The 57671-nt window shown below is 35.4% G+C and carries 54 protein-coding genes and 6 pseudogenes (2 of these 60 only partly in view); 29 read left to right on the forward strand and 31 right to left on the reverse strand.

All coding sequences use genetic code 11. The features are described 5' to 3' along the window. The 7 genes from AAGD50_RS06390 to AAGD50_RS06420 form a co-directional block, all read right to left on the reverse strand. Positions 1-458, reverse strand: partial view of a biotin--[acetyl-CoA-carboxylase] ligase gene (locus AAGD50_RS06390; protein WP_341810036.1) — the 5' portion only. It extends 412 nt beyond the left edge of the window; only the first 458 of its 870 coding nucleotides appear in the window; its start codon is at positions 456-458; its stop codon lies beyond the left edge, outside the window. 17 nt (positions 459-475) lie between these two features. Further along, positions 476-1840 (reverse strand): NADH-quinone oxidoreductase subunit N, encoded by a 1365-nt coding sequence (locus tag AAGD50_RS06395; protein WP_264723872.1) that lies wholly within the window; start codon positions 1838-1840, stop codon positions 476-478. After that, complete coding sequence (locus AAGD50_RS06400; RefSeq protein ID WP_264339642.1) at positions 1837-3279, reverse strand: NuoM family protein; 1443 nt, start codon at positions 3277-3279, stop codon at positions 1837-1839. The genes AAGD50_RS06395 and AAGD50_RS06400 overlap by 4 nt, the downstream gene beginning before the upstream one ends. Positions 3280-3282: 3 nt before the next feature. After that, complete coding sequence (nuoL, locus tag AAGD50_RS06405; protein WP_182309334.1) at positions 3283-5130, reverse strand: NADH-quinone oxidoreductase subunit L; 1848 nt, start codon at positions 5128-5130, stop codon at positions 3283-3285. 4 nt (positions 5131-5134) lie between these two features. Further along, positions 5135-5443 (reverse strand): NADH-quinone oxidoreductase subunit NuoK, encoded by a 309-nt coding sequence (gene nuoK, locus AAGD50_RS06410; protein ID WP_006012916.1) that lies wholly within the window; start codon positions 5441-5443, stop codon positions 5135-5137. Next, the gene (locus AAGD50_RS06415; protein WP_264339643.1) at positions 5434-6021 is read right to left on the reverse strand and encodes an NADH-quinone oxidoreductase subunit J; all 588 of its coding nucleotides are present in this window, start codon (positions 6019-6021) and stop codon (positions 5434-5436) included. Before AAGD50_RS06415 ends, nuoK begins: the two co-directional genes overlap by 10 nt. 73 nt (positions 6022-6094) lie before the next feature. Further along, positions 6095-6811, reverse strand: a complete 717-nt coding sequence (locus AAGD50_RS06420) for a hypothetical protein (RefSeq protein WP_174515685.1) — start codon at positions 6809-6811, stop codon at positions 6095-6097. Between the two features lie 322 nt (positions 6812-7133). Between AAGD50_RS06420 and AAGD50_RS06425 the strand changes: the two are divergent. The 3 genes and pseudogenes from AAGD50_RS06425 to AAGD50_RS06435 all read left to right on the forward strand — a co-directional run bounded on the left by AAGD50_RS06425 (position 7134) and on the right by AAGD50_RS06435 (position 10569). Beyond that, a pseudogene (locus tag AAGD50_RS06425) lies at positions 7134-8122 on the forward strand (IS630 family transposase). Between the two features lie 73 nt (positions 8123-8195). After that, entirely contained in the window at positions 8196-8525 is a 330-nt protein-coding gene (locus AAGD50_RS06430) for a hypothetical protein (protein ID WP_246165590.1), read from the forward strand. A 127-nt stretch (positions 8526-8652) separates the two neighbouring features. Then, positions 8653-10569 (forward strand): ATP-dependent helicase, encoded by a 1917-nt coding sequence (locus tag AAGD50_RS06435; protein WP_155969319.1) that lies wholly within the window; start codon positions 8653-8655, stop codon positions 10567-10569. Positions 10570-10723: 154 nt separating this feature from the next. Here AAGD50_RS06435 and AAGD50_RS06440 read toward each other — a convergent pair whose 3' ends face one another. From AAGD50_RS06440 to AAGD50_RS06450, 4 genes are all read right to left on the reverse strand, one after another. Then, positions 10724-10936, reverse strand: a complete 213-nt coding sequence (locus tag AAGD50_RS06440) for a hypothetical protein (RefSeq protein WP_065094389.1) — start codon at positions 10934-10936, stop codon at positions 10724-10726. A gap of 162 nt (positions 10937-11098) precedes the next feature. After that, positions 11099-11356, reverse strand: coding sequence for a transposase (locus tag AAGD50_RS06855; protein ID WP_138264905.1), 258 nt, complete (start codon positions 11354-11356; stop codon positions 11099-11101). A 158-nt stretch (positions 11357-11514) separates the two neighbouring features. Beyond that, complete coding sequence (locus AAGD50_RS06445; RefSeq protein ID WP_007549940.1) at positions 11515-11718, reverse strand: IS5 family transposase; 204 nt, start codon at positions 11716-11718, stop codon at positions 11515-11517. 91 nt (positions 11719-11809) lie between these two features. Beyond that, positions 11810-12976, reverse strand: coding sequence for an aspartate kinase (locus AAGD50_RS06450; protein ID WP_264723870.1), 1167 nt, complete (start codon positions 12974-12976; stop codon positions 11810-11812). A 243-nt stretch (positions 12977-13219) separates the two neighbouring features. Between AAGD50_RS06450 and AAGD50_RS06455 the strand changes: the two are divergent. Together AAGD50_RS06455 and AAGD50_RS06460 are read left to right on the forward strand one after the other, a co-directional pair. Further along, a pseudogene (locus AAGD50_RS06455) lies at positions 13220-13982 on the forward strand (IS5 family transposase). Further along, entirely contained in the window at positions 13983-14162 is a 180-nt protein-coding gene (locus tag AAGD50_RS06460; RefSeq protein WP_264723909.1) for a WPE palindromic element domain-containing protein, read from the forward strand. A 78-nt stretch (positions 14163-14240) separates the two neighbouring features. Here the strand turns inward: AAGD50_RS06460 and AAGD50_RS06465 are convergent, their stop codons facing one another. Beyond that, on the reverse strand, positions 14241-15707 hold the full coding sequence (locus AAGD50_RS06465) for a hypothetical protein (protein ID WP_265024486.1): 1467 nt from the start codon (positions 15705-15707) through the stop codon (positions 14241-14243). 135 nt (positions 15708-15842) lie between these two features. Here AAGD50_RS06465 and AAGD50_RS06470 point away from each other — a divergent pair, with 135 nt between their 5' ends. Continuing rightward, positions 15843-17117 carry an APC family permease gene (locus AAGD50_RS06470; RefSeq protein WP_010082345.1) on the forward strand — a complete coding sequence of 425 codons (1275 nt, stop codon included), beginning with the start codon at positions 15843-15845 and terminating at the stop codon, positions 17115-17117. A gap of 213 nt (positions 17118-17330) precedes the next feature. On the opposite strand, the pseudogene AAGD50_RS06860 reads toward AAGD50_RS06470, so the two are convergent. Next, positions 17331-18283: pseudogene (locus AAGD50_RS06860) on the reverse strand (IS110 family transposase). Between the two features lie 320 nt (positions 18284-18603). Beyond that, positions 18604-19056, reverse strand: coding sequence for a hypothetical protein (locus AAGD50_RS06485; RefSeq protein WP_341810037.1), 453 nt, complete (start codon positions 19054-19056; stop codon positions 18604-18606). Positions 19057-19196: 140 nt separating this feature from the next. On the opposite strand from AAGD50_RS06485, the gene AAGD50_RS06490 reads away from it, so the two are divergent. Both AAGD50_RS06490 and AAGD50_RS06495 read left to right on the forward strand, forming a co-directional pair. Then, positions 19197-20231: an aspartate-semialdehyde dehydrogenase gene (locus AAGD50_RS06490; protein WP_341810038.1), complete on the forward strand. Its 1035-nt coding sequence runs from the start codon at positions 19197-19199 to the stop codon at positions 20229-20231. A 402-nt stretch (positions 20232-20633) separates the two neighbouring features. Further along, complete coding sequence (locus tag AAGD50_RS06495; protein WP_264723914.1) at positions 20634-20765, forward strand: hypothetical protein; 132 nt, start codon at positions 20634-20636, stop codon at positions 20763-20765. Between the two features lie 279 nt (positions 20766-21044). Here the strand turns inward: AAGD50_RS06495 and AAGD50_RS06500 are convergent, their stop codons facing one another. Then, positions 21045-21539 (reverse strand): Smr/MutS family protein, encoded by a 495-nt coding sequence (locus AAGD50_RS06500; protein WP_264723915.1) that lies wholly within the window; start codon positions 21537-21539, stop codon positions 21045-21047. A gap of 92 nt (positions 21540-21631) precedes the next feature. On the opposite strand from AAGD50_RS06500, the gene rlmB reads away from it, so the two are divergent. The 3 genes from rlmB (at position 21632) to AAGD50_RS06515 (ending at position 23735) form a co-directional block, all read left to right on the forward strand. Beyond that, complete coding sequence (gene rlmB / locus AAGD50_RS06505) at positions 21632-22396, forward strand: 23S rRNA (guanosine(2251)-2'-O)-methyltransferase RlmB (RefSeq protein ID WP_264723916.1); 765 nt, start codon at positions 21632-21634, stop codon at positions 22394-22396. A gap of 79 nt (positions 22397-22475) precedes the next feature. After that, positions 22476-23198 carry a Bax inhibitor-1/YccA family protein gene (locus tag AAGD50_RS06510; RefSeq protein ID WP_264723917.1) on the forward strand — a complete coding sequence of 241 codons (723 nt, stop codon included), beginning with the start codon at positions 22476-22478 and terminating at the stop codon, positions 23196-23198. Continuing rightward, positions 23199-23735, forward strand: coding sequence for a cytochrome c oxidase assembly protein (locus tag AAGD50_RS06515; RefSeq protein WP_264723918.1), 537 nt, complete (start codon positions 23199-23201; stop codon positions 23733-23735). A gap of 252 nt (positions 23736-23987) precedes the next feature. Here the strand turns inward: AAGD50_RS06515 and AAGD50_RS06520 are convergent, their stop codons facing one another. Beyond that, positions 23988-24686 carry an ankyrin repeat domain-containing protein gene (locus AAGD50_RS06520; RefSeq protein ID WP_265024489.1) on the reverse strand — a complete coding sequence of 233 codons (699 nt, stop codon included), beginning with the start codon at positions 24684-24686 and terminating at the stop codon, positions 23988-23990. Between the two features lie 118 nt (positions 24687-24804). Here AAGD50_RS06520 and AAGD50_RS06525 point away from each other — a divergent pair, with 118 nt between their 5' ends. Further along, on the forward strand, positions 24805-25782 hold the full coding sequence (locus AAGD50_RS06525; RefSeq protein ID WP_264723920.1) for a quinone oxidoreductase family protein: 978 nt from the start codon (positions 24805-24807) through the stop codon (positions 25780-25782). Between the two features lie 348 nt (positions 25783-26130). On the opposite strand, the gene AAGD50_RS06530 is transcribed toward AAGD50_RS06525, so the two are convergent. Both AAGD50_RS06530 and AAGD50_RS06535 read right to left on the reverse strand, forming a co-directional pair. After that, on the reverse strand, positions 26131-26538 hold the full coding sequence (locus AAGD50_RS06530) for a transposase (protein WP_174516160.1): 408 nt from the start codon (positions 26536-26538) through the stop codon (positions 26131-26133). Positions 26539-26863: 325 nt separating this feature from the next. Next, positions 26864-27811, reverse strand: coding sequence for an IS110 family transposase (locus AAGD50_RS06535; RefSeq protein WP_209472550.1), 948 nt, complete (start codon positions 27809-27811; stop codon positions 26864-26866). A gap of 216 nt (positions 27812-28027) precedes the next feature. Here AAGD50_RS06535 and AAGD50_RS06540 point away from each other — a divergent pair. From AAGD50_RS06540 to AAGD50_RS06555, 5 genes and pseudogenes are all read left to right on the forward strand, one after another. Next, positions 28028-28435, forward strand: a pseudogene (locus AAGD50_RS06540) (IS4 family transposase); the annotation flags it as partial. Positions 28436-28591: 156 nt separating this feature from the next. Next, positions 28592-30205, forward strand: a complete 1614-nt coding sequence (locus AAGD50_RS06545; RefSeq protein ID WP_155969333.1) for a hypothetical protein — start codon at positions 28592-28594, stop codon at positions 30203-30205. Positions 30206-30382: 177 nt separating this feature from the next. Next, positions 30383-30484 (forward strand): IS630 transposase-related protein, encoded by a 102-nt coding sequence (locus AAGD50_RS06550; protein WP_213863610.1) that lies wholly within the window; start codon positions 30383-30385, stop codon positions 30482-30484. Between the two features lie 49 nt (positions 30485-30533). Beyond that, a pseudogene (locus AAGD50_RS06865) lies at positions 30534-30722 on the forward strand (IS630 transposase-related protein); the annotation flags it as partial. Positions 30723-30889: 167 nt separating this feature from the next. Further along, entirely contained in the window at positions 30890-31225 is a 336-nt protein-coding gene (locus AAGD50_RS06555; RefSeq protein ID WP_049973597.1) for a transposase, read from the forward strand. Between the two features lie 416 nt (positions 31226-31641). Here the strand turns inward: AAGD50_RS06555 and ubiB are convergent, their stop codons facing one another. Then, positions 31642-33072 carry a 2-polyprenylphenol 6-hydroxylase gene (gene ubiB, locus AAGD50_RS06560; protein WP_264723923.1) on the reverse strand — a complete coding sequence of 477 codons (1431 nt, stop codon included), beginning with the start codon at positions 33070-33072 and terminating at the stop codon, positions 31642-31644. Further along, positions 33069-33809 (reverse strand): metal ABC transporter ATP-binding protein, encoded by a 741-nt coding sequence (locus AAGD50_RS06565; RefSeq protein ID WP_155969337.1) that lies wholly within the window; start codon positions 33807-33809, stop codon positions 33069-33071. The genes ubiB and AAGD50_RS06565 overlap by 4 nt, the downstream gene beginning before the upstream one ends. Between AAGD50_RS06565 and AAGD50_RS06570 the strand changes: the two genes are divergently transcribed. Next, entirely contained in the window at positions 33801-34682 is an 882-nt protein-coding gene (locus tag AAGD50_RS06570; protein WP_155969339.1) for a zinc ABC transporter substrate-binding protein, read from the forward strand. The genes AAGD50_RS06565 and AAGD50_RS06570 overlap by 9 nt on opposite strands. A gap of 383 nt (positions 34683-35065) precedes the next feature. Here the strand turns inward: AAGD50_RS06570 and AAGD50_RS06575 are convergent, their stop codons facing one another. Next, the gene (locus AAGD50_RS06575) at positions 35066-35341 is read right to left on the reverse strand and encodes a helix-turn-helix domain-containing protein (protein ID WP_010082632.1); all 276 of its coding nucleotides are present in this window, start codon (positions 35339-35341) and stop codon (positions 35066-35068) included. Positions 35342-35366: 25 nt separating this feature from the next. Continuing rightward, on the reverse strand, positions 35367-35567 hold the full coding sequence (gene rpmG / locus AAGD50_RS06580; protein WP_010082633.1) for a 50S ribosomal protein L33: 201 nt from the start codon (positions 35565-35567) through the stop codon (positions 35367-35369). 149 nt (positions 35568-35716) lie between these two features. On the opposite strand from rpmG, the gene AAGD50_RS06585 reads away from it, so the two are divergent. From AAGD50_RS06585 to AAGD50_RS06625, 9 genes are all read left to right on the forward strand, one after another. Further along, the gene (locus tag AAGD50_RS06585) at positions 35717-37480 is read left to right on the forward strand and encodes a ribonuclease E/G (RefSeq protein ID WP_095742804.1); all 1764 of its coding nucleotides are present in this window, start codon (positions 35717-35719) and stop codon (positions 37478-37480) included. A gap of 86 nt (positions 37481-37566) precedes the next feature. Further along, positions 37567-39489 carry a molecular chaperone DnaK gene (gene dnaK, locus AAGD50_RS06590; RefSeq protein ID WP_012673300.1) on the forward strand — a complete coding sequence of 641 codons (1923 nt, stop codon included), beginning with the start codon at positions 37567-37569 and terminating at the stop codon, positions 39487-39489. A 70-nt stretch (positions 39490-39559) separates the two neighbouring features. Beyond that, on the forward strand, positions 39560-39844 hold the full coding sequence (locus tag AAGD50_RS06595) for a BolA family protein (RefSeq protein WP_077188332.1): 285 nt from the start codon (positions 39560-39562) through the stop codon (positions 39842-39844). Between the two features lie 7 nt (positions 39845-39851). After that, complete coding sequence (gene metC / locus AAGD50_RS06600) at positions 39852-41093, forward strand: cystathionine beta-lyase (RefSeq protein WP_264723925.1); 1242 nt, start codon at positions 39852-39854, stop codon at positions 41091-41093. Beyond that, positions 41068-42504: a Mur ligase family protein gene (locus AAGD50_RS06605; protein WP_264339652.1), complete on the forward strand. Its 1437-nt coding sequence runs from the start codon at positions 41068-41070 to the stop codon at positions 42502-42504. Before metC ends, AAGD50_RS06605 begins: the two co-directional genes overlap by 26 nt. Positions 42505-42669: 165 nt before the next feature. Further along, the gene (locus AAGD50_RS06610; RefSeq protein WP_007548762.1) at positions 42670-42999 is read left to right on the forward strand and encodes a transposase; all 330 of its coding nucleotides are present in this window, start codon (positions 42670-42672) and stop codon (positions 42997-42999) included. Beyond that, positions 42983-43183 carry a hypothetical protein gene (locus AAGD50_RS06615; protein WP_010082383.1) on the forward strand — a complete coding sequence of 67 codons (201 nt, stop codon included), beginning with the start codon at positions 42983-42985 and terminating at the stop codon, positions 43181-43183. Before AAGD50_RS06610 ends, AAGD50_RS06615 begins: the two co-directional genes overlap by 17 nt. 19 nt (positions 43184-43202) lie before the next feature. Further along, complete coding sequence (locus tag AAGD50_RS06620) at positions 43203-43610, forward strand: transposase (RefSeq protein WP_007548764.1); 408 nt, start codon at positions 43203-43205, stop codon at positions 43608-43610. Between the two features lie 7 nt (positions 43611-43617). After that, entirely contained in the window at positions 43618-43752 is a 135-nt protein-coding gene (locus AAGD50_RS06625) for a hypothetical protein (protein WP_256437791.1), read from the forward strand. Between the two features lie 36 nt (positions 43753-43788). Here the strand turns inward: AAGD50_RS06625 and AAGD50_RS06630 are convergent, their stop codons facing one another. From AAGD50_RS06630 to AAGD50_RS06655, 6 genes are all read right to left on the reverse strand, one after another. After that, positions 43789-44520, reverse strand: a complete 732-nt coding sequence (locus AAGD50_RS06630; protein ID WP_155969427.1) for a ComF family protein — start codon at positions 44518-44520, stop codon at positions 43789-43791. Positions 44521-44635: 115 nt separating this feature from the next. Next, on the reverse strand, positions 44636-44944 hold the full coding sequence (locus tag AAGD50_RS06635; RefSeq protein ID WP_341810039.1) for a hypothetical protein: 309 nt from the start codon (positions 44942-44944) through the stop codon (positions 44636-44638). A gap of 35 nt (positions 44945-44979) precedes the next feature. Beyond that, positions 44980-45279 (reverse strand): hypothetical protein, encoded by a 300-nt coding sequence (locus AAGD50_RS06640; protein ID WP_341810040.1) that lies wholly within the window; start codon positions 45277-45279, stop codon positions 44980-44982. A gap of 54 nt (positions 45280-45333) precedes the next feature. Then, positions 45334-48129, reverse strand: a complete 2796-nt coding sequence (gene uvrA / locus AAGD50_RS06645; protein ID WP_264373775.1) for an excinuclease ABC subunit UvrA — start codon at positions 48127-48129, stop codon at positions 45334-45336. Positions 48130-48763: 634 nt separating this feature from the next. After that, positions 48764-49276, reverse strand: a complete 513-nt coding sequence (locus AAGD50_RS06650) for a hypothetical protein (RefSeq protein WP_006279733.1) — start codon at positions 49274-49276, stop codon at positions 48764-48766. A 95-nt stretch (positions 49277-49371) separates the two neighbouring features. Next, entirely contained in the window at positions 49372-52467 is a 3096-nt protein-coding gene (locus AAGD50_RS06655; protein WP_264723927.1) for an AIR synthase-related protein, read from the reverse strand. Positions 52468-52566: 99 nt separating this feature from the next. Here AAGD50_RS06655 and AAGD50_RS06660 point away from each other — a divergent pair, with 99 nt between their 5' ends. Then, positions 52567-55365 (forward strand): WPE palindromic element domain-containing protein, encoded by a 2799-nt coding sequence (locus AAGD50_RS06660; protein WP_196770128.1) that lies wholly within the window; start codon positions 52567-52569, stop codon positions 55363-55365. Positions 55366-55482: 117 nt separating this feature from the next. On the opposite strand, the gene AAGD50_RS06665 is transcribed toward AAGD50_RS06660, so the two are convergent. Then, positions 55483-55890 carry a transposase gene (locus AAGD50_RS06665; RefSeq protein ID WP_174516160.1) on the reverse strand — a complete coding sequence of 136 codons (408 nt, stop codon included), beginning with the start codon at positions 55888-55890 and terminating at the stop codon, positions 55483-55485. 260 nt (positions 55891-56150) lie between these two features. Between AAGD50_RS06665 and AAGD50_RS06670 the strand changes: the two genes are divergently transcribed. Continuing rightward, a protein-coding gene (locus AAGD50_RS06670; protein WP_265041157.1) for an IS630 family transposase occupies positions 56151-57010 on the forward strand; the annotation gives its coding sequence in 2 pieces (ribosomal slippage) (positions 56151-56475 and positions 56475-57010; 861 coding nt in all). Between the two features lie 28 nt (positions 57011-57038). Here the strand turns inward: AAGD50_RS06670 and AAGD50_RS06675 are convergent. Continuing rightward, positions 57039-57422: pseudogene (locus AAGD50_RS06675) on the reverse strand (IS66 family transposase); the annotation flags it as partial. A 205-nt stretch (positions 57423-57627) separates the two neighbouring features. Beyond that, on the reverse strand, positions 57628-57671 hold the 3' portion of the coding sequence (gene pnp / locus AAGD50_RS06680; RefSeq protein WP_095742791.1) for a polyribonucleotide nucleotidyltransferase. The gene runs 2230 nt beyond the window's last position; only the last 44 of its 2274 coding nucleotides appear in the window; its start codon lies beyond the right edge, outside the window; its stop codon occupies positions 57628-57630.

Below are 57671 nucleotides of genomic sequence, written 5' to 3' on the forward strand. Positions count from 1 at the left end.
TCATTTGGCCATTTATATTGAATGTTACTATCATCCATAAATGACAGTAAAGTATTCCCTACAACAAGAGCAGTCACAAAAGTCAATTCTGTTAATTTGCTGATGTCTTTAACTTGACTCGTTAAGCCTACTGTTATCCCAGTACCATCCGATGTCATCCCAGTGCTTGACACTGGGATCCATGCTTCTTGATTCCTAGATTCCAGCGTCACGCACTGGAATGACACCGAAAGCTGGCTTTCATTCGGATAATCGTTAAAGAGGTTTATCACCAAACTCGCATAGAAATTACCTTCTGGAGAAACCCAACTTTTTCCGGTGCGCCCCCTGCCTTCTGTTTGTTTATCGGCAATAATAACAGTTTCATTTGATATTCCTCTGTTAATTAAGTCCAGTGCTTTTCCATTAGTGCTTAAAACTTCTTTGTAATGATGAATATGAAAACCCTCAGGGATCACCTTGTCAGCCCTTTAGTTCAATGAGTGAGTAAAACGTACAAGAAAAGAACGAGGTTAATCAGTGAAGCCACCGAAGTGATAATGAATAGACCCTTAGAATAAGTAACCTTATTACCACTAGCTTTATCGAAATACATAGCTTTTATAATATTTAGATAATAGTAACACGATATAACACTTGCCATTACAAGGATCAAAGACAGGGTGATAAAGCCAGAATTTATTAAACTTTTGAATATAAAAAATTTAGCGATAAAACCCGCAAGTGGAGGTATTCCCGACATCGAGAGTAACAGCACAGAAAGATGAAATGCTACAATTGGGCGTTTCTTCCCTATACCAGACAAGTTTGCAATATCACAATCGTCATCGTCAATTTGTACGAGATATGAGAATAGCCCTATGCTTGTGATGATATATATCACCAGATACATTAAGGCACTATCTGTTCCTGCTTGTGTAAAAATAGAAAGTGAAGCAAATATAAAACCAATGTGACCAATTGAACTGTAAGCAAGCAGCCTTTTTAAGTTTTGCTGACGCAAAGCCTCAAAAGCTGAGATAAGCACAGACAATGCTGAAACGTATAAGAAAATAGGCTGAACATAACTTTTTACATTTACTAACTCTTCATTCATCAATCGAATTAAAAATGTTACAAGTGCAGCTTTTGGGGCCGTAGAAAAAAACGCAGTTACTATGGTAGGTGCACCTTGATAGACATCTGGAGCCCACATATGAAAAGGAGCAATAGCAAGCTTGAAACACAAACCAATAAGGATAAAAACTAACCCAAAAACTATTCCATAAGTTATCTGATGGCTTTGCAAGAATGAACCGAGCTCAGAGAAATTGACTTGTCCTGTATATCCATAAAGCAGCGACATTCCATATAGCATAATGCAGGAAGATAGTGCACTAAGTGTAAAATATTTCACTCCTGCTTCACATGAATAAGCTGAATCTTTATTAAAGCTCGCAAGAACATACAAAGATATACTCATCAACTCAAAAGCTAAATAAAAAGAAATCAGACTATTTGCTGAAACCAAAGTTATCATGCCAAATAGCGCAAAAAGAATCAGTATTGAAAATTCATATTTATAGTCATATTTTGATAAATTCAGCATCAAAAGTATTAAAATTCCTGTGCTGAGAATTAACCCTTGGGCTGACCTGATGTATAAATTGAGTTTTAACAACGAATTAAAGAGAAAAATTTCATTGTTTTCTGCCGAAATAATTAAAATAATCAAAGTTACCACTGTGCAGCCAAGTGCTAATAAGTTGATAGTTCGGCGGTTAAATATAATTCCAAGCAGTAGCAACACTAACGAGGAGATAATAGAGAACGTTTCCGGCAATATCTGTATATAATTCATAGCGCATTATATTTGACTAACAAATTTGCCATACATGGCTTCAAATAATTCAGTGCAAGGGTTGGGTAGAATCCAAGCAAAATAACAAACACTGCAAGCAGAATTAAGACAGAAAATTCTATGCTATCCAAGCGGTTATTTAATAATTTAGAATAGCTAACCCCCCATATTATTTGCTTACATAAATTCAGCATATAAACTGCGCTTAAAATAGTGCCAAGTGCGATAAATCCTGTAAAAAACCCTATGCTCTTAAACATTCCAACCATAGCCAAAAACTCACCTATGAATCCAGATGTTCCAGGTAGCCCTATTGAAGCCATTGAAAATAAAATGAACATAAAACCAAATTTTGGCATTGTGTTTACTATGCCAAAATATTTTGCAATCTCCAAAGTTCCAGTTCGAGTATATAGCATTCCAACACACAAAAATAAAGCAGCAGAAATAAGGCCATGACTAATCATTTGAAATATGCTACCCAGTACTCCTTCCTCACAAAATGAAAAGAGGCCAGCAGTAACGATCCCCATATGTGCTATTGAAGAATAAGCTATTAACTTCTTTATATCATCTTGAGCAAACGCAACTAGCGAAGCATATATCACCGCAATAATGCTCAGCACAACAACGAAATTTGAAAAATATAAACTTGCCTGAGGAAGCATTGGAATAGAAAACCTTAAAAATCCATATCCTCCCATTTTAATAAGCAAGCCAGCTAAAATCACAGATCCAGAAGTTGGTGATTGTACATGCGCATCAGGAAGCCAAGTGTGAAATGGAAACATCGGTACTTTTATTGCAAAAGAAATAAAAAATGCAATCCACAGCAATGACTGCACTTCAAGATCAAGGCTTGGCACTAATGTAGCTAATTTTTGTATATTAAACGTTCCAAAAATGTTATAGATGTAAACCAATCCAAGTAGAAATAATAATGAGCCAGTTAATGTATAAAGAAACAACTTAAACGTTGCATATACCCTGTGTTTTCCTCCCCAGATGCCAATAATAAAGAACATTGGTATTAAAACAGCTTCAAAAAACACATAAAAGCTTATAGCATTCAGTGAAACGAAAAAACCGACTACAAAACTCTCAAGCAGTAGAAACAATGCCATATAGGCTTTTAGGGTCGTATAACTCATTTTGCAGTTGTAGAGTATACAAATTACAAACAAGAAAGTTGTAAGCAGAAGGAAAAGCAACGATATACCATCTATCCCTATTCCAACATTTCTAATTGGGTAGCTGACAAACTGAAAGTCCGCATTGTTATAATCAAATTCTATACAAACTACAATGCTAAGCAAAAATGGAAGTACAGCAAAAAATAGAGCAAGGAATCTTAGGTGTATAGATTGATGATTAATCCTGATTAAGGATAAAATCAACGCTCCTATCAGTGGAAGCAAGAATATACTAAGTAACAACACCTTCTATTTAATTCCAATAATATATAAAGCACCGATTATTAGAGTAACAAACATAATAAATGCATAATCAAATATATAACCAGTTTGTAACTTTATAGAACTTTTTGAACATTCATTAACCAACCTTACAACACCATTTGGTCCAAATGAATCAATAGCCTTAACATCAAACTTCCATAGAAGCCTAGATATAAACCTTATCGGTGCAATTATAACAAACTCATACACCTCATCAAAGTACCATTTATTCTGCAAAAACTTAAGTAAAAATTTACTCTTAATTTGCCTAATTACTTGATATTGGTAAATTAGGTACGCAAGTGCTATTCCACTTAGGCTTGCTAAGGTTGGCAGTAGTTTTATAAAGAAATTATGAACTCCATGCTCATCAATCATCACTAAACTTGATTTCCAAAACGCATTACTAGTTATGTTCAAAATATTTGCTCCCCATATTCCAGAAAATACTGATCCAAAAGCGAGTATCAGTAATGGTATAAGCATAATCTTTGGTGCCTCATGTATATTAATTTTACTTTGTTTTTGGCTGTGGAACACAAGAAGCAATAACCTCCAAGAGTAAAACGCTGTGAAGAATGCAACAACTAAGCTTATTACAAAAGCAAAGCTATCCGTGCTATAAGCATGTTCAATTATCAAATCCTTTGAATAAAAACCTGCAAATGGGAATATCCCAGAAAGCGCAAGAGATCCAATCCACATGAGAGCGTAAGTGCAAGGGATTTTCTTCCAGCAATTTCCCATTTTCTGAATGTTTTGCTCATGATGCATTGCATGAATCACATTGCCAGCACCAAGAAATAGTAGAGCTTTAAAAAAAGCGTGTGTCATTAAATGAAAAATAGCAACATTGTAAGCAGAAAGCCCACATGCCATGAACATATAACCAAGTTGACTGCAGGTTGAATAAGCAATTATTTTCTTTATATCGTTCTGAGTAATTGCAACGGTGGCTGCAAAAAAAGCAGTGAGTGCTCCAACGATAACTATTAATTCTCGTGCCACATTTGATAACTCAAACAATGGAGAACACTTTGCTACTAAAAATATACCTGCTGTTACCATCGTTGCTGCGTGAATAAGTGCAGAAACAGGAGTTGGCCCTTCCATTGCATCTGGCAACCAAACATGTAAACCAAGCTGTGCAGATTTACCCATACAGCCAATAAAAAGTAATATGCATATTATATGAGTTACTTTGAATTCACAGCAGAATGCCCTAATGTTCTGCGTGCCAAGAAGATCAGTTGTGTCGAAAACTTCAGTAAAATTCAAAGAGTGAAATGTATAATAAATAAGAAAGATTCCAATCAATAGTGCAAAGTCTCCTACCCTATTCACAACAAATGCTTTAATTGCTGCATTATTTGCAGAATATTTTTGGAACCAAAATCCTATGAGTAAATAAGAACATAGGCCAACCCCTTCCCAGCCAAAAAAAAGCTGCACGAAATTATCGCTTACAACCAGCACAATCATGCAAAACGTAAATAGCGATAGGTAAGAAAAAAACCTCGACTTCCCCTTATCATGCTCCATATAACCGATAGAGTAGAGATGTACTACCAGTGAAACGGTGGTAATAACAATAAGCATTAAGGATGAGAGAGCATCCACACTAATTGCCCAATTTACTTTTAAGATGCTCAATGAAAACAAAGGAAATAAACTCAAGTGATAATTTTCAGAGAAGGTGAGAAAAACATACCAAGATAAAACTGCAGATATTCCAATCCCTGCCGTTGTAACTAACTGACTTTTTCTAAAAAGTGCTGCAAATAGCGAACCAAAAAGTGGCAAAAATACTATTAATTTCAGTATATACGTCATACTTTTATTCTTTCATTAAGTTCGCTTGTTCAACGTCTATATTGCCACGGCTTCTATAATATACAACCAATATTGCAAGCCCAACTCCTGACTCTGCTGCCGCAACAGTCAACACAAACATCACAAAAATTTGCCCAACTATATCATTCATAAAGGCAGAAAAAGCAACTAAGTTGATATTAATTGCCAGCAATAATATTTCTATTGATAACAATATATTGATTATGCTCTTACGGTTGATGAAAATACCGCACACTCCAATAGTGAACAAAACAGCAGCAACTATCAGAAAATGATTTAATCCTATTTCCATTCTACTCCTTTTCCAAATTTAGCCTTAATCAATTTTACAGATGAAGATTGCGTCAATTGCTTTAACACATTCTGTTTTTTAACTCCTTTTTTCTTATCCTGCAAAGTAAGAGCAATTGCACCGACAATTGCAACAAGCAGCAAAATTCCAGAAAGATGAAAAGCATACATATAGTCAGTATATAGCAAATTACCAATAGCTTTCACGTTATTAGTATTATAGTTTATAACATTGCTTATATTCGGTGCTGAGCTGCGGATTACAAAGCTGATGATTAGAAAAAACACAACACATAATATAGCACCAAGAGTGAAATGCTTTGCAAAACCCTGGCGCAACCTTATGTAGTCAATATCGAGCATCATAACTACAAAGAGGAATAACACTGCAACTGCACCGATGTATACTATCAGTACCATCATAGCAATGAATTCAGCTCCAAGAAGAATGAAAAGCACTGCAGAGTTAACGAAGGTGAAAATTAAAAATAATACTGCATGCACAGGATTTCTTACGCTAATCACGCATACAGCAGATAAAATGCTTAGAATTGCAAAAAAATAAAAGAAAAAAGGCATTGATACTTTAACTGCAACAATAGTTACTAATTTAAAGTGACTATTGTTGTAAAGTCAATACTAAATGCCTACCTTATGGATGAACTTGCGATTGTGATTTTAAACACTCAGGAGTAAGGACATTCTTAATCACAGTACCTATGCTCATATGGCGATCCTTTTGCCTTTCTTCACTGACCTTTTCACAAGATTTTCCAATACCATAACCCACCAGTGCACCAACAACAGTGGCTGCAATAAATACTGCAACAGCAACAATAGCAGGAGCTAAAGTGGCAGCTCCTGCAAGGTATGCTATAGCTGCTCCAATAATTGCACCACCACTTAAAGCACAACAAGTTCTACAAGCGTTTGGCTTGCTTTTAGGATTTGAAATCTCTTCTATTATTTTAAGTTTTTCTGCTACTAAATCACTACCTTGTTGTTTTTCTTCATCATTTAACTTACCAAATTTATATAAAATCTTTGAAGTGCATTCTAAGTATTGTCCAACAGATTGCACATGTTCTTTTAGTGCATCTATTGTTACTCCTTCATTAAAGTGTTCTCTCAAAGTATCATGATCAAGACGATCAAGTTCCCACATAAATGAAGTATGTATCTCATTGATTTGCTTAATAAATTCCTCAAAGGGCTCCTTTATTTGTTCAACATAATAACTTATTATGTCAGTCGTTTTTTTAACTGATTCAACATTATGGATTCTTAAATTTTCCACAGATGTTAAAGACGTAATAACTATCCGTTCTTCAAGTGAAAGTTTTCTTTGCTCATCAGAATTAGTAGGCATATTTTCTCCTATTTACTATACTTAACATACAATAATTTTAACTAATATTTTCACAATTGTCAAATTTAGGCGTCCATTTTTCTCAAAGTTCAAAGTACACAACAAAAACTTTACAGAGTGCAAGTAGTAAAATTCTTGACAACTTTAATTTATTAATGCATAATATATGTATATTAATAATCAGCGGTAGCTCAAAATGTACAACATATTTGGTTATTTCAAAAGCAACAATAGTTCTTATACCAATTCCCGCTACACAAGTAACGGATAGACAATAATAGAAAAAAAGCCATACTGAAGTAAGTAAAGTAGCGAGGTTTAAATGGCATTAAGATCAAAATTATTGGATGAAAAAGTGGTGGAATCAGCAAAAGAAATGCTGAAGAAAGTAAGAAATAACGCATATGTTGCAAAAAAACTAAATGCTGTAATTGCAGCAAAAAAGCACAGTATAACAGCCGTAGCAAAGATATGCTGCATTTCAAGAAAGGCACTTACTGCATGACCTAAAATTTGGCAGAGAAGAAAAATTATTTGCTCCGCCTCAACGCCGTAGAAAAACTATATTGAATCAAAGTCAACGTGAACAAGTTGAGGTGTGGATAGAGGAAAACCCCAATATTACTATAAAAGAAATGAAAATAAGAATTCAAGAAAAGTTTGGTTTGAATATCAGCAAATCTACAGTACACCGTAATATGCAAAGAATGAAATTCTCATATATCACACCAAGACCAGTGCATAACGGACAAGATAAAAGTAAACAAGAGGAATTTAAAAAAAAATCTTAATGAAACTATTGTCATGTATCATGAAAAAGAGCTATTTTTCTTCGATGAATCGCGGTTTGGCACACATTCAAAGATTGGACACGGGTGGTTTAAAAAAGGCATTAGGACACAGGTTAAGGTAAAACTAGGTAGGCAAAATTTTTATCTCTATAGTGCAGTTAATCCCAGAAATGGAGAAAGTTCTAGCTCAAACGTCAATACTGATTGTATGAATATATTCCTTGAGCAGATGTCACAATATTTAGGAACAAGGGAGGCATTTCTTATCATGGATTGTGCTAGTTGGCATAAGTCAAAAAATTTAAAAGTACCTAAAAATATCGACATTATATACCTACCACCATACTCACCTGACCTCAATCCTGTTGAGAGGTTTTGGTTATATATAAAACAGAACATTTTGCGTAACAAAATCTACGACACAATTGCTTTGCTTGAGAGCGCTTTGTGCAAATTTATTACCTCTCTTTCTCACTCCACAATTAAAAAACTCTGCAATGCCGCTTATTTGATTCACTAGTAATGAGAATTGGTATAACGCACAAAGTAGCAGACTAGATGGAGAAAGTTATCAATACACCACAAGAGACTATATGACAATTTACTTTAATAACACACTAGCAAGTTTCAGTAGATCATTGAGAGAATTTAAAGAAAAAGCGTATGGATTTATGTATGATATCGGAACTTGGTTGAAAGAAACATATGAAAATCTCACTGAACGACCTGCAACGCATAATCGCTATACCCCAAAAGAAAAACCCCTTGTTGAAGTTGAAGAAATAGAAATGAAGGAACTAAACCGTACATATAAGCCATTCCAAACTCCACTTATCCACCCAACAAGCAGAAGTTCTGGTGCCAATACCTCAAATCAAGTTGTTGTTACTCGACATACACCTGAAACTACTAAAACAAAATAGATGTAAAACCTACGTTTAAATATGTAGTACTTGAGTGAAGCATTCTTTAACTGTTCTATTCAATAAAACCTTTACAATATTTCAATCATAGGTTTAACTTTACGAAGTTATAATCTATAGGGCTACGATGAACGATTATCTCTCACTGCTAAATCCAGAACAACAATCAGCTGTAACTAACATAGATGGACCGGTTTTAATATTGGCAGGAGCCGGAACCGGAAAAACAAGAACGATTACTTCAAGAATAGCACACATAATTAGAAATGGTCACGCTTATTCTGATGAAATATTAGCTGTTACATTCACAAATAAAGCAGCAAATGAGATGGTATCAAGGGTACTTGAGCTAACGGGCACAAACATACCATGGCTTGGCACTTTCCATGCAATTGCAGCAAAAATTTTGCGCCTGCACGCAGAAATTGTGGGCTTAAACCCCAATTTTACAATCATTGGTGTGGATGACCAATTACAGGTAATAAAAAATATTATCAATGAAATAAGCCCTGATTACCTATCAGAAAAATGTAAGACCATTATGAATATTATTCAGCAATGGAAAGAGAAGTGCTTATTGCCATCTGAAGTGGAAGATATTCAATCATTTAGGCCAGTGTACGTAACTGCACTCAAAGTCTATCACCAGTATCAGGAAAGGTTGAGATTCCTTAACTCTGTCGATTTTGGTGACTTATTGCTATATAACATACAACTCTTTAATCAAAAGACCGAAGTTCTGTCCTACTACCAAAACAAGTTTAAATATGTCATGGTAGATGAATATCAAGATACAAATGCGATACAATATCTTTGGCTAAAATACCTTGCAAAAGAGCACTCAAATATTTGCTGTGTAGGAGATGATGACCAGTCGATATATAGTTGGCGTGGTGCAGAAGTTGAAAATATTTTGAAGTTTTCTGATGATTTTAAAAATGCAAAAACCGTTAAACTAGAGTGTAACTACAGGTCAACATCCCACATACTTGCAACTGCGTCATATGTTATCAATCACAATAAGACTCGCTTAGAAAAAAAATTGTGGACAACAAACATTGAAGGGGAAAAGGTAAATCTAATAAAATTATGGGACGGAAAAGCTGAAGCAAGGTTCATAAGCGAACAGATATTAAAGCTCAATAAATACAGATTTAGTGACATTGCAGTGCTGGTAAGGGCCACTTTTCAAACTAGAGTTCTCGAAGAGTATTTTATAAAATATTCAATTCCCTACAAGATTATAAGTGGCGTAAAATTCTACGAACGTCAGGAAGTCAGGGATATAATTGCATATTTAAGACTCGTTACAAACAATAACGATGACTTAGCTTTCGAAAGGATCGTAAACCGGCCAAAAAGAAGCATAGGAGCTACAACTCTAAAGAAAATATACACGACTGCTCAGGATAACAAAATTTCTTTTTTTGAGGCAGCAAAAATATTAGTTAATAGTAATCAAGTAACCGAAAGAATTAAACTCTCACTAAATGATTTTTTAAATAAAATTAAAGCTTGGGAAGAAATAGTAAGCGTAAAACCACTGCATGAATTCGTTAAAATCGTAGCAAACCAATCAGGGTATATTGAAATGCTTGAAAATGAGGAGGTAACAGGCTTAGCACGAATAGAAAATGTCAAGGAGCTCATCTCATCTTTAAAAAATTTCGATAATGCCACAACTTTCTTGGAGCACATAAGTTTGGTGATGGAAGTGGATAATATGAATAACGATGACACCGTATATGTTATGACTCTTCATGCAGCCAAAGGACTTGAATTCCCGTGCGTGTTTCTACCTGGTTGGGAAGAGGGATTATTTCCTCATCAAAGATCTTTTGATGACAAAAGTGGTAAAGCTTTAGAAGAAGAAAGGAGACTCGCATATGTTGGCATAACCAGAGCCAAAGAAAGGTTAATCATTTCATGTGCAGATAGGAGGGAAATTAACAACCAGTGGCAACCGATGCGCACTTCTCGGTTCATTAAAGAATTGCCAAGAGAAAATGTTGAGGTAATTAAAAGCAACATTGCCTACTGTTGAAGCTATAATTGCAGATAAACATATCTTACAAATCTGAATTACTTTAACTATATGTTTCTCCTGGCAAAAATTCTGTAACCGTTCACACTTAATTCTTCAATCTCATACCAATTTCTATTACATAACAAACAAATAGACAATAGAAGTGAGAAGGTTATACTAAGGCAGTATAATGATGGAGTTTTGGAATGGCATTGGTATCAGGTTGCAATTTTAGCTTACATTGTGCCAATCTTTCTTCAATTGCTGCTCGCATAAATTCTGCCTGTCTTTTAGTTCTGCAGTGCACTATCGCATCATCCACATATCTTTCAAATGGTACTGTTGGGTGATTTTGTTTCATCCATATATCAAATGCATGGTGCATAAATATGTTTGAAATGATTGGGCTTATTGAACCTCCTTGCGGAACTCCTTTTTTCCCTAACTACCTTACTGCCATCTGCTTGCTGAATAGGGGATTTCATCCACCTTTCAACATACAGTATGACCCATTTGCAGTCTGTGTGCTTCTTGATAGCCTGCAGTGCTAAATTGTGGTCCAGATTGTCGAAAAATCCTGTAACATCAACAGCTTTCTTGGTAATCGTATCCTGTCTCCAATAAACAGCGGTTTTGCTATGTATCCTTGATCAGCAAAAAACTTACGTAAAGTTGGAGCCTTGTATTTAGCTTGAGTGAAAAGATTTAGAGCACCATCACGATCTTGAACACTTGCACTATGAACATCAGCCGCAATAATTAAGCCCACTGTATCTACAACAATATGACGTTTTCTACCCTTTATTTTTTTTTCAGCATCATATCCTCTGGATCCCCTTTTTGAGTGGTTTTTACTGATTGACTGTCAATTATTCCTACTGAAGGTGTTTCATTTTTACCAAACATTTTTCTTACCTCTTTTACTAGCATATTATGTATTTTTTCCAATTTGCCATTACTACGTCACCTGAGAAAATAGTCATACACCGTCTTCCATGGAGGAAAATCTTTCGGCAGCATTCTCCATTGACAACCACCTCTCATTATATACCTTATTGCATTAATAATTGTTCTGATATTGTGCTTTCTTGGCCTCCCTATCTTTCCTTGTGCAACATGTGGCTCCAAAATTTCCCATTCCTTATCACTTATATCACTTGGATACAATTTTCCCTCCTATTTTTTACTTACACTATCATATTTTTTTCCTCATTCCTTTTCAAGACATACTCTTAGACAACTGGACGTCAAGCCTATCCTAGTGCTGCATATCAAGCTCATACTCAGTATGTAAATCTTTGACTAAAGCTACAGCGCATTCTTTTTGAACAATTATACTGATTTTGATTTCAGATGTTGTGATAGCAAGTATTTCTATCTTTTTTTCGCTTAAAACCTTGAGTGTGCGGTGCATCACTTCAGTGTTAGACATAACACCAATACCAATTATTGAAATTTTAGCTACATTATCGTTTATAGCATAATTTTCATTCTTATTCAGTAACTTTTCCATTAAATCAATATCAAATTTGGAGATAACAAAACTTGACCCATGTATCATATCAATTTTAACGTTTGCTCCTGCTATGTCTCTTAAAGTGCGCAAGTTATTTGCAAGGTTAGTGAAAGTTACAAGAGCTTCATTAGTGCTATAAGCTATTCCAGTAATTAAGTATCTCTCTAGTACCTCCCTTTTGTGTAGCACTGTGGTGCCTTCTACTTCCTTAAAAGTGGATAGCACTTGCACTTTAATGTCATGTTTCATTGCAAGTTGTACTGAACGATTATGCAATATTTTAGCACCAGATGACGACATTTCCAACATTTCATCGTAAGAGATAAATTTGAGCTTGCGTGCCTTTGGAACAATTCTCGGGTCTGCTGTATATATTCCATCAATATCAGTAAAAATTTCGCAAGTTCTAACACCAAAGGCTACCGCGAAGGCAACTGCTGATATATCAGAGCCTCCTCTTCCAAAAGTAGTGATTCTATCATCATTTATACCCTGAAAACCAGCAATGATCGCAGCAGTATAACCCTCAGCAAAAGATCTTTTCACACGTTCAATCTTTATTGTTTTTATTTTAGACTCAGAATAAAAATCATCAGTTACAATTGGTAACTGCCAGGCAAGCCACGATTTAGCATTAACTCCGATCGATTGGAGAGTGATAGCTAATAGACCGCAAGAGATTTGTTCTCCTGCTGAAAGCATAACGTCATACTCTGATAACTCTTGTCTATAACTTAAATTTGAGATTTGCCTAGCCTGAAAAACCATTTGGTCAGTAAATCCTGCAACAGCAGATACAACAACGATTACATTACAACCTTTCTCAATATCGTTTTTTATCAAATTTGCAACTCGGTTTAAATCAGTTAGCGAAGTCCCACCAAATTTTTTTATGATTATTTTGTCCATAGTTACAATATAACTCTCTTCTGAAGAAAAATATAGTTTTTGTAGAGATAGCAGCTTGCAAGCCATTCAGAAAAGGGAAGACAAAGCTATAGCTAACGCGTCATACCACGATTCATTCCATAGCTGTACGAACATTCATTTTTGAAGGTAAATTGCACAGCAAATGGTGTCATCCCAGTGCCTAGGTCTTGTCGACATAAAAAAATAGTGATATAGAGTACTCTTTATTAATAGGTAAAGAGAATGCTATATGATTTAAAAGATGAGCAATGGGAGAGAATAAAAAACAGTCTGCCAGGTAAGGAAGGAGATAGAGGAAGAAGCGCAAAAGATAACAGGAGATTCGTAGCTGCAATAATGTGGATAGGTAGAACAGGAGCAACATGGAGAGCATTGCCGGCTGAGTATGGAAAATGGTCAAGTGTACATAAACGTTTTATAAGGTGGGCAAAATCTGGTGTTTGGCAGATGATTTTCAACACATTAGCTGTTAATGGAGACACAGAGTGGCTCATGATAGACTCAACAATAATCAGGGCACATCAACATGCTGCTGGTGCAAGAAAAAAATGTGGAAACTGGTAGACAAGAACAAGAGCTGGGACGGTGCAAAGGAGGATTTTCAAGCAAATTACACGCTGCTTGTGATGCTTTGGGCAACCCACTGAGATTCTTTGTTACTGCAGGGCAAAGATCGGATTACGTAAAAGCTTTAGACCTGATAGAAGGCAAGAACATGGAGGCACTTATTGCCGATAAAGGGTATGACGCAAATTATATGATTGAGGCTGCAGAAGCTGTAAATGCTGAGCCAGTAATCCCACCGCGTTCCAACAGAAAAACACCAAGAGAATATGACAAAGAATTGTATAAAGAGAGAAACTTAATCGAAAGGATGTTCAACAAAATCAAGCACTTCCGCAGAGTTGCTACACGCTACGACAAATTGGCCATAGCTTTTCTGTCTTTTGTTCACATTGCTGGCATTTATCTTTGGTTAAAATAAATGTCGACACTGCCTAGACACTGGGATCCAGAAGACTTAATTTCAACCAAGTGGCTGCATAATAAAGGCTGGATTCCAGTGCCAAGCACTGGAATGACACCCTCCCTTGTGGAAATTGCTCTCAAATCACAATGTTCGTACAGCTATGGATTCATTCGCGGTATAGATTCCGCTAACTAGTAGCGGAATGACGAATTTGTTGTTTTAAAATTGTCAGTAAATCTAAGTTAGTTTAGCTATATAGCACGAACTAAACCACTAAGCAGCAGAAGACCTTGCATGACCTCCAAAAAATGCTTTTACTCTTTCAAGATAAGTAGGTGGTTCTGCAGGGATTTCTATTTCATCTATTTTAGAATATATTGCCGCGTCTACGACTTCATCCGTTATTAACTCCCTTAACCTTTGTTTTATCTGCCCTCTCTGAATATGCTCCCCATAGTCGTTATAAAACTTTACATATAATTCCTTAAACACGAATTCTTTTATAGCATCTCTTGTATAAGAAATGCCGTCCTTTACTTCATCACTCACGTTGCTCAAATCCACCCCAGAACTTGGTGAATACAAATTATCAAAATTTTCTTTCAAAACTTTTATTTTATGGTAGTGCTTATCCACATATTTCTCAAGAAATCTTTTAGTAGCATTACCAGCCAACTTCCCCATTAGCTGAGGCTCCAGTTGAGCTGCAAAGTTGTTTTCTGCTTCAAGGCCACTTAATGCATAAATAATACGGAGAAGCATTCCAGGACCACATTGGCGGTTACTTTCTTCAAAGCGAACCAGTAATATAGATTTCAATAGTTCTACGTCTGCATTTTGCTCTCTTGCCGCAATTAAAACTAAATTTATAGCCTGTGTCAATGTCAATCCGGTTTGTGAATCTACCCAATTTACCCACTCCCCAGTTTCATAACCATCCAATCTTAGATAAGGTTCTATCATTCGTTTTTGCTGACTTGTTAAACCGCTTATATAACTTTTAAACTCTTCATCCAACTCATTTAACGGCGTACCATGTTCTTCCTTTAATTTTTTGGCACATTCAATAACGCTTTGCTGAAAACTTCTAGTATGAACGCTCTGACTACTAGTACCCACATCACTTACATTAAACAAAAAGCTTAGCTGCTTTACATTCAAACCCAAAGGTGAAAAGAGTTTTACTGATGGATATTTTATTAACTCAAGAAGTGCTACTGGAATTAGCAGTGCATAATTTAACAATAATAAACCAAAATTAAATATAAGAAACCCACGTAGAGCTGATACCTTTGATGCAATATACAAAAATGGAAGCTGTAGGTAATATATCAAGTGTATACTGAAGAATAAGATTTTGTCCTTTAATTTTATTGTTGGATCTTTATAAACCTCAAACAACATGCTATTGCTATCAATATTGTTGTTTTTAAAGGAGGTATAGTTGTTTATGATCTTCTCTTGCAAGGGAAGAAGCATTTTATTCAGGCAAATAAACGCAGCAATAACAATAAAACCTGTAGCCAAAAATGCTAGTGCAGGGCTAGAAGTGCTTGTAGATAAATAGGCATAAAGACCATCAACAATTAAGTTTTTGTATAATCTTTCAAAGGGACGAACTAGAATCGGGTCAAGGATATAGTTAACAAGAAGATTTAAATAATACACGAGAAACAAAAGTGCAATCAAAAATGCAATAATACTACAAACAACCAAAAATGCTTTTAATCTCGGATTCATAACCCCCTCTTAATAATCTGTTAATATAATCTATTTTAGGAATAAATTGAAAAAAATGCAAGTTTTTATGTTAAAAGATCAATTGAAATTTCTGAGTTTAGGGTATATTGTTAATCTATTTAGATAAGAATTATTGTGTCAAATAAAATAGGTTTTTGGGCTATTTTTGCCTTAGTGATTAGCAGCCAAATTGGCTCTGGAATTTTTATGCTTCCAATTAGCCTTGCTCCATATGGCATGTATAGCCTTATAAGCTGGATAATATCAGGGCTTGGTGCTATATCTCTTGCTTTAGTTTTTGCCTCACTCTGCGCAAAATTTCCGGAAACGGGTGGCCCTCACGTCTATGTAAAGCATGCTTTTGGCCCTGCTGCAGCTTTTTTTGTTGGTTGGACGTATTGGGTGATCTCATGGGTTAGCACAACAGCCGTAATAGTTGTGGGTGTTGGTTATCTTACACCATTTTTCCATGAAGATATTCAAAACGTACATCTGTTTTTAGAGATGTTATTACTTACAATTATTACACTAATAAATTTTAGAGGAGTAGCTACTGCTGGACGTGTTGAGTTTTTATTGACGGTGATAAAAATTTCTGTATTGCTTGTAATACCTATAGCAGCATTGTTTTTTTTTGATAGAAATAACTTCATCATAAGTGAAGAAATATCAAATCTTACAACATCGCAGATTCTTGCCCGTTCTACACTTATTACTCTATGGGGTTTTATTGGAGTTGAATTGGCAACAGCACCTGCAGGGTCAGTTGATAATCCAGCTAGAACAATACCAAGAGCTGTGGTACTTGGAACAATCTCTGTTGCTGTTGTGTATTTTATCAACAATCTTGCAATTATGGGATTAATAAATGGCAATGATTTAGCAAGTTCAAGAGCACCATATGTTGACGCAATAAAAATTATGGCCTCTGGCAATTGGCACTTGATTATTTCTATAACTGCGTTCATTTTTTGTGTTGGTACTTTAAACGCTTGGGTACTAGCTAGTGGACAAGTGGCCCTTGGCCTTGCAAAAGATAAACTGATGCCACAGTTTTTTGCTCAAAGAAACAAGCACGGTTCTCCTTTCTGGGGCATAACAACTAGCTCAGTTGGAACTGCAACTTTACTAATCCTCACTTCAAGCAACAATTTTGCTAAGCAGATCACATCAATTATCGACTTTTCTGTAGTTTCATTTTTATTTGTTTACCTTGCATGCAGTCTTGCTTTTCTCAAAGTTATTGTGCAAGAAAAGAGTTGTTACAAATTTTTAATTGGCAGTATAGCAACAACCTTTTGCTGCTGGGTAATATTTGAAACTTCTGTGAATACCTTGCTGATCGCAAGCTTATTCACTGCAAGTGGCGTACCTCTTTATTTATTTTGGTATCGCAGAGTTTCTGTATAGCAAATGTTATGTATCTGTTCAGCAGAGTGGCAAAATAAGGTAGACGAGAAAAGACAACTATAGGAAGAAATGGGTGTCATGCCAGTGCGTGACACTGGCATCCAGTTCTTTCGCGCAGTTCCATCAAAAACGTTGTAAAGGATTAATCGCTTTCGTGTTTACCAACTTAGTGCCCAATCTGGATCCCAGATACTGTCTCTGCTGTCAAACAAATTATCCAACAAAATTACAATTAAATGGTTGATTATTTTTAAGAATACCAAAAAAGACATGCATTAATTTTCGCATTAACGCAAGAACTATGACTTTTGGACATTTGCCTTTACTTGCTAGACGCTGACAAAACTTTTGAAAATGATTATTATGGTTTTTGACTACTATAGCTGGCATATAAAGAGCTTTTCGAATACGCTCAGATCCTATTTTGCATATGCAACTTCTCTTACTTACTGACGATCCCGATTGATAATGTCCTGGCAGCAAAAGCTGTAAATTGTTTAGCATTGTCAAAGTTATCAACTGATGGCATTTCTGCGACAACAGCAACAGCAGTAAGATATCCTATACCTTTTATAGTCTTAAGGTTTTCCACCATATTTTTTAGATGTGGATAGTTATTTATATGCTCATTAATTTCTTTTTCGAGAACAATAATTTGCTCCTCTATTGCCAAAATTACTTTAGATATAGCTTCTTTGCAACTGGAATGCATATTTTTGTTTTCCAAGCGATTTGTCTGTTGCACCTTATCATCTTTTAGCGATTGCATGCAACGGTAAAGCTCCCTCAAATGCCTCATTTCAGGTGCAATGGGCTTCCAAAGAGCAGGTTTGTTGGCGATACAAAATCTAGCTATCATAGCTGCATCTGATTTATCTGTCTTATTTCTGAGCAGCTCACTTTTGCCAAAAGCTTTCTGGGTTTACTATACTGACATTATGTCCTAAATCGTGCATAAAAGTAGCCAAATCTTCTCCATACCAACTAGTTGCTTCAAGACATAAATGAGTAAGATTTGCTCCATGGCCATTGCACCAAACTACAAGTTTTGCAAAACCATCTTGATTATTTTGAAAGACTTTGTGTCGTTTTTTACTGTCCACTAACAAACAAACATCAAATTTCTTTTTTGAAATATCCACACCCAAAATAGCATTTACTTGCATAAAATTGCCTCCAAGACTATAAATAAACTGAGAGTTTAGACTAACCTTGTAATACGGGATATAATTCCAAAAGATACTGTTCAGTCTTTAACTCTATGGGAGGGAAGCAAAATCTGGCTTAATGGCATTAGTGTCGCATCAGCTTCACCCTCCCTGTGAGGTATTTTAGCTCTAATGCCTCACATCATAAAGATACAAGTGTCACGCACTGGGATGACGAGAAAGGAGCACTGGAATTTTTGTTTCAATATTTGTACATGAGCCATGCATCTGAACAGATACAATGTTATAACTAGAGATAATTTTTAAATGATTGATATTTATGAACTACGACTTTTCTTGTTGTCCACTTGTTCAACATTACCCTTCTCAAGTTTACTATCTACTTCTTTTGTGTGTTCATCATCTATACTAGTTTCATCTTTTATCTTACTAGGGTAATCTTCCTGCGATTTTTTATATGCTTCCATGTTGTCATATATAGGGTTACTGATGATTTCTATTTTTTCAGGTATGAAAATCCTTGCTAAAAATCTCCTTATTATTGGTATTGACCTTAAGAGATCTCTTAGCTTTGAAGATTCTTGTCTTTTGTTTAGAGACTGTTGGTCTATTTTAGAGGTTTTTACACCATACTTTTTATCATCAAAATTTATTGTAGGCTTTCTTTTATTCGAAAGAACACTTTGGGCCTTTGATCCATTGGTTCCTTCAGGCCCTTGAGGTGTAGACATTGCAGGTTTAACCTTAGTTTCATCGTATTCCTTACTCATCTTTCATTTCATTATGTAATATTACTAATATTGCATAATAATAGCTAAATTACAATTAATTGCAAGGTAAAAATATTAAAACAATTGTAAATTTTGTCAGTAAAAATATAATAGAACTTTAAAATTAGAGGTTCATCTATATGAGATACAAAATTGCTGTTATTGGAGCAACCGGAAGAGTAGGGCGTGAGGTATTAAGCACGCTTGCTGAATTTCAAGATGAGGCGATAGATTGCGTTATTGCACTTGCATCGAAAAAATCAGAAGGGAAGAAGGTGAGCTTTGGTGACAAAGAGTTAACAGTTTTATGCCTTGAGGATTATGACTTCGTTGGAACTAATGTAGCCATTTTCTGTGCTGGATCTCATGTTTCTGAAGAGTATGTACCAATTGCAACACAGGCTGGATGCATCGTGATAGATAACAGTTCCCATTTTAGAATGAAAGAGGCTGTGCCACTCATTATTCCAGAGATTAATAAAGAAAAAATTATGGAATATAAAAACCACAACATAATATCCAATCCAAACTGTACTACAATACAGATGCTGCTAGTACTACATCTATTACACCAAAAAGCAAAAATAAAGAGAATCGTTGCTTCAACTTATCAATCAACTTCTGGTGCAGGCAAAGCAGCAATGGATGAGCTCTATGACCAGACAAAAAAAATCTTTATGAACGAAGCTAAAAAACCCAAGATATTCTCTAAGCAAATAGCATTCAATTGCATTCCCCATGTAGGAGAATTCATGGAAAATGGCTCTACAGAAGAGGAATGGAAAATGCAAGAGGAGACAAAAAAAATTTTAGAGGAAAATATAAAAGTTACTGCAACTTGTGTAAGGGTACCCGTCTTTATCGGTCACGCTATGGCAGTAAATGTGGAATTTGATCAACATATCACTGAAGAACAAGCTCGTGAAGTGCTAAGTGAAGCCGAAGATAGTGGAGTTTTAGTGTACAACAGGCGTGAAGATAGTGAATACATAACTCAAATTGATGTTGTACAGGAGAATGCTGTATATGTATCGCGTATTAGAAGAGACAATACTGTTGAGCACGGATTAAATATGTGGATAGTGGCTGACAACCTGCGCAAAGGCGCAGCATTAAATATAGTGCAGATTCTTGAGATTTTGATAAGAGAGCATTTGTCAATCAAGTGCATATAGAGCGCACGTACGTTGTAATTCGAAGGAAATTGTATATCACATGGCAGCGCGTGACGCTGGAATGGCTTTGTTGCATCGCTACTTATGAAAGGCTAACTATAATTAGGATTATAAGCAACTTATTGAAAATCTTGTTTTTTTTGCAATCAATCTGATCAAATTTAAGAATAGTAACTTGTTATTTATATTAATAAATTTAATTCTATTGAAAATAGCTAAAGCATTGAAATTCTTGAATTTTAGCCGGATTAGTGAGTGGTAGTGAAATTTCTTTTACTCAAATTTAGGTATTCACTGACCGTTCTTGTTATAAATACCAGAATAATAAGCTACTGATATTCTCCACCTTTTTTATCTTTAATCCATCATAGCTAGCGATGCAACAAAGCCGGCTGGATTCCAGTGTCAAGCCCTGGAATGACACCATTTGCTGTGCAGTTTACCTTCAAAAATGAATGTTCGTACAGCTATGGAATAAATCGCGGTATGACGGTTCGCAGCGGTATAGTAACTCGTCACCCCGCTACTTGTTAGCGGCTGAGATACCGCGGCGGTATGACGTAGAAGCTATACTTTTATACTCACCAACTCAGTATCCAATCTGGATCCAAGTAGTCAAGCTATTCGGATGACACCCTCATAAAGTGAAATGAGATCCCGCTAACACGTAGCGGGATGACGGGAAAAGAGGTACTGGGAGACATCCCTCCTGGTAGACCCAAATCACAATGTTCGCACAGTTGTGCGTCACGCGCTGCCGAACACTGTATGGTTATACAAGAAAAATTAAGGCTTAAAAGGAAACTTAAGCAGCTAATAGGACCTAAGCCTTCTTAATAAAACATAAAAAGCCCCTTTACCACCATGTTTTTTCGTAGCTTGCTGGTAGTATAGAACCATATGCTGGATTTTAGTATCATTTAACCACTTATTTAAGTTATTCTTTATAGTGTCTGTTTTATTTGTTGCACTGCCGTATCCCGTAATTACTAATAAACATCTATTTCCTGCTCGATAATTTTTGATAATAAAATCTATCAATTTACAGTAAGCATCCTCTATATTATAGCCATGCAAATCGAGCTTATCGCTTATAAAATATTTACCCCTATCAACTTTTGATTTTGTGTTTTTGTCAAGACAAAATGATGAGTTACCATTATTGGTATTAAGAAAATTCCTTTGTAAGTCGGAGGTACCTTTATCAACCATAGACTTTATATTTACTTTATGATCAACTTTTAAAGTAACTTTTCCACATTTTATTGGCTTAACATTTTTTTGCCAATCCAACTCATCGTCCGACATAAACGCATTAATCGAATTGTATAATTTTACAACAATATCCAAACATAGTAAAATGTTGCTTATTCTATGAAAATCCAATTTTCGATAATACGATGAAATCGTCAAAAACTAATGAGAATTTTTGGCTGTATGGAAAGCACACCTGCATGTCAGCACTGAAGAATAAAAATAGGCGGTGTATAGAACTGTTAGTAACAGAAAATTTCTATAGAGAACATGAAAAAGAAATTAGGCAATGTGCAAATAGTAAGGGCATTAAAGTTCGATTAGTAGAAAACAAAATACTTAATGACGTTTTACCCAAAGGTGCTAACCATCAAGGAATTGCTTTAAATGTTGCCCCTATTCTTTATAACTTAAGCATCGAAGAAGTAGCTGAAAGCTCAAACGACAGCTCTACTATAGTCATTTTAGATCAAGTCACTGACACACACAATATTGGGTCAATTTTAAGAACTTCGGCCTGCTTTAATGTTAACGCATTGGTTTTACCACATAACCATTCACCAAGTGAAAATGCATCTATTGCAAAAGCAGCAAGTGGAGCTTTAGATATCGTTCCGCTAATATACGTTACAAATATAGTGAAAACTATGGAGTATTTAAAAAAGGTCGGTTACTGGTGTTATGGGTTTGATTGCAATACTAAAGAAAATATAGATGAAATAAAGAGTTTTGAGAAAAAAAGAGTAATTATTTTTGGTTCTGAAGAGAAAGGGGTACGAAGACTAGTTAAAGAAAACTGTGATTATCTTTTAAAAATACCAATGTCAAATGCAATTAACAGTTTAAATGTTTCAAATGCAGCAGCAATAGGCCTATATTCTATTTATATTAAAACAAATGCCAGCGCATAGCTGTTTATAATAAAAATACTTGATAAAAATGTGGTTTTATATTATAATGTGTTAAATAATAGACAAAAGGAGTTATATTATGTCTTACATGAGAAATGAACAGGATATTCGCTCTCAAGGCGTTTATTATAGTGCTGGGCTTAGAAGTTACCTAACTAAAGTATACAATTACATGGCTTTAGCTTTGGGCGTCACAGGACTTGTTGCATTTTTAACGGTGTTTTCTGGTCTTTTTCAGGTGATTTATTCTAATCCCGTCCTATCGCTTGTGGTAATGTTATCTCCGGTTGCATTGGTGTTCTACATGTCTTATAGAATTCAACACCTAAGTGCTCAGTCTGCCGTTACTATATTTTTCTCGTTCTCAGTGTTAATGGGGCTTTCCTTATCTTATGTTTTTATAGTTTATACCGCAGAAAATATAGCAAGGGCGTTTTTCATTACATCAATCATGTTTGGCTCTATGGCTTTATATGGCAATACTACAAAAAGAGATCTTACAAGTATGGGCTCTTTCTTGATTATGGGAGTCTTGGGGATAATTATAGCATCCATAGTAAATTTATTCCTTGGAAGTAGTCCTCTCTACTTTGCAATATCGTTCATATCAGTAATAGTCTTTACCTTAATGACTGCGTATGATGCTCAAAGAATCAAGGACGTTTATTATAAACATAATGACGGATCAGAAGTTGCTACTACTAAATTGGCAATACTCGGTGCAACTAATCTTTATTTTGACTTTATTAATATATTTCTCAATCTACTCAGGTTACTTAACTTGTTCAACAATAGGGATTAGATGTTTTCCTTTTTAAGGAAAGGCAGTAAGAATTCTATAGTTTTCTTTCTAATATCTCTAGTTGTATTGATGTTATGTCTTGCATATGCATCGGTGCCTCTATATAGCATTTTTTGTAAAGCTACTGGGTATGGTGGCACAATAAGAAAAGTAACTAACACAACAACAAATATAACTAACCAAAAGATCAGGGTCCATTTCAATGCTGATATAATGTCCGATCTACCTTGGGAGTTTAAATCAGAAACTAACTACTTTGACGTAAACATAGGAGAACAAAGTTTAGCGTTTTATTACGCAAAAAATCTATCTGATCAGCCTTCATTTGGTATGGCAGTATATAACGTTACGCCTTTCAAAGCAGGTAAGTATTTCAATAAAGTTGCATGTTTTTGCTTTGAAGAACAAATGTTGCTAGCAAAACAAAAAGCAGCTATGCCCGTATCTTTCTATATAGATCCTGAGATAATGCTTGATAGTAATACAAAAGATTTGAGCGAAATAACACTATCATACACGTTTTTTAAGCTTAAGTAATAAACTTTTTCCTATTGTCACCCAAGCAGCGTGAGCTATAGCTAAACTGACTTAGATTTACCGACAATTTGAAAAACTGTCATTCCGCTACCCGTTAGCGGGATCTATGCTTTGAGATACCGCGGCGGTATGACGAATCCGATAAGGTAAACCTCGTCATCCCGCTACTTGTTAGCGGGATCTCCGCGGCGGTATGACGTGTTAGCTATAGAAGGAGTGCGTTGTTATTCAAATAATGATTAGGCAACAGATCTATTGAATTGAGCAGGAGTTCTTATTTGCTTTTTGCGCACCGACTACTTGTGTCTCAGTGCTTGGTGTTATCAATTCCCATCCTTCATTATTTGCTTCACAAGCATCCCAATACTTAGCCAATTCCTTATTATTTTTTACAGAATTTGGCACTTCTATGTTGGGATTTTTTTCTAATGTATGCTTAATTAGAATCTTACAGCAATCTTTGCATTCAATTGACTTCTCTGCATCATATAATTTAGTAACACAATCTAAAGCGGTATTTCCACCGTAGTGTTCATGTGGGCTATCACTTACCCCCGCTTCTATGAGAGCCTTTAACACATCTGGAGAACGCGTCAAAGCGCAGGCATGTAAATATCCTTTCTCATTTTGCACGTTAGCCCCTGCTTTTATTAAAACTTGCGCTAGATTTGGTAAAGCGTAAGGCTTGTGATTAATAGCAATAGAAAAAAGACTATCTACTGGAAAGCCATCATAGTCTTTCAAATCAAATTTGTGATTAATATCAAAACCTTTTTTTTCCCAAGAAGCATATAAATATTCATAATAGTTTTCTTTGCTTGAAGTTCGCATTCCACTTTCTAGCCTTTCTTTTATTTTTTTTATTATATTACTAGTATCTAAATCGTTATCTTCATCCACTTTGTACAACACATTATACAAAACACTATAAAGCCAAGTTTCTCTATTCATTATAATTTATACCTTAAAACTATTAATATACACTTATGTAGTATATAAACTCTAAATAACATTTTGCAAAATATTAATTGTTAGATAACATAATCAAAGTTTTTATCTTACATTCATCATGGTTAGAGCTATACAAATAAAAAAAACTGGGGGACCAGAAGTATTAGAATTTGTAGATAAGAGTATAGGTGAGCCAAAAGGCGAGGAAGTCTTAGTGCGTCACACAACTATCGGCTTAAATCGTTATGATTTAGAGCACAGAAAAGGTACACGCAAAATTAAAAATTTACCATCAGTGCTTGGAGTGGAAGCAGTGGGAGTTATTGAAAAGCTTGGTAAAAAAATCAGTGATGGGTTGAAGGTCGGAGATAGAGTTGGATATTGCACAGCTCCTCCAGGGGCATATTGTGAAAAGCGCATTATACACCAGAAATATCTGATAAAAATTCCAGATGACATATCTGATGAAGTTGCTGCTGCAGTGCTGTTTAAAGGTATGACAGCTCACTATTTAGTTAATCAATCTTATAAAATCAGGCCTGGTGCTTTCGTGCTAGTTCATGGGGCTAATGGTGGCTTAGGACAAATAATATGCCAATGGGCAAAGGATAAAAAAGGTGTAGTGATAGGTTCTGTAAGCTCTGATGAAAAAATGAAGATAGCTTTACAAAGTGGCTGCACATACGCAATAAACTACAATGATAAAGACTTCGTTTCTAAAATTATGGAGATTACGCAAAACAGAGGAGTAGGTGCAGTATATGACCCCATAGGTTACGCTACAAGCAAGCTCTCTTTTGAATCTTTAGGCAGGTTCGGCATATACGTTTCCTATGGGCAGATATCAGGTAACGCTCCTATTAGTTTTTCTTTACTTAGTTCACGTTCGTTATTTGCAACTGGAACCTCAATATACCATTATAAGCATGATAGATTCACATTAGTGCTTACCACAATGGAAATCTTTGAGATGATAAGAAAAAAACTTTTAACTGTACGGATCAATAAAAAATATAAATTTGATGAAATAATTCAAGCACATCGTGATATGGAAAATAGAAAAGCGAGTGGGTTAAATATTATCAAAATCTCTTAAATAAATTAGTAATTTAAACTAACCATTCATTAAGTCATATCAACTAGAACTTCACATATTTAATTCTCCTTTTGGGGGAATTAAAAGCATATAGCTAAACTGACTTAGATTTACCGACAACCGTCATCCCGCTACTTGTTAGCGGAATCTATACCGCGAATAGACTTCTTGCATAACCCAAATTAAGTAGAAAAAGGTATCATCCGAGTAACTGACACTGGTTCCTTTATGACGGTAGTAGCCCTCCTTCTCCTGTCATTCCAGTGCTCTCTTCTTGTCATCCCAGTGCCCAGACACTGGGATGGCTTTGTTGCATCACACTTTATGAGATGGTGATTTATGGTAAATTCATGTAACTATCTCAAATTTAGCCATACCAATATCAGTGAATTTATTAAGCAAATAGCATTTGATTAGCAGTTCTTTTTCTCGATTTATCTCAGATTTATTCCTAAAACTAAATCCGAATATTTGCTTTAATCTTGAGAAAAACCCTTCAATATAAGATCTTTTCCCATAATTTACTTCTTTTTTCCATTCTTTCATGCCATCTTCACCGTATAATTTTATTAACCTAATAGCAGCATTCCTGTCAGACATATAATCTATTTCTGGATGTTCTGCCGCATTGTTTATTGGTGGAATTTTTGTCTTTATATCATATTCGTTACACAACTTATAAAACTTGTGCCTATCACATGCTCTATCTGCATATAGTGCTTTTATGGCATGCTGAAAATCAACTTCTTTTAGCAAATCACAAGCTCCATAGTGATCAGCCGTTACTGTATTTTACAGCTATGGCTTTTTTGTTGTTTATATTCAACATTACGTGCAATTTTCTCGTTTGCTCATAGCCACGATATTTTCTGTCAGTGCTATCAACTATGTTTTTTAAAAATTTTTTTATTTGTGTAATTTTGCAAATTATATGGGCAATAAAAACCCGTTTGTCATAGAAATAGAATTTTATATCAAACAGCTACCACAGCAATTTCTGCTTAAGCTAATGAATATGTGCTTTAAGTCTGTGTGGACGCACATATTCATTAGCCAATTTCAGTTACCGTTGTGAAGATTTTTAAGTATGCAAATTAATTGCTTCTTTAAGTCTTGTATTAGCAATTACTATAATTTTACGCATTAGGGCTGTTATAGCCACCATCTTCTTCTTACCACTTTCAACAAGCTTAGAATAAAAGGCGCCAAGTATAGATTTCGACCTTGTAGCAGCCATAGCGGCTGTAAAGAGCTTTGAACGAACGTTACTTCTACCACCTGTAATCCTTCGGTAACCAACAGCTTTACCACTTTCTTTTGGATGCGGTGCAACTCCGGCAAGACTTGCTACTTCTTTTCTATTTAAGTAACCAAGCTCTGGCATTAAACACAAAAAATCTTGTGATAACTTTTTACCTATTCCAGGAACTGTTTTAAGAATTTTTTGGCGTTGTTGTAATTCGCGGCTTTCATCAATAATCTTTTGTATAGTATCATTGAGTTCGTTTATTTGACTATCGAAAAACTCAATGGTCTTTTGACAGCTTTCTTTTATATGATCATTTTCCGGTGCTTCAAGTCTGCATTTTTCTTGAGTTCTCATTTGCGTAATATCATCACGACGTTGACAAAGTGCAGCCAAAGTTGATTGTTCTGTAGAGGTAGGTACAAATAGAGAGATAGTTCTATGGCGTTCAAATCCATATTGAGCAAGAGCTCTTGCATCTGATCTATCAGACTTTGCTAAAGTTCCGTGAGATAAAATAAAGCTTTTTACTTTACGAGTATTAGCTCGATGCACGGCAATATTTTTGTCGGTAAGAAAATGTGATAAGCCAAGCTCATATTTCCCTGTATTTTCTAAAGTCACTAAAGCATTAGGTAGAATATCTGAAAACTCTTGAAATAATTGTTGCCAACCAGAAGCATTATTATCAAATTCGACAGCATTCTTCTGTTTGTGAATTGCAACGACATTTTTAAATTTTCCGATGTCAATGCCAATAAAATTTTGATAAGATGTAACCATAATAAACCTCGATAGTTTTAGTTAATTTAAGATTGTAAACGGGTGCATATATATGTCCCAAGCAACTATTCAAACGTATCGAGAGATAGGGCTAGCGTACCTTGATACCAACGGTTGTAATACCAATTTCCTTTCGGTCGCGCACGCCCGCTATTCCTAGTGAGCAGGGTTATCTTTCTCTCTTATCTCTTTTATATCACGTTTTTAACTTACAATTGCCTTAGATGGAAAATAGAGATATTACATAAAATTTTAAATTCGGTTTCAAAGTTGAAGAATGTAGGCTTGGAATAGCAGAAAGACTAATGAGATATCTAACAGTTATGAGTATTATTGCTTGGAGGATCTTCTTTATTACATCAATTGCAAGAGCTAACCCAACATTACCATGTACTACCTTATTAGCTGAAGAGGAATGGAAAGTTTTATACGTTAAAATACACAGAAAACCATGTCCAAGTGTAGTTCCCAAGATAAAAGAAGCTGTTTCATGAACTTGGAGGCCATTTAGCAAGAAAAAATGACCCAGAACCAGGACCTTATGTTCTTTGGAAAGGATATAAACGTCTCTTTGATTTAGCAGAAGGATGGCGACTTGCTCACGAACCTCATATTTGTGGGTAATAGTAAGTTGTTAGCGGGATCTGGAGATACCGCGGCGGTATGACGTAGGGAATCTTACTTATTATAGCTATAGTTCTACATGAATTACAAAAGTAATATTTACTAGATCTTAATATTTTAGATCTATATTTTAATAAATAATGAGCTGTAATTAGTATGAATAATCCATTTAAAAGTGAGAACTATAAAAAAAATCTCGATTCTCTGATCAAAGCTGTAAAGCTAGGAAATGCAGAGAAACAATATAACAAAACGTTAAGGGATTTATCTCATGCATTAGAAGGTTTTACAGGTGAGGCAAAAGGTATAGCTGAGTTTGTTATATATACTGACTTGAACAATTATGTAGAACAGCCATTAGGTCTTTTTAAAACATTAATGAATAGAATTTTGGGAAAAAATTTTCCAACCAAGAACAGTAGTATAAGTAATTTTGTAAATGATGAGTTGTCAAGTTTCACTTTAGAAACAGCAGCTAAGTATACAAGAATTTTAAAAAAAATTGATCTCTTGGAACAATTAGAAAAAGATTTCAGAAAAAATAATATTTTAAAAGATTCTTTAAATTTAGAACAAAGTGAAAAGAGTCAAGGAAAAGATAGATCACACGAAGTGAGTTTGGAAGGTAGAAAGCAAAAGGAAGGTACTTTTGAGCTGCGAAAAGAAGAACAGCCGAAAGAAAAATTAGGTGGTAATCGCATGAGGCAAATAAAGCGACCAACAACAGCACCTCCGGCTGCTCCAGATTCGAGGAAGGTACGCTTTAAATCAGAAATATCCTCAGATGGAGAAAGCAAGGCAAAGTCTACATCTTCTTTACTAAAAGGAGCTAATAGTTTTAGTATGCCTGATGCTAAGGAAAATCCTTCTGAGGATTCAGGCTATGAAAGTTCATTAGATCAGGGGTCTGAATATGAAGACATATCAAATTATCAAGAGAAAAAGCAAAAGGAAAATCCTTTATATGAGCAGAGAGAAGATTCAGGCTATGGAAGTTCATTAAATGAAGAGTCTGTATACAAAGAAATATCAAATTATCAAGAGAAGAAGAGTAAAATTTTAATAGAAAATTCGCAGAGTTCAAAATCGCCCAAAGAAGAGCCAATTTATGCAACAGTTCCTAAAGAACATATAGAAGCAAAAAGAGAACGTAAGCAGAAACAACAACCTCAATCCCTCGTACCACCAAAACCACCGCAAGTGCCAAAAAAAATGTTTACTACTGGTCAAGAAGTTAGACAAGAATCGAAAGTGGTAATCAAAGATAAACCTGCAGTACCGCCAAAGCCTAAAAATCTAAGCCGTGCTAATCAAAAAGTAAGCACAGAGCCAAAAGTAGTAGGAGTAATTCTTAAAAAATCAGCTGAAAGAGTACCACTAAAATCTGAAAATCAAGACAATAGGAAATCAGCACAAAAAGCTGCTGGTAAGGCGATACCAAAAGTAGCAGCAGCTACTATGAAAGGAGGAGCTAATCGCGAGATGGGCAGTAAAGTAAAGGCATTAAAAGAAAAATTTGAGCAAAATCAAGCAAAAGGAAATGCTAATGTACAGCTTGCTGAAAGCAAAACCACTCCAGCAGCACAAGCGGATATCGGTGTGAAGAAAAAACAATCTCATTCATTTCTAACAGAGAATAAAAGATCTGCAACGAAACACGTAACAGCAAAATCTGATCCAAAATCTCATATCAGCAAAAATTCCCTTCTCACGCATGCAAATGTAAAGGAAATGGTTGCACAAATTGAGAAAGGAAAAGGAGGAAGATAGTAACATTTGGGAAAAAAACATATGTGTCAAGTCAAGAGATTGTGAGCAAATTTAGGAAATTATAGCTAAACTGACTTAGATTTACCGACAATTTGAAAAACCGTCATTCCGCTAACTATAGTATTTTCAAAAGCGAATGATAAAGGTATAATATGTTTTTTTAAAGTAGGGAAAGCGATGGTATATAGTGTAGATTTAAGGGAAAAAGCAGTGTCTTTGGTAGAAAAAGGAAAGTCAAAGGTTGAAGTTGCAGAGGTTTTTGAGATAGACACTATATAGATGGCTAAAAAAGAAAGCTACTGGCCAAGGTCTCAAAGCGGTAAAAAGTACTGGTTTTATTCGAAAAATAGATCCAGAAATACTCAAAGAATATGTCAAAAAACACCCAGATCACACACTAGCAGAAATGAAACAAAACCTTGGCTTTGGGATAAGTGCAATTTGGTATAGATTAAGACAGCTAAAAATAACCTTTAAAAAAAGTCACATTCTATCAAGAGCGCAATCAAGAAGATAGGCAGCAATTTATCGATAAAGTCTCAAAAATAGACCACTGTAGCATTTTATATATAGATGAAGCAGGAGTTGATAATAGACTATACCGAGAATATGCACGAGCTCCAAGAGGAGAAAAAATATATGCTGATGTTCCAGGAAAAAAGCGGGAAAGAGTGAGTATAATAGGTGGATGAGAAGTTTATTGCACCAATGACCTTCACAGGAGGGTGTAATAAAGATATATTTAATGTATGGTTAGAGCGAAGATTACTTCCACAATTACAGCGTGATACAACCATAGTTATGGATAATGCTACATTCCATAAAACTCCCAAAACAAAGTCATTAATAGAGTCTTTTGGCTGTCATTTGCTTTATCTTCCAACATATTCACCTGATCTAAATCCGATAGAGCATTGTTGGCACACCATCAAAAGTTGCCTCAGACCTCTAATGCATCAATGTACAGACTTACACCTTTTAGTTGGTAATACCATTTTAGACGTTTATCATTCGTTTTAGAAAATACTATAGTTGAAATAGCGCAGTTACTCACCCCATAAATTTGGTGCTCTCTTTCAATCAAAGGTGTCTTGCTGCTTGAAATGTTTTCTTTGTAAAAATTTGGCTTATCTTTATATCATCTCATTCAAACAGCATTAACATAACTTATGCCTTTTTTGGATGTAGAAATTTTCTAGGAATTGTCTTTTTGAATTCTATGGTATTTTGTTTAACATTGAAACAAGAGGCCAGTGTCACGCACTGGCATGACACCCATTTGTTCCTATAGTTGTCTTTTCTCGTCTACCTTATTTTGCCACTCTGCTGAACAGATACATAAAGAAAGTGGAAAATTGGACATTCTCAACTCGGCTCCTGCAGATTAAAAATTAAGTTGAATAAAAATTGGATTTGACGCAGTTTTTTCCCATAGTTTAAGAAATTAAAAGTTTAACGATTAGAATTATAATTACAAACCACAATAAAAAATAGACTTTTCCATTTGATTTATTTTTAATTTGGATGTTTTCTAATTTTTTATCAGCTATTAGGTTTAATTTTTCTATAAGGCTAAATATCCCTTGGATTGTTTTTACAGGATAAGAACTTCTAATTTTTTCCCTATACCCTATTTTACTTTCATGTTGACTGCTTATCCACGCTTCAACTACTTTCCACATATTGATTTCTGGGTAGATCTTTCTACATGTCCCTTCCAGTAAAATCATAGTTTTCTGCAGCAATAACAATTGTGTTTGAACTTTCATATCAAAATCACCAGTTATTTTTAATAGCTGAGCAAGTAAACTAGCAAATGAAATCTTCTGTATAGGCTGCCCAATAATGGGTTCACCTATTGCCCTGCAAGCTGTGACAAAATTTCTATGCTGTGATGAAACGTAACCAGCTTTAAAGTGCATTTTTGCAACGTGATCATAATCCCGATTTAAAAAGCCTTTGAGTATCTCTATAACGTAATAGCATGTCTCACGATCTATTCTACCCATGATTCCACAATCCAGAGCAATAATATTGTTATTACTATCAACCATTAGATTTCCAGGATGCATATCAGCATGAAAAAAACAATCCCTGTATACCTGATTACAAAACGATTCTATAAGATTGATAGCTATTTGCTTATGATTATTCAGTTTTTCAACTTCGTATATTGGCGTTGCTTCTATCCATTCTAATGTTAAAACCTTTTTCGAAGTTCTATTCCAATCTACTTCAGGTACGTAAAAACCTCTTTCATTTTTTGTGTTTTCCTTTAGTTCCGAAGAGTGAGCAGCTTCAAAACGTAGATCTAACTCTAATCGGCAAATTTCAGCAAAAGTTTTAACTAATTCAATTGGCCTCAGCCTTTTTGATTGTTCGCTAAATTTTTCTGCAATTTCTGCGAGCCAAGAAAGCATTTTTATATCCCTTGAGAATGTTTTCTCAATATTTGGCCTTAAAACCTTCACAGCAACTTCCTTACCCTCAGTTGTAACCGCTCTATGCACCTGAGAAATCGATGCTGCTGCAATTGGCTTTTCAGAAAAGCTTGAAAAAATGTCGCTCAATTTACAATTAAACTCACTTTCTATAGTTTTAACTGCTATTTTATGTGAAAACGATGGCAATCTATCACATATCAATAACAAGTTATTTGTTATATCTTCATTTAAAACATCAGTACGTGATGAGATAGACTGCCCAAACTTAATGAACACCGGACCTAATTTTTCAAGAGCACACTTTAGCTTGTGGCCTTGTATTTTATTTATTGATTTTTTTGATGGTGGAAGTAAATAAGGTAATATATTGTAACGCGTCAGCACCGTAGTTATGTGCAGAAGACGCAAAATATTTTGAATCATTTCGCTGCGTAACTGCTAAATATTTCATTTAGGGTTCTATTTTTCATAATCTCATCAGGCTTGCCTTGGCAATAGATAGTATTATTTATACAAATTATGTAATCTGAGGATGGTAGAGCAGAGTTAAGATCATGAGAAGTCATAAGAATCGATACCAATCGTTTTTTTGCTATTTTATTTATAATATCATAAAATTTAGCCCGCGCGTTAATATCCATTGCACTAACTGGTTCATCTAGAATGATCAAGTCAGGCTCTGCAATTAAACAACGTGCAAGTAGCAATAATTGTGTTTGCCCTGCAGAAATTTCTAACACTTGATTCTTCAAAATGTTACCGATACCAACCAACTCTATCGTTTCTGTAATAATGGATTGATTTTTCTTTAGTCTTTTCAAGGAGCTATTTAAAAGAAAATATTCAACTGTTATTGGCATCAAATTACTAATACTAAAATTTTGCGGCATGTAGCTAATTTTTGTGTTCTCAGCTAACACAATATTTCCAGTATAATTTTTATTTATACCAGCAATTGCTTTCACTAAAGAGGTTTTACCTCCACCATTTGGACCAAGTATTGTAATTATGTCTCCTCTTTCCATGAACATATTGATATTGTCAAGGATTCTTTTACCATCATATGCGAGAGCAAGATTTTCTATTTTTAGAACACGATTATTGACATTATTCAATTTATTGACAAAATTTAACTTCTTCTCAACGTTTATATGAGACATTTACTGACTTTTTTTCTATTACTTTCATTTACACTATACTATAATATCGCCTTTTCATCCAATTTAAAAGTTGTAGCTACAATCAAACCTATCCACTCACTTGTAGCTTCTGTTACAGAAGGGATTTTAGAACCGGAATTGCTTGGCTATGCAACATCTGCACATAATTATATATTAAAGCCATCTGATGCGAGTAATTTAGAATCAAGTGACGTTATATTTTATGTTGACGATAACTTAGAGACGTTTGTTCAAACTTTCGCCAAAAATAATAAAGAACTAGTGCAATTGTCAAAGGCAATCAACCTACTTCCTACTCGGCCACATTCATTTTCTAGAAAAATCACTCACATTCAAGATGAAAAAGATTTACACATGTGGCTGAGTCCCGAAAATGCAAAGAGCATGATACTTTCTATAAGTGCAACATTGTCTGACATAGATAAAGGAAATTCCCATCGATACAGTTCTAATGCAACAAAAGCTATAAAAAAAATAGACCAAGAAGTAAAAGAAATCATGAAAGAACTGAATGATTTTAAAAATCAAAAATACATCGTTACTCATGATGCTTATCAATATTTTGAAAAATATTTCGGTCTAAATCATCCAAGCGCTATTCTTTCCATAGAAGAGGATTCTTACATAGGTATGAAGAGTTTAATGAAGCTAAAAAAGATAATGAAGGAAGAAAACGTTAAATGTATATTTGCTCATTCACAGGAAGATAGCATAAAGCCTAACGCCCTTTCTAATGACGCAAAAATGGTAGTTCTTGATCCTATTGGATCAGACATAGAGCCTGGAAAAGATGCATATCTAGCTATAATCAATAGCATTGCACAAAATTTTAAGTCTTGTTTTGTTGAGTAATAAGTTCCCTTTTAGCTTACTGTTTTATTGTTCTACAAATCAAGAAGAAGTGAGTTTACAACAAATGGTGTCATTCCAGTCTGGAATCCAGCTTTTTCATAATCATCAAAACGTTGTATTTTAACATAAAACGGCTACTTTTATGCTTACTAACTTAATAAAATTCCTGGATCCCAGACTGGGATGACATCGTAGGGGTGCTGGCCTGATAACCGTCATCCCGCTACTTGTTAGCGGGATCTAGAGATACCGCGAATGAATCGCGGTATGACGGTTCGCGGCGGCATGACGATAAGGTTTATACCTTGTCATCCCAGTGCTTGACACCGGGGTTGATTTATCTTGTCTACCTTATTTTGCCACTCCGCTGAACGGATACCATATTATGCAGGTTTAGAATTATGCTTTATTCTTACGTTTATGTCTTGGCCCAATACAATCAATAAGTTAAGCAAGTATTCTAAGGAGAACCCTTCGATTTTTGACCTATTGATTTGAGATACTTTAGGTTGATCAATCTTTAGAGCGTTTGCTGCTTTTTTCTGTGTTGTGTACTTCTTACTTATTAATTGTGCAATGACCTTTATTAATTTCAGTTTTGTATCTTTCACATCCCCCAACTCTACTATTATAGGATAACTTAATTGTAAATTTTGCATAATAATAAAATTCCTTATAAAAAAATTACTTTAGTTTTTCTTCTTTAAATAACACATGCCTTCTGACTACTGGGTCATACTTCCTAAACTCCAGTTTTTTGGTGAGCTTTTTTGGATTACGCTTTTTTACATAAAAATAGCCAGTTGATTTTTCTTCACCAGTTTTTGTTATCTTGATTGCAGTGCTGACTAACTTAACGAGCAAAGAAGCATTTTTTTTCGCCATACTTATAATGATATAATAAATTCTATGCGAGTTTATTACGCAAAATACTAAAAGTCAATCGAATAATGCAGATTGCAAAATCCTTGACAATCAACAGTGCATTAAGTAGCATAAAGTTAACTTCAGAATAAAAAGCAAACGGTAAATAAGTGACAAATAGTGGTAAAAGGGTATTATTGATAGAAAATTCTATCTGTTCTAATGAGGTAAGAGTTGCCTTGTCAATTAATAACAAGGTTGTAGAATTTGAACAAGAATTCAAGGAAAAAAAACAATTAAGAGGTAATATATACGTTGCTTATATAAAGCGTATAGAGCCTTCTTTGCAAGCCGTATTTATTGAATATGGGAAAAATAAGCAAGGTTTTTTGTCTTTTTCCGAGATATCTCTAGATTACTTCAACATTCCAGAAAAAGAAAAGGAAACTATCTTTGAGGGCTACTCAAATGACGATTGTATAGAAGAAGCCTCAGCAAATGTTTCTTCAGATTCTGCAGCTAGTAAGAATGTCAACGGATCAGGTAGTGGTTTTGTAAGAGAGGTACCTTTATATAAAAAATACAAATTACAAGATGTTATTTCAGTAAATCAAAAAGTATTGGTCCAGCTAACTAAAGAGGAACGAGGCAATAAAGGAGCTTCATTTACAACATACATAACTTTAGTGGGTAGATACTGTGTTTTCATGCCAAATTCCATGAGTAAAGGTGGAGTGTCTCGCAGAATTGAAGATGCTAATGTCAGAAAGCAGTTAAAGGAGATACTGAGTTCAATAAACTTGCCAAAAAGATCAGGTTTAATAGTAAGAACTGTTGGTTCAGGAAAAAATAAGAAAGAAATTGAGCAGGATTACAATTACTTATCCTCATTATGGCAGAGCATTCAAAAAAATGCCTTCTCTGTAAACGTTCCATCATTAATTTACAATGAAGCAGATGTAATTATGAGATCTGTTCGTGATTTTTGTAGCGATGGTATAGAAGTTATAGTGTCTGGAAAGGAAGCTTTTGAGGCAGTTAGGCAATATGCTAACAATGCACTAAAAGGTAGTAAGTTGCGCTATAGATTGTATAGAGGTTATGCTCCGATCTTTACTTACTACGGAATCGAAGATCAAATTTCTGAGTTATATAGCAATAGAGTAGAATTGCCATCTGGTGGGTCTTTGATAATAACTTTAACTGAGGCGTTTGTTTCAATAGACGTAAATTCAGGAAAGATGACAGGAGAAGATAGCATAGAAGAAACAGCTTATAGAACCAACATGGAAGCAGTACCTGAAATATCAAGACAGGTGAATCTTAGGGGCCTATCAGGATTAATAGTAGTCGATTTTATTGATATGTTGAAATATCAGTATTGCAGAGCTGTTGAGTCTGCTATAAAGCAAGCGTTTAAAGATGATAAAGCTAAAGTTCAATTTAGCTACATAAATGACTTTGGTTTAATGGTATTTTCAAGACAAAGAATTAAACCAAACATACAAGAAATTAATACTACAGAGTGTTTACACTGCAAAGGTACTGGAAGAGTAAAATCAAACGAAGTAATTGTTTCATCAATACTAAGGGATTTACAACATATTGCTAACAAGAATCGAAATAAGTCTTTTGATTTAGTAGCACACAGTGCAGTTATAGCGCACATTTTTAATAACAAACGCAATACAGTTTCTACAATCGAAAAAGAGTTTAATATTACATTGAACGTTAGTATTGATAACAGTTTAGATGTAAATACATTTGTTTTAAAACAAGGAGATGATGTTAATTTAAACGGTTATAAGCCATTACAGAACTCTGGATACCAAATTGGGGATAGCAGCAATGAAGAAGCTGATAATTCAAATAAACTACGAGGCAATTTTTGGCTGACTAAGTGGCTTTCGCGCCTTTTAAGTTCTAATAACTAATTAGAAACCTAAATTGGGCTTGTAATTAATGAGCCCTATACTTATATATTCTTATATCAGATAATATTTACAATGGGGTACTCATTATGGGAAGAGCAATAGGCATAGATCTCGGAACAACAAATTCTTGTGTTGCAATAATGCAGGGCAAGGATACAAAGGTAATAGAAAATAAAGAAGGGGCAAGAACTACTCCATCTATAGTTGCATTGACTTCTTCAGGAGAAAGGTTGATTGGTGCTCCAGCAAAAAGGCAAGCAACCACCAATGCAAGTAATACCTTTTTTGCTACTAAGAGATTAATAGGCCGTCAATATAGTGATCCTGAGATGAAAAATCTAAGTGTACCATACAAAGTATTTGCAGCAAAAAGTGGTGATGCATGGGTTAAAACAACTGATAATAAAGAATATTCTCCTAGTCAAATTGGTGCATTTATACTACAAAACATGAAAGAGGCAGCAGAAGCTTATCTTGGAGAGGAAGTAAAAGATGCTGTGATAACAGTGCCAGCATACTTCAACGACTCTCAACGTCAAGCAACAAAAGATGCAGGAAAAATTGCCGGATTAAATGTACTCAGAATAGTAAATGAACCGACTGCTGCAGCACTTGCTTATGGTCTTGATAAGAAACATGGGCACACAATAGTAGTATATGACCTTGGTGGTGGTACATTTGACGTTTCAATACTTGAAATAGGTGATGGAGTTTTCGAAGTGAAAGCAACAAACGGTGATACCCATCTTGGAGGTGAAGACTTTGATAATGGAGTAGTGAGTTATTTACTAGATGAATTCAAGAAAAGTAATGGCATTGATTTGAAAAATGATCCAATGGCTATGCAAAGAATCAAAGAAGCTGCTGAAAAAGCGAAAATTGAATTATCAAGTGCAATGGAAACGGAAATAAATCTACCGTTTATTACAGCTGATGCAAGTGGTCCAAAACACTTAAATATGAAATTAACGAGAGCAAAACTTGAAAGCTTAGTGAATGATTTAATCGAAAGAACTATGGCTCCTTGTAAAAAAGCTCTTGAGGATGCTGGTTTATCTGCTAGTCAAATTGGCGAAGTGGTTCTTGTTGGTGGCATGACTCGTATGCCAAAAGTCATAGAGAAAGTTAAAGAATTCTTTGGCAAAGATCCACATAGAGGAGTTAACCCTGATGAAGTTGTAGCAATTGGAGCTGCAATACAGGCGGGGATCATTCAAGGTGATGTAAGAGATGTGTTACTACTTGATGTGACCCCACTTTCTCTTGGTATTGAAACTCTAGGAGGAGTATTCACTCCACTTATTGAGCGTAATACTACAATTCCTACTAAAAAATCTCAGGTGTTTTCAACTGCAGAAGATAACCAAACAGCTGTTACAATTAAGGTGCATCAGGGTGAAAGAAAACTGGCAGTTGATAATAAGCTACTCGGTCAGTTTAGTTTGGAAGGGATACCTCCTGCTCCGCGCGGAAGGCCACAAATTGAAGTGACATTTGATATAGATGCAAATGGAATAGCACACGTTTCTGCAAAAGATAAAGCTACTGGAAAAGAGCAAAAAATACGCATTCAATCTTCAGGTGGTTTATCTGATGATGAAATAAATCGCATGGTAAAAGAAGCTGAAGAAAAAGCGCAAGAAGATGAAAAGCGCAAAAAGTTTATTGAAGTGAAGAATCAAGCGGATAGCTTAGTCCATTCTACAGAAAAGTCTCTGACAGAGTATGGTGATAAAGTTTCACCAGAAGATAGATCTGCTATTGAAAATGCAGTTAACGAATTAAAAGAAGTTAGTAAATCTGATAACATTGATGACGCTGATTCAATACAGCAGAAAGTCACTAATCTTTCTCAATTATCTATGAAACTTGGAGAAGCTATGTATCAAGCATCTCAACAAAATAGTGCTGAAAATGGCTTTTCATCAGAAGGAAATCCAAATGATAAAGAGGAAAAAGTAGTAGATTCTGATTATCAAGACATAGATAATAAAGAAGAGAATAAGTAATTGCGATTGTCATCCAAGTAGCTGATACTGGGATGACAAGAGGAGCATATTGTTGCTTAAAGAAACCATTATGGATATTATTAAAACAATAGAAGAAAAGATACGCGATTCGATAGATGTAATTGATATCAACATTATCGATGAATCAGCAAAGCATGCTGATCATTATTTTGCTTCATCTTCAACATTACCTTCGCACATTAAATTAATATTAATATCTGACGGCTTTATTGGAATGAGCGTTCTAAAAAGACACAAGTTGATTTATGAGTTATTGAAGGGTGAGATAGAGCTAATACATGCAATTTCTCTTCACTTGTATACGCAAGATGAGTACAATTTAAAAAATAAATAATAAAAATGTGAAGGAAGAGTCTATATTAGTTAAAGCAGGAAGAAAATTTAATGACTATAAAGGTTCTATGAACCCGCCAGTTTATCATTCTTCTACCATATTATTCCCTACTTACAAGGACTACTTAAATGCAGCAAATGGAGAAAGTATATACGATGTAATCAACGATGATGTTGCAAGAGATTACAGCTATAGTAATGTTGGTACTCCCACTGTTCATTATTTTTCAAATGCACTGGCTGAAATTGAAGGAAGTGGACAAGCGCTTATTTTTCCTTCCGGACTATTTGCACTTACTTTTGCTATTTTGACTTTCACTAAAGCAGGTTCTCATGTTTTAATTCAGGATAACAGTTATTACCGACTCAAGAGATTTGCCGAAAATGAGTTACCAAACAGGGGAATAGAAGTAACTTTTTATGATCCAACACAGGATATAACTGATTTAATTCAGAGTAATACTTCATTGATAATGATCGAGACTCCTGGTTCTGTAACGTTTGAGATTTCGAATATAGAGCATATAGTAAAAGTTGCTAAAGAACGTGGAATCGTAACCGTTTGCGACAATTCATGGGCCACTCCTTTGTTATTTAAGCCGCTTGATTATGGAATTGATGTTGCACTATATGCGGTAACAAAGTATCTAGCCGGTCACTCAGATTTAGTGATGGGAGCTATGGTTGCTGAAGGTGAAACTTTTAAATTGCTTTATGAGAGCCATAAAAATTATGGGGTAACCATTCAATCGCACGACTGCTACCTTGCACATAGGGGACTAAGAACACTGCACACACGTATAAAAAGGCACCAAAATACAGCAATGGAAGTGGCAAAGTGGCTAGAAAAACATTTAAAAATCAAAAAAGTTTTGTACCCAGCACTTCCCTCCCATCCTCAACACGAATTATGGAAAGGTTACTTTAAAGGAGCAAGCGGCGTATTCAGTATAGTATTGGGTAGAGAATATTCATGTGAAGAACTAAGCTGCATGGTTGATCACATGAAAATTTTTGGTATCGGTGCTTCTTGGGGAGGGTGCGACAGTTTGATATTACCAATAGATCGTAGATCTATGTCAAGATCTGTAATGAATTCAGATTATGGTGGAAGTTTTATACGGATATTTTGTGGACTGGAAGATCCTGAAGATTTGATCTTTGACCTTAATGACGCACTAAAAAGGTTACCATGTTTAGACTTTCAAAACGATGAAGTAGGACATGAAACTGAGAGAATTACTGCATAACATTATTGATGTTAACTTTGATATTGAAATCAAAGGCGTCACATGTAATCCCAAGAAAATCAAGGAAGGTTATCTTTTTGTTTGTGTGTCAGAAAGGGATAGGATTTACATAGATCAGATATTATCTTGTGGAGCTAAAGCGATAATTGCAAGTGATTGCATAACAGAAGCTTCAAGCCTTGGTATCATTCCAACGCGTGATGCTGGAATCTGTATCTTCCACCCAAACCCTCAAGAAATATACAGCGAAATAGTCAGCAGGTTTTATCAATTCAAACAGCCAAAATATGTTGCTGCTGTAACAGGCACAAATGGCAAGACTTCAGTAGTAGAATTTTGCCGCCAGATCTGGCAAAACGCTGGCTATAATGCTGCGTCTATTGGAACACTTGGAACATGCATCAATAATGGTAGAAAAGGTAATAGCAACAGTCTTACCACTCCAGGTGCAGATGACCTTTACGCAGCATTACGTGATATAGATAATAAAAACGTAGAGCACTTAGTGTTAGAAGCATCAAGTCATGGGATTGATCAATATAGAATCCATGGATTAAAGTTGAGTGCTGCAGCTTTTACTAATTTCTCGCAAGATCATTTAGATTACCATAAAAGTCTTGGTGGATATTTAGAAACTAAAAAAAGGTTATTTTACGAAGTATTACCAGAAGGAAAAACAGCGATTTTAAATGCGGATATAGATGAATACGGCGCATTGCTTAAAATAGCTGAAAAACGCAGTAATAAAGTTGTGACTTATGGAAAAAAAGGCTCTGATATTACTTTATTAGAGCAAACATCAACCCCTAATGGTCAACATCTTACAGTAAAAATTGATAACCAAATTTACAATACATTTTTCCCAGTTTTAGGAAAATTTCAAGCATATAATCTGCTATGTGCAATTGGTATATCTGGATTAAATTACAGAGAAATATGCGTAGAAAAACTCGTTTCTCCACCAGGAAGAATGGAAAAAGTGAAACCTTTTGCATTCGTGGATTACGCTCATACTCCAAGTGCGCTTAAACAAGCCCTATTGTCTTTAAAATGGCATATCAACAAAAAAATAATTCTAGTTTTTGGATGCGGTGGAAATCGCGATCAGACGAAACGTTCAGAAATGGGCAAAATAGCACAAATGTATGCAGATAAAGTAATAATTACAGATGATAATTCGCGTGATGAAGATCCGGCAAAAATTCGCCACGATATTTTGCTACATTGCCCTGATGCACTGGAGATAGGAGGTAGGAGAGAAGCTATAGAGAAAGGCGTAGATATTGCCTATAACGAGGGTATGATTCTGCTAGTTGCAGGAAAGGGAAATGAGAAATTTCAAATTATAGGCAACCAAACTTTTGAATTTAGCGATGTTGAGGTTATTAAAAATCATGCCTTAACATACTGATTTTCGCAATGGGCTTACCTCCGCTAATGTGCGAATATTGAAGCAAAAGTGATGTCATCCCAGTGCTTGACACTGGGATGGCTTTGTTGCATAGCAACTGAAAAAATCTGGTGGCTACTGACAAAATTCATTATAAAATAGCCATTTAACCTTGAAAGAAAAAATATGCCACAAAAAATGAGGGTCAGTAACCATAGCGAATATAACAAATTTCTAGAAAAAAGAGGAAATATTTTTCATTATATCAACGAAGCCATAGAAAAGTGGTACGAGAATGGTCCAAAAATACCAGGTGGCAACAATATTTATAGCGATAAAGTTGTAATTTTGGTGCACATAATAACTTGTTTATTTAGAATAGGCCTGAGGCAAACAGTTGGGTTTATAGCAGGATACCTTGAGCAAATTGGGAAAAATTTGCAAGTTATCAGCTATTCACAATCATCAAGAAGGTTTAAGAAACTCAATATTAAGATCAATGATTGCAGAAAATAATATGGAAGATATCGAAATTGCTATAGACAGTACAGGAATTAGTATATACAACAACACTCCTGGTCATAGCAAAGAAAATAGCGAAGATAGAAAGTATCGCAGCTATGAACAGACAAGAAAATTGCATGTAATGTTGAATACAAACAGCAAAAAAGCCATAGCTGTAAAATACAGTAACGGCTGATCACTATGGAGCTTGTGATTTGCTAAAAGAAGTCGATTTTCAGTATGTCATAAAAGTACTATATGCAGATAGGGCATATGACAGAGAAAAGCTCTATAAGCTGTGTAATCAATATGGTATAAAAACGAAAATTCCTCCGAAAAACAACGCAGCAGAGCATCCAAAGTTAGACTATATGGCTGAGAGAAATTCTGCAGTCAAGCTCATAAAGTCATATGATGAAGATGGTATAAAGAAGTGGAAAAAAGAGATGAGTTATGGAAAAAGATCTTATATAGAAAGTTTTTTCTCGCGACTGAAACAAACATTCGGGTTTAGTTTTAGGAATAAATCTGAGACAAATAGAGAGAAGGAACTACTTGTTAAATGCTATTTGCTCAATAAGTTCACTGATATTGGTATGGCTAAATTTGAGATAGCTTCATAAATTTATTGTGCGTTACCTACTATCCGAAGAGCGATGCAACAAAGCCATCCCAGTGTCAAGCACTGGGATGACACCCTCCTTGGCAAACAATGTTCGTACAGCTATGTGCGTGACGCTGGCGCTGGAATCTAGAAAAAAATAGATCCAAGTAGTCAAGCTACTTGGATGATACTGACTGCTAATTTTTTATGCAAGAGGTCCAATCATTCACCGTTCTTGCAAGTGATAGCACTCTCACTTCTTTTGCACCGGAGTTTAAAATTTCCTGAGAGCAAGATCTTACAGTTGCTCCGGTTGTTACCACATCATCAACTAATATCACGATTTTATTTTCGATAATTTTCTTGTTGCTTGTTTTAAAAGCCTTCTTTAAATTTTTTTCACGCTGTTTAAGTGAAAGACCAGCTTGAGGCGCAGTATGGCGAAGGCGTTTTATTGCAAATGGCGTATAGGATAAATTGGACAACTTACTCAATTCTTTTGCAAGCAGTGCTGCTTGATTATATTTACGTTTAAACAAGCGCATTTTATGTAACGGTATAGGAATTATGATCTCTGCGTTCTGAAATGTATCCTGATTAGCTTGGTGTATCCACTTTGCATAGATTTTTACGTAATTCAAATTATCAAAAAATTTGAAATTTATAATCATGTTTCTACTATGTTGATCATAAGCAAAAACTGATCTTAATACTTTAAACGGTGGAGGATTGATGATGCACTTACCACACGTATAAATATTGTCTGAGATTACTACGCCACAAACATTGCAGTAATGCTTAGTTAGAAAATTGATTTTTTTGTTGCATTCACTACACAGATTAAGATTTTCATCAATGATACATTCGCAACTTACGCATACGCTTGGAAATATGAGATTTGTAGCTTTTTTTAGTAAGAGAAGGTTCACAACTCATTAAATATATTATAAAATAATTTATATAGTATAACTAAAGTAACTTAAGCTTACACTCTTTCACTTTTTATTCCATTTCAATATAGTTCATGCTGCTGAAAAGCAGAACTTATAACTCAGTTTGTGGTATACCATTGACTGAAGTAGTCTTTGAATTATCCTTAGATAAAAATTGATGTTTTTCTGGCTTCTGTACTTCACTCAACTTACTTTGCACTTTGTCACAAGCCCACACAAGTGGCGTTATGATTGACGCGGCAGCCCAAATGATAGCAGCGCAAGCATAACTTACAATCTTGTTAAATACTCTAGCTACTGCATTAGCACAATCTTGCCCCATTTCTAAAAATATGTTTGAATAATTAACGAATGATTTTGTATCTGTTTTAAAACAATAGTCCCCTGTTATTTTTGACAATAACTTGACTGGAAAGTATGACAAACATGCCACTATCAAAATAAAGGTTGCAATATTATGTTGGCTGCTAAAACAGCACCCAGTGTACACAATGAATACACTCCCTCTGCTCTGTGGCCCACGTATTCACATTTATCATTATCTTGATAATACTTGTTATAATTGTCTTTACTCTCAACTCCACAAATTACATCTTTCACAGGTCCTAGCACATTATCAACGTAACGTACAGATTTATAGAAACTATTTTCTGGAACTAGTGTGTTATCTTCTGCTTTCTTAGCAGGTACAACTCCATATTCAACGTACCTTCTAAAGTATCGATATACTGACATTCTTATCTCCAAATCATAAATATGCAACCTAGCCTAATATAATTAAGAAATAGTTTATAATAAATACGTTTTAAGATACCTGCCTGTAACACTTTCTGGAATTTTTACCACTTCTTCTGGAGTTCCAGTAGCAATCACTTCTCCGCCTTTTATTCCGCCCTCTGGTCCGATGTCTATTATATAATCTGCAGTTTTTATAACGTGCAAATTGTGCTCGATAACTATAACAGTGTTTCCCAGATCGACTAATCTATGGAGTATTTTTAGTAAGTTATTTATATCTTCAAAGTGTAATCCAGTTGTTGGCTCATCAAGAATATACAATGTTCTTCCGGTAAATCGTTTTGATAGCTCCTTGGACAGCTTTATTCGTTGTGCTTCACCCCCAGACAACGTTGTTGACGACTGTCCGAGTTTTATATAGCCAAGCCCCACTTCCTGCAAAGAAATCAACTTTTCTTTTACCATTGGAAGGTTTTCAAAAAAATCACAAGCTTGATCTATCGTCATATCAAGGACATCAGAGATTGATTTTTCTTTATAAGTAACTTCCAATGTTTCCCGATTATACCTTCGCCCTTTACATTGCTCACACTTCACATAAACGTCCGGTAGAAAATGCATCTCTATCTTTAAGTGCCCATCACCTTTACAAGCCTCACACCTTCCCCCTCTGGTATTAAATGAAAACCGGCCTATATTATATCCCCTTGCTTTTGACTCCGAAAGACCTGCAAACCAATTTCTTATATGAGTGAACATACCAACATATGTTGCTGGATTTGACGCAGGAGTTCTACCAATTGGCGACTGATCAACTTCTATAACTTTATCTATATATTCAAGGCCTTCTATTCTATCACACTGACCATACCTTGCAGACGAATGATGTATCTTATGTGCTGAATATTTATATAACGTTTCTATGACTAAACTTGATTTTCCCCCTCCTGATATTCCAGTAACACAAATAAGATTCCCTATAGGAAATTTAACGTTCACATTTTTTAAGTTATTTTCACATGCATTTATTACTTTTATGAACTGAGTTGCTTGCTTTCTTCTCCTTGGAATTAAAATTTTTTTCTCTCCACTCAAATATTGCCCTGTTATGCTCCCCGAATTTCTTTGCACCTGGTCTGGTGTTCCTTCTGCAACAACTTTTCCACCATTTACGCCAGCTCCAGGACCAATATCAATCGCATAATCAGCAGCCATTATTGTATCTTCATCATGCTCAACAACGATTACAGTGTTACCCATGTCTCTTAAGTTTTTTAGTGTGGCAATTAACCGATCATTATCACATTGATGAAGGCCTATCGAGGGTTCATCAAGAACATATAAAACCCCCGTTAATCCTGAGCCAATTTGCGAAGCAAGTCTGATCCTCTGACTCTCGCCGCCAGAGAGAGTGCTAGATTCTCGATCAAGCGTTAGGTAATTCAACCCTACATTCTTTAAAAATGTTAGCCTCTTGATTATTTCACTTAGTATTTTATTTGAGATTTGCTTCTGTTGTTCTGTGAGCTTGTCTGGCAAATTTTCAAACCACTTAAGGGATTCATCGATACTAAGCCCTGATATTTCACCTATATGTTTGCTATCAATTTTTACTGTAAGCGCTTCTTTTCTCAATCTATAGCCAGTGCATTCTCTGCAGTGAGTAACAGAGCAATATCGCTCAACAAGCGTTTCATCATAATCCATCTGGTTTTCTAAGATACTGACCAAACCTTGAAATTTACCGAAGCCAAAGAGTATCATATCTTTTACTTCTTGATCTATGTTCTTCCACGGAACATCAAGGCTAAATTTACAATTTTCAGCCAGTGATAGAATTGCACTTTTTAAAAATCCATAACCTGTGTGCACTTGACGGAACATTGATCCCACTGGCTTTAAAGCGCCTTCAGATATTGAAAGAGTTTCATCTGGCACTATCAGCTTCACATCAATAGCCAGCTTTTTACCAAGCCCATTACACGAACCACATGCACCGTAAGGGCTGTTAAAAGAAAATAATCTTGGTTCTATTTCCTCAAGAGTGAAACCAGACTCGGGGCATGCAAAATTCTCTGAAAAAGTCAGAATTTGACCATTTTTATACTCGGAATTATGGTTGTCAGGTAGGTTTACTATTTCTACATACATTAGACCATTACCAAGTTTTAGTGCGGATTCTATACTACTTGGCAGTCGATTTCCTATATCGCCCAATATTGATATTCTATCTGCAACCACAAAAATGTCGTGTTTCTTGTTCTTATCGAGTTTAGGCAAGTCATCTACATTGTACACTTCACCATCTATTTTGAACCTTACGTAACCTTGTCTTTTAATTTCCAATATCTCTTTAAGATGTTCTCCCTTTCTACCACGCACAACAGGGGCAAGTATATATATCTTAGTTTCTAAAGGTAACGCAATTATAGTATCTACAATTTGAGACACCGTTTGTTTTGTTATTGGTAATCCAGTTGCAGGTGAATAAGGAACTCCTATTCGTGCATATACTAAGCGCAAGTAATCGTAAATTTCGGTAACAGTTCCAACTGTTGACCTTGGATTTTTTGAGATCGATTTCTGGTTGATAGATATTGCAGGAGAGAGACCTGTAATCGACTCAACATCTGGTTTATCCTGAATGTTGAGAAATTGACGCGCGTAAGCTGACAGGCTTTCAACGTACCGGCGTTGGCCTTCTGCATAAATCGTATCAAATGCAAGGCTAGACTTGCCAGAACCACTTAGCCCAGTTATAACAACTAGCTTATTTTTCGGTATATTGACGTCTACACCTTGCAGATTATGTTCCCTTGCGCCCTTAACTCTGATAAAATCGTCCATATTATACCATATAGCGTATTAACCATTATAGCCTCAAAATACGTGAATTTATAGTGATATATTGATTTTCTATTGATTTTTTCAACTGTTACGGAAAATTAAGCAGCGTTTGATAAATCGTCATTCCGCTACTTGTTAGCGGCTGAGATACCGCGACGGTATGACGGTTAAGTAGGCCAGTGCCCCTATGATGTCATCCCAGTGTCAAGCACATAGCTGTACGAACGTTGTAGTTTAGGAGCAATTCCCACCAGTGGGCCAGTGCCCAGACACTGGTTCTATGCAACTTAATTAAAAACGTTTGTTTTAGCGTAAGACAACTACCTTTAGCTCATCAGCTCAGTTATAAGCAAAATTTCTGGATTCCAGACTGGAATGACACCATTTGCTGTGCAATTTACCTTCAAAAATGAATGTTCGTACAGCTATGTGTCAAGCACTGGGATGACACCATTCTTTTTTCTGGATTCCAGTGTCTGGGCACTGGAATGACACCCCCCTGATAGGCTCAAATCATAGTGTTTGTACAGTTGTGGGTTTAGGCTACCTATAAATTCTAAACTGTTGTTACGTATTAGGACCACCAAATACACCCCCAGGACCCAAAGTCAGTTTAGCTATATCAGAAAACAGGTTATGTGGAAATCTTAAAATACTTCTTGTTCGCCAAGCAAAATAAATACATTCCTACAAACAAGCAGATGCTCAATACTGACACATAAGAAAACTTAAAAATTAAATCTCTAATGTATATTGATAAGCATTTACCTGCAGAAAATTTGTATAGTAATCCAACACATACAACGGCACTATCAACCACTGATGCTATAATTAAAGTAATGAAATTTGCCATATGAAAATTCAACTTGGACTTCAATTTTTCAAAAATAATTATGCTTGAGAGAAGAGATACTAAAATTGCAGTATATGAAATCAATATCATCAAATTAAAACTTTGCCATTTAAAAACACAACATAGCGCTGTACACACTATTAAGTTGTACGTAGCTTTGCTTCTGCCATAAAATTCAACCATTGAATTTACAACTAAAGCAGCTCCCACAAATAAGGCAGCACATATCATCAATTTATTTGAAGTGTTGAGTAAAGAAAGACTGATAAACAGGAGTATCGATAAAATAGACATAATTACCTACCCAAAATTAATAACATACATTCATTCTAAATAAACATTACATATAGTAAAAGAGTTATTTAGCATAATAAGAAAAATATTTTATATTAGCATGCCACATCTTTCAGATCTACTTTTAAAACATCCTTTATGTTTAGCACCTTTTTCTCTGTTACTTTGCCAATACATGAATAAACTGCACCTTCAAACAATTCTTCAAACCTCTTCTGATTTTGTGGTGCAATAGTAACCAAAATTCTACTTTGCGATTCAGAAAACATTATTATCTTGTTTATTATGTCTGTATTTTGTATTTTTCCTATTGGCACTAGTGAAAGATCGATTTCAGCACCAAGGTCTCCTGCAATTAGCGATTTTGCCAGAGCAATAACTAATCCGCCTAAGTTTGGTGCAATTGCAGAGGCAATTATGCCATCTTTTATTGCCTGGTTGTAACGCTCATACAACTTCCTAGCGCTCTTTGCATCAACTTTTGGTACGTTGTTATTACCTATTCCACTATATAACTGATATTCAGATCTACCAAGTTCATCAAGTGTTTCTCCAAGCACATATATCAAGTCCCCTGGCATTTTTACATCAAGCGATACCGCATTTTCAATATTTTCTATAATTCCAATTGCTGAGATGAGTAATGAAGGTGGTGCAGAGATTATCACTTTCTCGCCATTTTCATCATATCCCTTGAAGTCATTGAACATACTGTCTTTTCCGGATATGAATGGTGTTTTAAATGCAGTTGCGAAGTCGTAACAAGCCTCTGCAGCTTTCTTTAGTTGCCACAACCTTTCTGGATTATAAGCATCACACCAGCAAAAATTGTCGAGCAACGCTAGATGATTTATATTTCCTCCTGCGGCTACATAGTTGCGTATCGCGGTGTCAATTGCACATGCTGCCATGTGGTAGGTGTCAATTTCTCCATAACTTGAGCCAAATCCTTGCGATTTTACAACACCTTTATTTGAAGAAAGAACAGGCCTTGAGACAATAGCTTCGCTGCACATTCTTCCCTTGCCTTGCAGTGGTTTTAACACTGACGATCCTTGAACCTCATGATCATATTGCACCACTATGAACTCTTTACTGCAAATGTTTGGTCTGCTTAACATTTCTTTTAATTCAATTTCTAAAGAAGGCGAACTTGTTGTCATTCCAGCGCGTGGCGCTGGAAGCCCCTTAAACCACGGCTTTGTCTGTAAATGCATTTTAGGATTACCATCATGCAGAAATTCAGTTCCGATATCCATTATTACTGTCCCTTTAGGACATTTAACAACGGCTTTACCACTCTCATTAAACTCTCCAATCACACAAACCTCCACATCATGTTTTTTCATGATTTGCTTAAACATAGGGAGATTTTCTTCTGGCACTGCTAAGGTCATTCTCTCTTGTGATTCTGATATCCATATTTCCCACGGAGCCATACCATCGTTTTTAAGGAGAACCTTGCTCAAATCAACTTCAAATCCGTCTTTTCCCATTTCACCAATAGACGACGACAGCCCACCTGCTCCATTGTCCGTTATTGCATTATAAAGACCAAGATCTCTTGCTTTTATGACGGCATTGGATAGTTTTTTTTGTGTTATAGGGTCACCAATTTGCACAATCGTTGAAGGGCTGTTTCCCGACAAAGCCTCTGAAGAAAACGTTGCGCCGTGAATTCCTTCCCTTCCAACTCTTCCACCAATAATTACGATTTTATCGCCATTTTTTGGTCCTTTAATGTGAGAAGGTGCGTTATTTATGTTGCGCGGAATAATTCCGACACTGCCAACAAAAACCAGCGGCTTGCCACAAAATCTATCGTCAAAATATACCGATCCAAGTTGTGTTGGAATACCAGAGCAATTACCAGCAACATTAACACCATGGATCACTTTTTTCATTATATATTTTGGCGGTAAGATCTCATCAGTGCGCTCTTTATCCCTATAAAATTTGCCTTTTGCTTCTTTGGCAAAGCAAAAGTAATAGGTATTCATTATAGGCTCCGCGCCTTTCCCGAAACCAACTATATCACGATTTACTCCAAGTACCCCAGTCATTGCTCCACCAAATGGATCAAGAGCTGAAGGGCTATTGTGGGTTTCAACTTTATCTACAATCAAGTAATCGTCATCAAAAATTATTCCTCCTGCGTTGTCAGAGAAAACTGACACACATATGTCAGAATTTATCTCACGCGTTGCACGCTTAATATAGTGAGCATATAGACCGTCTTTTATTTCATCAATAGGGGAGCAAAAAATATTGTGTTTACAATGTTCAGACCAAGTCTGTGCCAGAGACTCAAGTTCGATATCATATGGATTTCTGCCAAGTTTATTGAAGTAATCCTTTATATCCTTCATTGCTGCAAGGGAGAGACCTAAAGTGCCATTGCCATCGATTCCATCTCTACTAATTTTTTCAAGCTCTTGGTCACTTACATTGAGGTCAACAGACTTAGCCCCATTACTACTTGATGTCATCCCAGTGCTCTCTTCTGTCATCCCAGTGCTTGACACTGGGATCCATTCTTTTTTTTCCTGGTCACGCGCTGGAATGACACCGGAGTGGGTATCTCCAGCTCTCCCTTCTGTCATTCCTGTTTCCCCCTCTGTCATTCCAGTGCTTGACACTGGAATCCAGTTTTCATTATACAATTGCTTGAAGTTTTCTGGATCCCAGTGTCTGGGCACTGGGATGACACCTTTTAATTTACCGTAATGCCTCCAATAGCAATTGCCGTTTTCTTTATAAACAAGAATGCAATACTCAGTGATAGGATTAAATTCTTGTTTTATATCATCTTCAGTTGCTTGACTTAGAATCAATTTTGAACTTCTTGCTTTTATACAAACATTTTCATCAATGTAGTCCTTGTTTATTAAATATTCTCTAACAATTTGTTTCACTGTGTTGCCTACATTATCGGTCATGCCAGGTAAGAAGCTTATTTCCAAGCCCCACTTTGCTTGTGGTTCTATGAAATCATACGGAACTTCTTCAAGGTTTTCATTGTAGGAATAATAACGGCAGTCTTGTATGACTTTATTATAAAATAGCCCGCAAATTTCTTCATATAATTTGGATGGTAATCCTTTGCGTATGTAAATCGAGTAAACGTTGACTAACCATCTGCGGCCAATTTGCTCGCATTTATTTAAAACTTCTATTCTAATGTTTGCCATGTAATGTTATAAAAAATTTTAATATATAATAGCATACAAGCACGTTTATATTTTGAATAATTTCTATACAATAAAATATTGTATTAATTGTTACTGTTAGTGGGAAGAGTTTTTACCGTTAATGTGGATGAATCTCTTTTTGATGTGCTGGTTCAGCACATATTTTCTGAATATGAAAGAGAAAAAATTCCTGAAGTAAAAATCATACTTCCTTGCAAGAGGGATGTGATAGCGCTGCTGAGTGCATTCAAGAATCATAACGCTAAAAAATGCATAATTTTGCCAGAGATAGTTTCGCTAGAGAATATTGATGAGGAAGATTTAATATTAAATCTTGATAGGGTTAAAGTTATCAAGCCAACAAAAAGGACACTGCTACTCATTCAATTCATATTGGAGTGGAATAGAAAAAATAATGATAATTTTCCAATTGATTTAGCTTATAGCCTGCCATCACTGCTTGATAAAATTCAATCTACCCAAACAACGGATTGTTATCAATTTGATGAACATTCAAAAAAAATAGAGAATTTCATAAGCTTACTCACTGAGACTTGGAGTAAAACTTTAAAAGATTTAGAAGTAGTAGATATATTAAAACATAAGAGTGATTACATAAACAATATGATAATCTCTTTACAAAAAGACCAACATATAATCTTTGTTGGAATTGGAAAGGATAAGTCGTTAATTAAGGCTATATATGACCTGCCGTTTGGAGAAATAATTTTGCCTAACCTGAATTTGAAAATTAAAGAGAAAGACTGGAAATTGCTTGATAAAAAACACTATCAATATTGTCTGAAAGATCTGCTAGGTTATTTAAGTATAGGCAGAGAGGATGTAAGTTTTCTGCCAGAAGCGTGTTCTCCAGTGCCCAGACACTGGGATCCAGAAAACTTAACTTTAAATGAGCGCACCAGGTGGCTGTATAATGAAAACTGGATCCCAGTGTCAAGCACTGGGATGACAGAAGAAAGGGCTGGGATAACAGGAAGTCCTGAGGAATATCTAGATTACGTCTTTGATACAACTGCCGATCTAAGCAAAGTTAGTAGTGGACATGTTGGCAATATTGAAGTCATCACTTGTGATTCCAGAGAGGAAGAAGCACAAGTGACATCATTAATTATAGAAAATGAAGGTTATGAAAACATTTCTTTGGTCGTCTTTGATAAATTACTTGCAGCTCGTATAGCATGTTTATCAAGGCAACACAGTGCCATACCGGAAAATTACCCTTATATAACGCTTCTGCTTTATAGTATCGAAGTTTTGACCTCAAATTGGAGCAGTGTGTCATTACTTTCGCTCCTTAAACATAGGCTAGTGACTTTTGGTTACACTCAAGAAGAGTACACTCGGATTTTATCTGAATTTGAAATAGAGATATTACGCAACTTTAGTACAAATGGCCTGAGCGATATTATAAATGCTATCAATGCCCATAAAAAGCTAAAACATAAAGAAGATATATTACTTATTATCAATAAGTTAGAGGCTATATTTAATCCTTTGCTTAATTCTATAAATTACTCTATTTCTGATGTGGTAGCAACTCATTTGCAGTGTATTAATATATTATCTGGTATAAATTTTTCAGAGCTAAATAGTGAAATAGGTAATTTCACCTGTAATTTCTTGAATGCATGTGAGGGTGTAGAAATTAAGTGCTCCTTAGAGTTATATAGCCAAATTCTGACCTTATTTTTAGAGAAAGAGTTTTTCTCTGTAGCAAGTGACTTGAATAAATTCAGCTTATATCACAACAAAGTTGTAATACTTGCTGGATTTAATGAAGCGCCAAGCTTTCAAAATCCGCTTTTGAATGCATTTACGAGAGAAAAATTTAATCTTCCTTCCGTGCAAGAAGAGCAGGGGTATTTTTTTTATACTTTACACAATTTGTTTTGTGCAAGTAAGGTTTATATTACAAGATCGCTAAGCCATAGAAAGCCAATTCTATTGCAGCGTTTGGAAATTCTGCTCAAGGAGGGGAAGCAGCCGTATCGTGATTGGCTAAGGATATTAAATACGCCTGAATGTATTGTTCCATGTACTCAGCCTATGCCAAAACCTCAAACCGAAGTTAGAAAAGAAAAAATGCAGGTGATGTCTTGCAGTGCAATAGAAAAGCTAATTCGTAATCCTTATTCATTTTACGTTGAATATATACTGGGTCTTAAACAATTAAGAGACTTGAATTTTAAGCCATCGATATTGGAATTTGGCACTATGGTACACAACATTCTTGCAAGATATTTACGCAACAAAAAATCTCCAATGAGCATTGCACGAGAAGCATTTTCGACTAGTCAGTTTAATTTTTCAAATATGTGGTGGGTAAGACTACAAAAGATAATTCAATCTTTTGTCGAATTTGATGAAACTCGAAGCAATTATGTTGAGTTGGAAAAGAACTTTTCCTGTCCGATATTTCATATTCCAGCGCGTGACACTGGTTCTTGTGATCAGTATGAAACTGCTTGGATGACAAATAAGCCACAAGAAATTTCACTGATAGCAAGATGTGATAGAGTTGAGTATCTACCAAGTGGGCAAGTGGCAATTATAGACTATAAGCTTGGTACACCACCTTCCAATGAAGAAGTAATGTCGGGATTTTTTCCGCAATTAATTTTACAAGCCTTAGCGGTAGAACATATAACAAAAAGAGAAGTCTCAGAACTTGCTTATTGGAAACTTGATTATGATAAAATAAAAGTTATTTCTATACAAAATTATAGATACAAAATGCAAGAATTAAAAAATGATCTGCCTGGTTTTTTATCTAACTATTTAAGTAATTCCACACCCTTTATTGCCTCTCCATATTTTGATAAATTCCTGAGATTTAACAGCTATAAACAGCTAGAAAGGGTAGGAGAGTGGTTGTAAATGGTGTCATCCGAGTACCTGACACTGGTTTCCATCCAAAAGGGTGTCATCCCAGTGCCCAGACACTGGGATGGCTTTGTTGCATCACACTTTATGAGATGGTGATTTATGGTAAATTCATGTAACTATCTCAAATTTAGCCATACCAATATCAGTGAATTTATTAAGCAAATAGCATTTGATTAGCAGTTCTTTTTCTCGATTTATCTCAGATTTATTCCTAAAACTAAATCCGAATATTTGCTTTAATCTTGAGAAAAACCCTTCAATATAAGATCTTTTCCCATAATTTACTTCTTTTTTCCATTCTTTCATGCCATCTTCACCGTATAATTTTATTAACCTAATAGCAGCATTCCTGTCAGACATATAATCTATTTCTGGATGTTCTGCCGCATTGTTTATTGGTGGAATTTTTGTCTTTATATCATATTCGTTACACAACTTATAAAACTTGTGCCTATCACATGCTCTATCTGCATATAGTGCTTTTATGGCATGCTGAAAATCAACTTCTTTTAGCAAATCACAAGCTCCATAGTGATCAGCCGTTACTGTATTTTACAGCTATGGCTTTTTTGTTGTTTATATTCAACATTACGTGCAATTTTCTCGTTTGCTCATAGCCACGATATTTTCTGTCAGTGCTATTTTCCTTGCTGTGTGTTGTTGTATATACTAATTCCTGTACTGTCTATAGCAATTTCGATATCTTCCATATTATAGCTCTTTCCATAAAAGTCCGGATGTGATAGGATAAGGGTAGATGATGATAAGGAGGTTGAATGCCAGCAGCATATAGTTATGATTTAAGAAAAAAAGCAATGGAAGCGCTAGACGAAGGAGAAAGCAGAGAAACAGTGGCAGCAAGATTTAAGATTGGACGAACTACTTTATGGGAGTGGCAGCAAAGAAGAAAAGAAACAGGAGACTTTCAATCAAAAAAACTTGGAAATGGGGGTTACAATCACAAAATTACCGACTGGGATACCTTTGCCAAATTTGCCAGAGAACACGGAGGAAAGACTCTATCGGAAATGGCTAAACTTTGGAACAACGTTAGTATCCAAACGATCTATCGAGCCCTTAAAAAAATTGGATTTACGCGCAAAAAAAGACATATGGATACAAGGAAAGAAACGAAGAAAAACGTGCTGAATTTTTGAAAATTATAGCGACAAAAGAACCTAAAAACTTAGTGTATATAGATGAGTCTGGCATTGATAACACCGAAGACTACCCCTACGGATATTGCCAGAAAGGACAGCGGTTTTATGCCTTAAAATCTGGAAAGAAAACTCAACGAATCAGTATGGTTGCAGCCTTAAGTGGAAGAAAGATAGTTGTTCCGTTAACCTTTGAAGGCCACTGTAATATGGATGTTTTTAATGGATGGTTTGAGCAATTTTTGACACCGATCTTGGAACCTGGACAGACTGTCATTCTTGACAATGCTACTTTTCATAAGTCTGATAAGATTATCGAGCTTGCTAAACGGGTTGGTGCAGAAATTTTGTATCTGCCGCCTTATTCTCCAGATTTCAACAAAATTGAGCATCATTGGTTTGCTATAAAAAACAGAGCCAGGAAAAACATTCCTCTATTCGAATCCTTTCGTCGTGCTGTTGATTCTGCCTTCCTATGACCTGTTCGGACTATTATGAGAAATGCTATACTACATAAGGCCTAATTTCCGGAAGATCAACTTTTTGGTGAACATAAGGTTTTTCGCATATTACAAGCTCTCCTCCGCATTCGCAAATATTAGGCAACTCTATTTTTACTACTTTATCCGCTTCCATTGTAGCATGAAAATTTCCTTTATGCCCAACCTGATCGCCAACATTCCTTTCGCTTTTTGGCTTATCCTTTTTTGTTTTGTACAATTCTTTAGAGCTCGGTAGAGATGAATTTTTCGAGTTTAAACCAAGCCTTTCCTTTAATTCAGCGTTCTCTATCTTTAAAGCTTTATTTTCTGCTTTTAAGTTTTCTATCTCTGCTTTCAGTTTTTCTATTTTTTGCTGTAAATTTTTGCAAAGTTCTAAAAGGTTTACCACATTACCTCACTTTTGCTCTATGATTATCTTTTTAGATCACTTTGTCTACCTTATTCTACCACTCCGCTGAACGGATACCTTGGGTTAGCTATAGCTAACACCACAATTGTACTAACATTGTGATTTGAGAACAACCTTCACCAGAAAGGGTGTCATTCCAGTGTTAAGCACTGGAATGACGAGAGGTAACGCAAGAAGTTTACTCTTAATAAAAACCTGATGATGAATCATTATTACCAAATTTCGGCC

Origin of the sequence: Wolbachia endosymbiont (group A) of Apotomis capreana, assembly GCF_964027025.1 — a bacterium.
Taxonomy (GTDB): Bacteria; Pseudomonadota; Alphaproteobacteria; order Rickettsiales; family Anaplasmataceae; genus Wolbachia; species Wolbachia pipientis.

Bases quoted from the DNA above. Each gene is read 5' to 3' on its own strand.
- AAGD50_RS06420 (WP_174515685.1), bottom strand. From the start codon at position 6,811: ATGCCTACTAATTCTGATGAGCAAAGAAAACTTTCACTTGAAGAACGG.
- AAGD50_RS06595 (WP_077188332.1), top strand. From the start codon at position 39,560: ATGGATATTATTAAAACAATAGAAGAAAAGATACGCGATTCGATAGAT.
- AAGD50_RS06460 (WP_264723909.1), top strand. From the start codon at position 13,983: ATGTCGACACTGCCTAGACACTGGGATCCAGAAGACTTAATTTCAACC.
- AAGD50_RS06450 (WP_264723870.1), bottom strand. From the start codon at position 12,976: ATGGACAAAATAATCATAAAAAAATTTGGTGGGACTTCGCTAACTGAT.
- dnaK (WP_012673300.1), top strand. From the start codon at position 37,567: ATGGGAAGAGCAATAGGCATAGATCTCGGAACAACAAATTCTTGTGTT.
- AAGD50_RS06640 (WP_341810040.1), bottom strand. From the start codon at position 45,279: ATGTCAGTATATCGATACTTTAGAAGGTACGTTGAATATGGAGTTGTA.
- AAGD50_RS06655 (WP_264723927.1), bottom strand. From the start codon at position 52,467: ATGGCAAACATTAGAATAGAAGTTTTAAATAAATGCGAGCAAATTGGC.
- AAGD50_RS06570 (WP_155969339.1), top strand. From the start codon at position 33,801: ATGAGACATTTACTGACTTTTTTTCTATTACTTTCATTTACACTATAC.
- AAGD50_RS06395 (WP_264723872.1), bottom strand. From the start codon at position 1,840: ATGAATTATATACAGATATTGCCGGAAACGTTCTCTATTATCTCCTCG.
- AAGD50_RS06520 (WP_265024489.1), bottom strand. From the start codon at position 24,686: ATGAATAGAGAAACTTGGCTTTATAGTGTTTTGTATAATGTGTTGTAC.
- AAGD50_RS06515 (WP_264723918.1), top strand. From the start codon at position 23,199: ATGTTTTCCTTTTTAAGGAAAGGCAGTAAGAATTCTATAGTTTTCTTT.
- AAGD50_RS06525 (WP_264723920.1), top strand. From the start codon at position 24,805: ATGGTTAGAGCTATACAAATAAAAAAAACTGGGGGACCAGAAGTATTA.
- AAGD50_RS06440 (WP_065094389.1), bottom strand. From the start codon at position 10,936: ATGCACCATGCATTTGATATATGGATGAAACAAAATCACCCAACAGTA.
- AAGD50_RS06550 (WP_213863610.1), top strand. From the start codon at position 30,383: ATGGTATATAGTGTAGATTTAAGGGAAAAAGCAGTGTCTTTGGTAGAA.
- nuoL (WP_182309334.1), bottom strand. From the start codon at position 5,130: ATGACGTATATACTGAAATTAATAGTATTTTTGCCACTTTTTGGTTCG.
- AAGD50_RS06615 (WP_010082383.1), top strand. From the start codon at position 42,983: ATGATTGCAGAAAATAATATGGAAGATATCGAAATTGCTATAGACAGT.
- AAGD50_RS06565 (WP_155969337.1), bottom strand. From the start codon at position 33,809: ATGTCTCATATAAACGTTGAGAAGAAGTTAAATTTTGTCAATAAATTG.
- AAGD50_RS06435 (WP_155969319.1), top strand. From the start codon at position 8,653: ATGAACGATTATCTCTCACTGCTAAATCCAGAACAACAATCAGCTGTA.
- AAGD50_RS06650 (WP_006279733.1), bottom strand. From the start codon at position 49,276: ATGTCTATTTTATCGATACTCCTGTTTATCAGTCTTTCTTTACTCAAC.
- nuoK (WP_006012916.1), bottom strand. From the start codon at position 5,443: ATGGAAATAGGATTAAATCATTTTCTGATAGTTGCTGCTGTTTTGTTC.
- AAGD50_RS06510 (WP_264723917.1), top strand. From the start codon at position 22,476: ATGTCTTACATGAGAAATGAACAGGATATTCGCTCTCAAGGCGTTTAT.
- AAGD50_RS06545 (WP_155969333.1), top strand. From the start codon at position 28,592: ATGAATAATCCATTTAAAAGTGAGAACTATAAAAAAAATCTCGATTCT.
- AAGD50_RS06535 (WP_209472550.1), bottom strand. From the start codon at position 27,811: ATGGTTACATCTTATCAAAATTTTATTGGCATTGACATCGGAAAATTT.
- rlmB (WP_264723916.1), top strand. From the start codon at position 21,632: ATGAAATCGTCAAAAACTAATGAGAATTTTTGGCTGTATGGAAAGCAC.
- AAGD50_RS06465 (WP_265024486.1), bottom strand. From the start codon at position 15,707: ATGAATCCGAGATTAAAAGCATTTTTGGTTGTTTGTAGTATTATTGCA.
- rpmG (WP_010082633.1), bottom strand. From the start codon at position 35,567: ATGGCGAAAAAAAATGCTTCTTTGCTCGTTAAGTTAGTCAGCACTGCA.
- ubiB (WP_264723923.1), bottom strand. From the start codon at position 33,072: ATGATTCAAAATATTTTGCGTCTTCTGCACATAACTACGGTGCTGACG.
- AAGD50_RS06610 (WP_007548762.1), top strand. From the start codon at position 42,670: ATGCCACAAAAAATGAGGGTCAGTAACCATAGCGAATATAACAAATTT.
- AAGD50_RS06415 (WP_264339643.1), bottom strand. From the start codon at position 6,021: ATGCCTTTTTTCTTTTATTTTTTTGCAATTCTAAGCATTTTATCTGCT.
- uvrA (WP_264373775.1), bottom strand. From the start codon at position 48,129: ATGGACGATTTTATCAGAGTTAAGGGCGCAAGGGAACATAATCTGCAA.
- AAGD50_RS06500 (WP_264723915.1), bottom strand. From the start codon at position 21,539: ATGTCGGACGATGAGTTGGATTGGCAAAAAAATGTTAAGCCAATAAAA.
- AAGD50_RS06605 (WP_264339652.1), top strand. From the start codon at position 41,068: ATGAAACTGAGAGAATTACTGCATAACATTATTGATGTTAACTTTGAT.
- AAGD50_RS06430 (WP_246165590.1), top strand. From the start codon at position 8,196: ATGACAATTTACTTTAATAACACACTAGCAAGTTTCAGTAGATCATTG.
- AAGD50_RS06490 (WP_341810038.1), top strand. From the start codon at position 19,197: ATGAGATACAAAATTGCTGTTATTGGAGCAACCGGAAGAGTAGGGCGT.
- AAGD50_RS06575 (WP_010082632.1), bottom strand. From the start codon at position 35,341: ATGCAAAATTTACAATTAAGTTATCCTATAATAGTAGAGTTGGGGGAT.
- AAGD50_RS06485 (WP_341810037.1), bottom strand. From the start codon at position 19,056: ATGAGTAAGGAATACGATGAAACTAAGGTTAAACCTGCAATGTCTACA.